The 57,671-nt window shown below is 56.1% G+C and carries 58 protein-coding genes and 1 pseudogene (1 of these 59 cut by a window edge); 56 read left to right on the plus strand and 3 right to left on the minus strand.

Annotation, left to right across the window (positions count from 1 at the left end; all coding sequences use genetic code 11):
• Nucleotides 1-14: 14 nt before the first annotated feature.
• The 27 genes and pseudogenes from scfA to D7024_RS00430 all read left to right on the plus strand — a co-directional run.
• Nucleotides 15-164: a six-cysteine ranthipeptide SCIFF gene (scfA, locus tag D7024_RS00305; RefSeq protein WP_121450036.1), complete on the plus strand. Its 150-nt coding sequence runs from the start codon at nt 15-17 to the stop codon at nt 162-164.
• 53 nt (nt 165-217) lie between these two features.
• Nucleotides 218-1,573: a thioether cross-link-forming SCIFF peptide maturase gene (scfB, locus tag D7024_RS00310; RefSeq protein WP_121450037.1), complete on the plus strand. Its 1,356-nt coding sequence runs from the start codon at nt 218-220 to the stop codon at nt 1,571-1,573.
• A 262-nt stretch (nt 1,574-1,835) separates the two neighbouring features.
• The gene (locus tag D7024_RS00315) at nt 1,836-3,209 is read left to right on the plus strand and encodes a M23 family metallopeptidase (RefSeq protein WP_121450038.1); all 1,374 of its coding nucleotides are present in this window, start codon (nt 1,836-1,838) and stop codon (nt 3,207-3,209) included.
• Nucleotides 3,210-3,439: 230 nt separating this feature from the next.
• Nucleotides 3,440-4,018 carry a tetratricopeptide repeat protein gene (locus tag D7024_RS00320; protein ID WP_121450039.1) on the plus strand — a complete coding sequence of 193 codons (579 nt, stop codon included), beginning with the start codon at nt 3,440-3,442 and terminating at the stop codon, nt 4,016-4,018.
• A gap of 288 nt (nt 4,019-4,306) precedes the next feature.
• Nucleotides 4,307-5,215, plus strand: a complete 909-nt coding sequence (locus D7024_RS00325; RefSeq protein ID WP_121450040.1) for a peptidase MA family metallohydrolase — start codon at nt 4,307-4,309, stop codon at nt 5,213-5,215.
• Nucleotides 5,216-5,315: 100 nt separating this feature from the next.
• A complete protein-coding gene (murA, locus tag D7024_RS00330; protein WP_121450041.1) occupies nt 5,316-6,629 on the plus strand; it encodes a UDP-N-acetylglucosamine 1-carboxyvinyltransferase in 1,314 nt (437 codons plus the stop codon).
• Nucleotides 6,630-6,655: 26 nt separating this feature from the next.
• Nucleotides 6,656-7,135 (plus strand): 23S rRNA (pseudouridine(1915)-N(3))-methyltransferase RlmH, encoded by a 480-nt coding sequence (gene rlmH / locus D7024_RS00335; protein WP_121450042.1) that lies wholly within the window; start codon nt 6,656-6,658, stop codon nt 7,133-7,135.
• Nucleotides 7,136-7,399: 264 nt separating this feature from the next.
• Nucleotides 7,400-7,585: an ATP-binding protein gene (locus tag D7024_RS00340; RefSeq protein ID WP_207666864.1), complete on the plus strand. Its 186-nt coding sequence runs from the start codon at nt 7,400-7,402 to the stop codon at nt 7,583-7,585.
• A 124-nt stretch (nt 7,586-7,709) separates the two neighbouring features.
• A complete protein-coding gene (gene dsrA, locus D7024_RS00345) occupies nt 7,710-9,125 on the plus strand; it encodes a dissimilatory-type sulfite reductase subunit alpha (protein ID WP_435374050.1) in 1,416 nt (471 codons plus the stop codon).
• Nucleotides 9,126-9,145: 20 nt separating this feature from the next.
• Complete coding sequence (gene dsrB, locus D7024_RS00350) at nt 9,146-10,333, plus strand: dissimilatory-type sulfite reductase subunit beta (RefSeq protein WP_121450044.1); 1,188 nt, start codon at nt 9,146-9,148, stop codon at nt 10,331-10,333.
• An 82-nt stretch (nt 10,334-10,415) separates the two neighbouring features.
• The gene (locus D7024_RS00355) at nt 10,416-10,649 is read left to right on the plus strand and encodes a dissimilatory sulfite reductase D family protein (RefSeq protein ID WP_121450045.1); all 234 of its coding nucleotides are present in this window, start codon (nt 10,416-10,418) and stop codon (nt 10,647-10,649) included.
• 98 nt (nt 10,650-10,747) lie between these two features.
• On the plus strand, nt 10,748-11,374 hold the full coding sequence (locus D7024_RS00360) for a tetratricopeptide repeat protein (protein WP_121450046.1): 627 nt from the start codon (nt 10,748-10,750) through the stop codon (nt 11,372-11,374).
• A gap of 23 nt (nt 11,375-11,397) precedes the next feature.
• Complete coding sequence (locus D7024_RS00365) at nt 11,398-11,646, plus strand: FmdB family zinc ribbon protein (protein ID WP_121450047.1); 249 nt, start codon at nt 11,398-11,400, stop codon at nt 11,644-11,646.
• Between the two features lie 16 nt (nt 11,647-11,662).
• A complete protein-coding gene (locus D7024_RS00370; protein ID WP_121450048.1) occupies nt 11,663-12,772 on the plus strand; it encodes a DVU0298 family protein in 1,110 nt (369 codons plus the stop codon).
• A gap of 183 nt (nt 12,773-12,955) precedes the next feature.
• Nucleotides 12,956-13,762 carry a respiratory nitrate reductase subunit gamma gene (locus D7024_RS00375; protein WP_121450049.1) on the plus strand — a complete coding sequence of 269 codons (807 nt, stop codon included), beginning with the start codon at nt 12,956-12,958 and terminating at the stop codon, nt 13,760-13,762.
• 14 nt (nt 13,763-13,776) lie between these two features.
• Complete coding sequence (gene dsrK, locus D7024_RS00380) at nt 13,777-15,159, plus strand: sulfate reduction electron transfer complex DsrMKJOP subunit DsrK (protein ID WP_207666865.1); 1,383 nt, start codon at nt 13,777-13,779, stop codon at nt 15,157-15,159.
• 197 nt (nt 15,160-15,356) lie between these two features.
• Nucleotides 15,357-15,674: a TusE/DsrC/DsvC family sulfur relay protein gene (locus D7024_RS00385; RefSeq protein ID WP_121450050.1), complete on the plus strand. Its 318-nt coding sequence runs from the start codon at nt 15,357-15,359 to the stop codon at nt 15,672-15,674.
• A gap of 228 nt (nt 15,675-15,902) precedes the next feature.
• Entirely contained in the window at nt 15,903-17,309 is a 1,407-nt protein-coding gene (locus tag D7024_RS00390) for a cobyrinic acid a,c-diamide synthase CobB (RefSeq protein ID WP_121452393.1), read from the plus strand.
• A 315-nt stretch (nt 17,310-17,624) separates the two neighbouring features.
• The gene (locus D7024_RS00395) at nt 17,625-18,323 is read left to right on the plus strand and encodes a response regulator transcription factor (RefSeq protein WP_125185589.1); all 699 of its coding nucleotides are present in this window, start codon (nt 17,625-17,627) and stop codon (nt 18,321-18,323) included.
• Complete coding sequence (locus D7024_RS00400; RefSeq protein WP_121450052.1) at nt 18,324-20,102, plus strand: ATP-binding protein; 1,779 nt, start codon at nt 18,324-18,326, stop codon at nt 20,100-20,102.
• A 76-nt stretch (nt 20,103-20,178) separates the two neighbouring features.
• Complete coding sequence (locus D7024_RS00405) at nt 20,179-20,712, plus strand: hypothetical protein (RefSeq protein ID WP_121450053.1); 534 nt, start codon at nt 20,179-20,181, stop codon at nt 20,710-20,712.
• Between the two features lie 16 nt (nt 20,713-20,728).
• Nucleotides 20,729-21,424 (plus strand): ABC transporter ATP-binding protein, encoded by a 696-nt coding sequence (locus D7024_RS00410; protein WP_121450054.1) that lies wholly within the window; start codon nt 20,729-20,731, stop codon nt 21,422-21,424.
• A 7-nt stretch (nt 21,425-21,431) separates the two neighbouring features.
• Nucleotides 21,432-22,640, plus strand: coding sequence for an efflux RND transporter periplasmic adaptor subunit (locus tag D7024_RS00415; protein ID WP_125185590.1), 1,209 nt, complete (start codon nt 21,432-21,434; stop codon nt 22,638-22,640).
• On the plus strand, nt 22,637-23,830 hold the full coding sequence (locus tag D7024_RS00420; protein WP_121450056.1) for an ABC transporter permease: 1,194 nt from the start codon (nt 22,637-22,639) through the stop codon (nt 23,828-23,830). The genes D7024_RS00415 and D7024_RS00420 overlap by 4 nt, the downstream gene beginning before the upstream one ends.
• Before the next feature lie 105 nt (nt 23,831-23,935).
• Nucleotides 23,936-24,148 (plus strand): hypothetical protein, encoded by a 213-nt coding sequence (locus D7024_RS00425; protein ID WP_121450057.1) that lies wholly within the window; start codon nt 23,936-23,938, stop codon nt 24,146-24,148.
• A 3-nt stretch (nt 24,149-24,151) separates the two neighbouring features.
• Complete coding sequence (locus D7024_RS14545; protein WP_125185591.1) at nt 24,152-24,511, plus strand: hypothetical protein; 360 nt, start codon at nt 24,152-24,154, stop codon at nt 24,509-24,511.
• A gap of 113 nt (nt 24,512-24,624) precedes the next feature.
• A pseudogene (locus D7024_RS00430) lies at nt 24,625-24,735 on the plus strand (M23 family metallopeptidase); the annotation flags it as partial.
• Between the two features lie 209 nt (nt 24,736-24,944).
• Here D7024_RS00430 and D7024_RS00435 read toward each other — a convergent pair.
• Genes D7024_RS00435 through D7024_RS00445 form a run of 3 tightly spaced genes read right to left on the minus strand, consistent with a single transcriptional unit; the run spans nt 24,945 to nt 26,445 of the window.
• Nucleotides 24,945-25,526 carry a rhodanese-like domain-containing protein gene (locus D7024_RS00435; protein WP_165859213.1) on the minus strand — a complete coding sequence of 194 codons (582 nt, stop codon included), beginning with the start codon at nt 25,524-25,526 and terminating at the stop codon, nt 24,945-24,947.
• 14 nt (nt 25,527-25,540) lie between these two features.
• Entirely contained in the window at nt 25,541-25,999 is a 459-nt protein-coding gene (locus D7024_RS00440; RefSeq protein ID WP_121450059.1) for a MauE/DoxX family redox-associated membrane protein, read from the minus strand.
• Nucleotides 25,999-26,445, minus strand: coding sequence for a rhodanese-like domain-containing protein (locus D7024_RS00445; RefSeq protein WP_165859214.1), 447 nt, complete (start codon nt 26,443-26,445; stop codon nt 25,999-26,001). Before D7024_RS00445 ends, D7024_RS00440 begins: the two co-directional genes overlap by 1 nt.
• Nucleotides 26,446-26,883: 438 nt before the next feature.
• Here D7024_RS00445 and D7024_RS00450 point away from each other — a divergent pair, with 438 nt between their 5' ends.
• From D7024_RS00450 to D7024_RS00585, 29 genes are all read left to right on the plus strand, one after another.
• Nucleotides 26,884-27,351, plus strand: coding sequence for a Spy/CpxP family protein refolding chaperone (locus D7024_RS00450; RefSeq protein ID WP_121450061.1), 468 nt, complete (start codon nt 26,884-26,886; stop codon nt 27,349-27,351).
• Nucleotides 27,352-27,758: 407 nt separating this feature from the next.
• On the plus strand, nt 27,759-28,478 hold the full coding sequence (gene sleB / locus D7024_RS00455; protein WP_121450062.1) for a spore cortex-lytic enzyme: 720 nt from the start codon (nt 27,759-27,761) through the stop codon (nt 28,476-28,478).
• Between the two features lie 19 nt (nt 28,479-28,497).
• Nucleotides 28,498-29,862, plus strand: coding sequence for a germination protein YpeB (ypeB, locus tag D7024_RS00460; RefSeq protein WP_121450063.1), 1,365 nt, complete (start codon nt 28,498-28,500; stop codon nt 29,860-29,862).
• Between the two features lie 701 nt (nt 29,863-30,563).
• Nucleotides 30,564-31,049 (plus strand): Lrp/AsnC family transcriptional regulator, encoded by a 486-nt coding sequence (locus tag D7024_RS00465; protein ID WP_121450064.1) that lies wholly within the window; start codon nt 30,564-30,566, stop codon nt 31,047-31,049.
• Nucleotides 31,050-31,107: 58 nt separating this feature from the next.
• Entirely contained in the window at nt 31,108-32,364 is a 1,257-nt protein-coding gene (locus D7024_RS00470; protein WP_121450065.1) for an aminotransferase class I/II-fold pyridoxal phosphate-dependent enzyme, read from the plus strand.
• 114 nt (nt 32,365-32,478) lie between these two features.
• Nucleotides 32,479-33,999: a sodium:solute symporter family protein gene (locus D7024_RS00475; RefSeq protein WP_121450066.1), complete on the plus strand. Its 1,521-nt coding sequence runs from the start codon at nt 32,479-32,481 to the stop codon at nt 33,997-33,999.
• Nucleotides 33,996-35,300 (plus strand): phenylacetate--CoA ligase family protein, encoded by a 1,305-nt coding sequence (locus tag D7024_RS00480; RefSeq protein WP_121450067.1) that lies wholly within the window; start codon nt 33,996-33,998, stop codon nt 35,298-35,300. The genes D7024_RS00475 and D7024_RS00480 overlap by 4 nt, the downstream gene beginning before the upstream one ends.
• Before the next feature lie 298 nt (nt 35,301-35,598).
• Nucleotides 35,599-37,392 (plus strand): indolepyruvate ferredoxin oxidoreductase subunit alpha, encoded by a 1,794-nt coding sequence (gene iorA, locus D7024_RS00485; RefSeq protein WP_121450068.1) that lies wholly within the window; start codon nt 35,599-35,601, stop codon nt 37,390-37,392.
• Entirely contained in the window at nt 37,385-37,978 is a 594-nt protein-coding gene (locus D7024_RS00490) for an indolepyruvate oxidoreductase subunit beta (RefSeq protein ID WP_121450069.1), read from the plus strand. The genes iorA and D7024_RS00490 overlap by 8 nt, the downstream gene beginning before the upstream one ends.
• 164 nt (nt 37,979-38,142) lie before the next feature.
• A complete protein-coding gene (locus D7024_RS00495; protein ID WP_121450070.1) occupies nt 38,143-39,660 on the plus strand; it encodes an SLC13 family permease in 1,518 nt (505 codons plus the stop codon).
• 417 nt (nt 39,661-40,077) lie between these two features.
• Nucleotides 40,078-41,730, plus strand: coding sequence for an IS1634 family transposase (locus D7024_RS00500; protein WP_121450071.1), 1,653 nt, complete (start codon nt 40,078-40,080; stop codon nt 41,728-41,730).
• Nucleotides 41,731-41,769: 39 nt separating this feature from the next.
• Nucleotides 41,770-42,333 carry a CBS domain-containing protein gene (locus D7024_RS00505; protein ID WP_121450072.1) on the plus strand — a complete coding sequence of 188 codons (564 nt, stop codon included), beginning with the start codon at nt 41,770-41,772 and terminating at the stop codon, nt 42,331-42,333.
• A 253-nt stretch (nt 42,334-42,586) separates the two neighbouring features.
• Nucleotides 42,587-43,906 (plus strand): sulfite exporter TauE/SafE family protein, encoded by a 1,320-nt coding sequence (locus D7024_RS00510; RefSeq protein WP_121450073.1) that lies wholly within the window; start codon nt 42,587-42,589, stop codon nt 43,904-43,906.
• Between the two features lie 32 nt (nt 43,907-43,938).
• Nucleotides 43,939-44,646: a hypothetical protein gene (locus tag D7024_RS00515; protein WP_121450074.1), complete on the plus strand. Its 708-nt coding sequence runs from the start codon at nt 43,939-43,941 to the stop codon at nt 44,644-44,646.
• A 373-nt stretch (nt 44,647-45,019) separates the two neighbouring features.
• Nucleotides 45,020-45,193 carry a hypothetical protein gene (locus D7024_RS14630; protein WP_013824456.1) on the plus strand — a complete coding sequence of 58 codons (174 nt, stop codon included), beginning with the start codon at nt 45,020-45,022 and terminating at the stop codon, nt 45,191-45,193.
• A gap of 290 nt (nt 45,194-45,483) precedes the next feature.
• Nucleotides 45,484-45,906, plus strand: coding sequence for a YwiB family protein (locus D7024_RS00520; protein ID WP_072870618.1), 423 nt, complete (start codon nt 45,484-45,486; stop codon nt 45,904-45,906).
• 10 nt (nt 45,907-45,916) lie between these two features.
• Complete coding sequence (gene argS, locus D7024_RS00525; protein ID WP_121450075.1) at nt 45,917-47,593, plus strand: arginine--tRNA ligase; 1,677 nt, start codon at nt 45,917-45,919, stop codon at nt 47,591-47,593.
• Nucleotides 47,594-47,627: 34 nt separating this feature from the next.
• Nucleotides 47,628-47,792, plus strand: coding sequence for a XapX domain-containing protein (locus tag D7024_RS00530; RefSeq protein WP_341466928.1), 165 nt, complete (start codon nt 47,628-47,630; stop codon nt 47,790-47,792).
• 365 nt (nt 47,793-48,157) lie between these two features.
• Nucleotides 48,158-49,768, plus strand: coding sequence for a CTP synthase (gene pyrG / locus D7024_RS00535; RefSeq protein WP_121450076.1), 1,611 nt, complete (start codon nt 48,158-48,160; stop codon nt 49,766-49,768).
• 56 nt (nt 49,769-49,824) lie between these two features.
• Nucleotides 49,825-50,793: a signal peptide peptidase SppA gene (gene sppA / locus D7024_RS00540; RefSeq protein WP_121450077.1), complete on the plus strand. Its 969-nt coding sequence runs from the start codon at nt 49,825-49,827 to the stop codon at nt 50,791-50,793.
• 9 nt (nt 50,794-50,802) lie between these two features.
• A complete protein-coding gene (locus tag D7024_RS00545) occupies nt 50,803-51,552 on the plus strand; it encodes a Yip1 family protein (RefSeq protein WP_121450078.1) in 750 nt (249 codons plus the stop codon).
• 103 nt (nt 51,553-51,655) lie between these two features.
• Complete coding sequence (locus tag D7024_RS00550) at nt 51,656-52,063, plus strand: response regulator (RefSeq protein WP_121450079.1); 408 nt, start codon at nt 51,656-51,658, stop codon at nt 52,061-52,063.
• Nucleotides 52,064-52,116: 53 nt separating this feature from the next.
• Nucleotides 52,117-52,764: a hypothetical protein gene (locus D7024_RS00555; RefSeq protein WP_125185594.1), complete on the plus strand. Its 648-nt coding sequence runs from the start codon at nt 52,117-52,119 to the stop codon at nt 52,762-52,764.
• 108 nt (nt 52,765-52,872) lie between these two features.
• On the plus strand, nt 52,873-53,733 hold the full coding sequence (locus D7024_RS00560; RefSeq protein WP_121452395.1) for a class II fructose-1,6-bisphosphate aldolase: 861 nt from the start codon (nt 52,873-52,875) through the stop codon (nt 53,731-53,733).
• A 37-nt stretch (nt 53,734-53,770) separates the two neighbouring features.
• Nucleotides 53,771-54,418: a fructose-6-phosphate aldolase gene (fsa, locus tag D7024_RS00565; RefSeq protein WP_121450081.1), complete on the plus strand. Its 648-nt coding sequence runs from the start codon at nt 53,771-53,773 to the stop codon at nt 54,416-54,418.
• Between the two features lie 6 nt (nt 54,419-54,424).
• Nucleotides 54,425-54,880, plus strand: coding sequence for a DUF2062 domain-containing protein (locus D7024_RS00570; protein WP_121450082.1), 456 nt, complete (start codon nt 54,425-54,427; stop codon nt 54,878-54,880).
• A 244-nt stretch (nt 54,881-55,124) separates the two neighbouring features.
• On the plus strand, nt 55,125-56,411 hold the full coding sequence (rho, locus tag D7024_RS00575) for a transcription termination factor Rho (protein WP_435374051.1): 1,287 nt from the start codon (nt 55,125-55,127) through the stop codon (nt 56,409-56,411).
• A gap of 137 nt (nt 56,412-56,548) precedes the next feature.
• Nucleotides 56,549-57,451 carry a peptidoglycan DD-metalloendopeptidase family protein gene (locus tag D7024_RS00580; protein ID WP_121450084.1) on the plus strand — a complete coding sequence of 301 codons (903 nt, stop codon included), beginning with the start codon at nt 56,549-56,551 and terminating at the stop codon, nt 57,449-57,451.
• 132 nt (nt 57,452-57,583) lie between these two features.
• On the plus strand, nt 57,584-57,671 hold the beginning of the coding sequence (locus tag D7024_RS00585; RefSeq protein WP_121450085.1) for a radical SAM family protein. Its footprint extends 1,157 nt past the window's final position; the window shows 88 of its 1,245 coding nt (coding positions 1-88); the start codon lies at nt 57,584-57,586; its stop codon lies off the right edge, out of view.

The raw sequence follows: 57,671 nt of genomic DNA on the forward strand, positions 1-57,671 counted from the left end.
GCGGGTTTGAACCTATGGGCAAGCACATCAAGACCATCAGCCGCCCTTCCCTGGCCAGGACTGTTCAGGGCAGGGGCTGCGGGGAATGCCAGACTTCCTGCCAGTCGGCCTGTAAAACCTCCTGTACCGTAGGCAACCAGGCCTGCATGAAGGAGGACAAGTAATTAAAAAAACCTGATCCCGTCCGGGATGAGGTTTTTTTCTTGAGGGAAGGACAATGATCCACAAGTTTATCTTTGACGATCACCGCATTGTACTGGACGTGCACAGCGGCGCCGTTCACCTGGTGGATGAACTGACCTGGTACCTGCTGGACGATTATCCCTTTCTCAGCCGCCGGGAACTGGTGACCAAATACTCCCGTGGTTACCCGCCCTCCGAAGTGGAGGAGGCCATTGGGGAAATTGAAGAGCTGGTCGGGGAAGGACTGCTGTTTTCTCCCGACCCCCTGCACGGCCGTTATGAACCGGCGGGTAACGAGGTGGTCAAGGCCCTTTGCCTGCACCTGGCCCATGAGTGCAATCTGGCCTGTCGCTACTGTTTTGCCGGGCAGGGTCACTTTGGAGGACCCGTCGGACTGATGCCCTTGGAAACGGGGCGGCAGGCGCTGGATTTTCTCTTTGCCGCTTCCGGTTCCCGGCGCCATGTGGAAGTGGATTTTTTTGGGGGAGAACCGTTGTTGAACCTTACCGTTCTCAAGGAGCTGGTGGAGTACGGCCGGCAGCGGGCCGACCGGCTGGGCAAGGTGATCAAGTTTACCGTGACCACCAATGCCTTACTCCTCACCCCGGAGGTAGGCCGCTACTTAAACGAGCATGATCTGGCGGTGGTGCTCAGCCTGGACGGGCGGCAGGAAATCCACGACGCCATGCGTATCTTTCCCGGCGGCAAGGGTTCCTACGGGCAGGTACTGGACAATATCAGCCGTTTCGTTTCCTCCCGGCCGGGGGGTGAGTATTATGTGCGGGGCACCTTTACCCGGCATAACTTGGATTTTTCCCGGGATGTGCTGCATATGGCCGACCTGGGATTTGAGCACATTTCCGTGGAGCCGGTGGTGGCGGCCTATGATGAGGAGTATGCCCTGCAACCACAGGACGTCCCCCGCATCTGTGCGGAATATGAAGAACTAACCCGGCAAATACTTGGTCGCGCCCGGAAGGGCCAGCGGATCAACTTTTTCCACTTTAACATCGACCTGGACGGGGGGCCATGCCTGCCCAAGCGTTTGACGGGCTGCGGGGCCGGGCGGGAATATCTTGCCGTCTCCCCGGAGGGCAAACTTTACCCCTGCCACCAGTTTGTGGGCCGGCCGGAATACTGCATGGGGGATGTGGAGCGGGGTATCATCCGTCCCGAACTGGTGGAAGAGTTTCGTGCCGCCCATGTGTATAACAAAGATGCCTGCAGGGACTGCTGGGCGCGTTTTTACTGCAGCGGCGGCTGCCATGCCAATGCTCATGCCTTTCACGGCAATATCTTTACGCCCTACGAAATTGCCTGTGCATTGATTAAAAAGAGGATTGAGTGTGCCCTGTATTTGAAGGCAGCCATGGCGAACGAAGGCGCTTAAATCGCGGATCTCCCTCTGGCCCGGGATCAGCCCGGGCTAAAATTATCGGCGTAAACTTGCAAAAACATAAGTAAATGTGACTAAACTTGCCTTATCTCGACCATAACCGGCTTTAATGGACAAAATTCATAGTGTTATAATACCCTTATCAGTTATATATTTATGTAGGGTTGACTTGGCCCGACAAGCAACCTGTTTTTTGTATCCGGGTTGCCGGTTGTCTGGTTGTGCAGCCAGTCTTTCACCAAAGGAGTAGACACACATGACGCTTTCAGCCTGCATAGATGGTATCAGGCAAGCGGTGCGCCGTATATTGATCGAGGATCCCCTGACTCCGACCCAGGTAATCTGCCTGGTGGCCATTACCGTGGTGGTAATGACCTACGGTTCTCTCTTGACGCGTGCTACCGGCGGCTGGGCCCTGCTGGTGGACGACCGGGTGGTAGTCGTCTGTCCCAGCCGGGAGGCGCTGGAGACAACCATCAATGAAAGATTCTATTTCGGGGAATCTGCCGATGATCTGCTTCACCGGGTAACCATCCGTCGTGCCGCTTTTGGAGAGGGACCGCTGTTGTTGTCGAACCAGCAACTGGAAGACACCCTTGCCCGGGCCCTGGGTGCCGGAGGCAGGGGTACGGCCCTGGTGGTGAACGACGAGATTAAGCTGGTGGTAGCCGACCGCCGGACAGCGCAGGATCTGGTGGAACAGTTGAAAAGCCGGTACAGTGTTCCCGGGGCAGAGGTTCGACTGCTTGAAAAGGTGAGCTTTGCAGATGTCCGGGCACCTGCTTCCGCCATTTTGAGCTTCCAGGAAGCGTTTGATTTCATCCGCACGGGTGGACGCCAGCTTGACCGCTACACCGTTCGGGCAGGAGATACCCTGTGGACCATTGCCGCCAGGGCAGGCATGCCGGTGGAAGAGTTGCAGGCAGCAAACCCGGGTTTGACACCCGAGAGGCTGCAGGTAGGCCAGGAGCTCAATTTATCCCGCGCTGTGCCGGTGATCAACGTTCTGGCTACTGCGCGGCGCACCGAAAAGCGGGAAGTTCCCTTTACGGAGGAGCGGCGGCGGGATAACAGCATGTATCGCGGTCAGCAACGGATTATACAGCCGGGGAAGCCCGGCCTGGAGGAGGTCACCTACCAGGTCGCCTATTTAAACGGCCGGGAAGTGAGCAGGGACGTACTGGACAGGCGGGTGATCAGAAAATCCCAGACCCGGGTGGTGGCGGTAGGCTCGCGGATGTTGCTGGCTTCCCGTTCCGGGACGGGGGGCAGGCTGGCCTGGCCCACAGTGGGAGCCATCGAGTCGCCCTTCGGGCCGCGCTGGGGACGGCTGCACGCCGGGGTTGACATAGCTGCGGGTACCGGCGCCCCGGTCCGGGCCGCTGAGTCGGGACGGGTAACCAGCGCTGGCTGGAATGGCGGCTACGGCTTGATGGTGGAAGTTTATCACGGGGATGGCGTGGTTACCCGTTACGCCCACCTGTCCAGGATTGAGGTACGGGTCGGCCAGCGGGTGGAACGCGGCCAGTTGCTGGGACGGGTAGGGAGCACCGGCAGTACCACCGGGCCCCACCTGCACTTTGAGGTACTGGTAAACGGGCGACCGGTGAATCCGGCGCAATTTCTTTAAAGCAAATTTCAACCACGCGGGTGGTTTGTTAGGGATATCCCGCGTTTTTAAGGGATGCGCAATCCAGTTCAGTTAAGAAACCAGACACCCCTCCTTAAATAGATGACCTTTAGGAGGGGTGTTTTTTATGGGAAGCGGTGGGATCGGAAAAAATGATTATTCCTTCAGTGCTACAAACAATTGTGGTATAATGATCGAAAAATAGTTTGCTTTAAAAAGGGGTTATAGTCATGGCTTTTTCTTACCGTGAACGCAAAAAAAGGCGCCAGCGGATTGCCTTTATTATCCTCACCGTTTTTCTTTCCCTGGGTTTACTGGGAACTTCCATCGGCTGGTTTTTTGACCTTCCCGCTGCCGACTCTCCATCCGGGGCCCAACCGCCGCCCCTGGAAAAAATAATTGCTGATCTGGAGTCCCAGGCCAAAGCCAACCCTGAAGATGCCGATATTGCCGTCCGGCTGGCCCGGGCCTATCTCGATGCGGGAAAGGTGGATCAGGCTCTTAAAGCCTACGAAAATACTGTGCAACTGAAACCGGAAAACAGTGATTTTCGCATCGAGCTGGCCCTGGTACAGTTTTTGCTAGGGCGTTACGACGAGTCCGTAGCCAATTTTAAAGAAGAAATCAAGCGTCACCCCGACAATGCCCGGGCCCACTATTATTACGGCCAGGTCCTGGCCCTTGGGAAGGGGGACTACGAGGGCGGCATCCGGGAGCTGGAAAAATTTATTCAGCTTGCCGGTCAGGGCGATGACGTGGCCCAGGCGCGCAAAATGATCGAGGAGTGGAAGGCGCAGTTGAAAAAGTAAATAAGCCGGGAACCGCTTACTGCGACTGATGCATGTGTATCAACCGGTAACTGGCTTTGGATAACGCCAGGCCCCGGCGGTTTAGAAGATCAGGGGACTGGCGGAGTAACGCGGACCAGGCAGGTTTGCCTTTAGTTTCCTCTAGGAGGAGGACCCCGCTAACGTTATAATTAAAAGAGAAAAATCTTAAATAAGGCCCCCGGGAGGAGGCCTTTGTTTTTTAACAATGCTTATCCAATTAATCAGCTAATTAACATGGAAATATATTGTTAGTGGGAGGTAGGTGCTGTGAACATTTACCCGCTGATTAAAACGCAACCTCCCCCCGGCACGGGGCAGCTTTTGCTCTGGTTCTGGTTGAAAATAATGGCCGTTTTTGTGGCCCTCGTGTTTATCCTCGTCATACGGGTACCCGGGCAAATACGGGGGTACGTATACAACATCTTTCGCGAGGCGGCCCGGGCGCAGGTGATGATCAGCACCCGCCATATGCTCACCCTATCCGACGGTCATTTCGTAGTGCGCTACTATCCCGGGGATGCCGACAGCGCCCTGCTGGTGTTAAAAACCGCCCGGGAGTTTTACCCGCTCGTGTCGCGGGACTTTCGCTTTTCCTCAAAGAAAAAGATCCCCCTGATTGTCCATCCTACACGGGAATCACTGAACGCCAGTTTGGGCTGGCCAGCCAGTGAAAATGCCATGGGCGTATACTGGGCGGGGGTGATTAGAGTTCTTTCGCCCAACGCCTGGATAGATGCCCGGGACCCCCGGCAGGTGGAAGAGGTCTTTGTTGTCTCGGGGCCGGTGGCCCATGAGTTAACCCACCTGGTGGTGGACTATATTACCCGGGGCAATGTGCCCCGCTGGTTCACCGAGGGCGTCGCCCAGTACGAGGAGTACAGGCTCACCGGCTTCCGGTTTGCCAGAACCGGGGATTTTGCAGGAGAGCCACTCTATGACTTTGCGGAGATGGAGCGGGATTTTGACCAGCTGCCCAACCAGACCCTGGCCTACTGGCAGTCCCTGGCGGCCGTGGAATACCTGGTGGAAGTCTATGGCGAGGAAAGCCTGCATAAAATTTTAGCAGCGCTGGGACAGGGACGGGATATGGATGCCGCCCTCCAACAGGTTACCGGACAGGATCTCGACCAGTTCGCCGCCGGTCTTTGCTCGTGGCTTGGGCAAAAACGGGCTTAAAGCGATTGATTGTTGGAAAAGCTTATTTTGTGGCAGGAATTGCGGGGTGGGATCGAGAATATAGGTTTAGTTTTTTCATGACGGGAGGAAAACGTTTTCTATGGATAAATTGGTTGTTGCCGGGGGAACATCCCTGCGGGGGCGGGTTGCCATTAGCGGGGCCAAAAACGCTTCCCTGGCTATTTTGTGTGCGGCCATAATGGCCACAGAACTGGTAACCCTGGAAAATGTTCCCGACATCAGGGATGTACAGGTAATGGTGGAGATCCTCCGTTCCCTGGGGGCCCAAGTTCACCGCACCACTCCAGGTGGCAGCTTGCGCATACTCATGACAGACCCGCCTGTCCAAATGCCCGCTTACCACCTGGCGAAGCAACTCCGGGCTTCCAATTTGTTGCTGGGACCCCTGCTGGCCCGTTTTGGCCGGGCGGAAATCTCCCTCCCCGGAGGGTGCAATATTGGGACCAGGCCCATGGATTTGCATTTCAAAGGTCTGACTGCCCTGGGAGCGCAGCTTTCCCTTGAACGGGGCACAGTGGTCGCGCGGGCCGCCAGGCTGGAAGGGAACCGGGTGTACCTGGACTTCCCCAGCGTAGGGGCCACGGAAAATATCATGATGGCCGCGTGCCTGGCCCGGGGACAGACGGTGATCGAAAATGCCGCCCGGGAGCCGGAAGTGGTGGATCTGGCCAACTTTTTGAACTGCCTGGGAGCCAGGGTGCGGGGAGCCGGCACCGATGTGATCAAAATCGAAGGCGTGGATTCCCTGGGCGGTTGCCTGCGCTATGCGGTTATCCCCGACCGCATTGAGGCAGGTACCTTTATGGTGGCGGCTGCTGCCACCCGGGGAGACGTGGTTTTGGAAAATGTCATCCCCCGTCACCTGGAACCATTGATTGCCAAACTGCGGGAGGCCGGAGTGGAGGTAGAGGAAGAGGAGGACCGCATCCGGGTCAGGGTCAGTGGTCCTTTAAGCCCCATCGACATCAAAACCATGCCCTACCCGGGGTTCCCCACGGATATGCAGTCCCAAATGATGGCCCTGTTGTCCACCGTTCCCGGTACCAGCGTGATCGTGGAAAATATTTTTGAAAATCGTTTCCGGGTTGCCGATGAACTGAAACGTATGGGTGCCCGGATCAAGGTGGAAGGCCGCCTGGCCGTGGTGGAGGGTGTGGAACGGCTGCAGGGGGCCTGTGTCCGGGCTACGGACCTGCGGGCGGGGGCTGCCCTGGTGGTGGCCGGGCTCATAGCTGAAGGTGAAACCCGGATCAGCAACGTGGTCTATATAGACCGGGGCTATTTCAATTTGGAAGAAAAGCTGAAGATGCTGGGTGCCCGGGTCTGGCGTGCTTCATCTGAAGGTGATGCCCTGGCTCGAAACGGATCCACAAAGAGGAGCGCTATAGTTTAGAAAACTACAGGTAACGGGAAGAGTCGATGCAGATCACAATACTATGCGTTGGAAAACTGAAGGAGGATTTCTTGCGGCTGGCCCAAAGGGAATACCTCAAGCGGCTGCACTCCTATGCCCGGCTTGAGATGGTGGAAGTCAGGGAAGAAATCCTGCCCCCAACCGGAGAAAGGAACGCAGTGGAAACAGTCCTCAAAAAAGAGGGGGAGCACCTGTTACAGAGGATTCCGGACAACAGTTATGTGGTCGCCCTGGACAGGGAGGGAGTAATGCTTACCTCCGAGGAATTTGCCGACTTTCTGCACAACCTCGGTTTGCAGGGGCAGAGCAAATTGTATTTTGTCATCGGGGGGAGTGCGGGGCTGGCCAGGACCGTCCTGGACAGGGCCTCCATGCGGCTCTCTTTTTCAAAATTTACTTTTCCCCACCAGCTAATGCGCGTTATTTTGCTGGAGCAGCTGTACCGGGCCTTTAAAATCATCCGTGGTGAGAAGTACCACCGTTAGAGTATACAGGCCGAAAAAAACGGATGACCAAAATGGAACCGGATTACAGCAGGAATAAATCATTTTTTAGCGAACTCAAAGATAAGGGATTTAAGTTTTCTTTTGTTAAAATTTTTTATCGTCAAATTGGGGCCTTTCGGGAGGAATAGGTTAAAACACATCGAATTACTTAGTGTTGGAGACCCGGCACGAGAAAGGCCTGTCAAAAAGCTCGTGAGCAAAGGGACAAGTTTTTATTTCTAAAAATTTAAAGGAGGTAGCGTGATGTACGTAGTAACTGTAGATCGCGACAAGTGCGAGGGTTGTGGCGAGTGCGTGGACTCCTGTCCGGGCAGCGTGCTGGAGATGAAGGATGGCAAGGCGTTCGTGGTCAATTCCGATGATTGCCTCGGATGCGAAACATGTGTTACCGTATGCCCGTCGGGAGCGGTGACGCTGGAAGAAAGGTAGAAAAATTTAGCGGAAGAGAGGTGAGAGGAGAGAAGGTTGTTCTGGCTCTGGTTTCAGGTAATTTCAAGCATGGGTACTGCACAAGGCAAGGATACATTCAAGCGTTAGTAAAGGAGGCGTGCTGATGTTTGAACCAAAGAGGCCTCAAAAAGAACTAAAGTATGAAGAGCTTCGAATTTATACTGACGAAGAATTGAAAAACTTTACCGAAGAAGAATTAAAAGAATTTAAAATAAAGCACGAAATTCCCGCCCTGGAAGAGCTGGAGAAAGGACCGTGGCCCAGCTTTGTGGCCGATGCCAAGCAAGAGGCCCTGCGCCGCAGAAAGCTTGCCGACGACCGGATCATGATTGACCGGTATGTGGTGGAAGACCTGCTGGGCCAGCTGGAGCTTTCCTTTAAGGACGGCGAGACCCACTGGAAGCACGGCGGTATTGTGGGCGTGTTTGGCTATGGCGGCGGCGTCATCGGGAGATACTCCGACCTGCCGGAAAAGTTCCCGGGCATTGCCCATTTCCATACCATCCGCGTTAACCAGCCAGCCAGTAAGTTTTACAAGACCGATTTCCTGCGCTCACTCTGTGATCTGTGGGAGTACCGGGGCAGCGGCCTTGTGAATATGCACGGTTCCACCGGGGATATTATTCTTTTAGGAACCACCACCGAGCAGCTGGAGCCCATTTTCTACGACATGACCCATGAACTGGATCAGGACCTCGGCGGTTCCGGCTCCAACCTGCGGACTCCCTCCTGCTGTATCGGTAAAGCTCGCTGCGAATGGGCCTGCTACGACACCCAGGAAATGTGCTATGAGATGACCATGCATTACCAGGACGAGCTTCACCGCCCGGCCTTCCCGTACAAGTTTAAGTTCAAGTTCGACGGCTGCCCCAACTGCTGTGTGGCTTCCATTGCCCGTGCCGACATTGCCTTTATTGGCACATGGCGCGACGACATCCGCATCGATCAGGAAGCCGTGAAGGGATACATTGCCGGCGACATTGTGCCCAGGGGTGGTGCCAACAAGGGCAGAGACTGGGGCAAGTTTGACATTCAAAAGGAAGTCATCGACCTTTGCCCATCCCAGTGCATGTGGATGGAAGACGGCAAGCTGATGATCGACAACAAGGAATGTGTGCGCTGCATGCACTGCATTAACGTGATGCCGCAGGCGCTCAGACCCGGCCAGGACACCGGCGTGAGCATCCTGGTGGGTGCAAAGGCCCCCATCCTGGAAGGCGCACAAATTTCGCAGGTGATCGTGCCCTTTATGAAGGCGGAGCCGCCCTATGATAATATTAAAGAAGTTATTGAAAGAATCTGGGATTACTGGATGGAAGAAGGAAAGAACCGCGAGCGTGTTGGAGAGCTCATCCAGCGTGTTGGCTTGCCCAAGTTCCTGGAGGCAATCGGCCTGCCGCCTGCACCGCAAATGATCAAGGCGCCGCGTGCCAACCCGTACATCTTCTGGAAGGAAGAGGACGTACCCGGCGGATTCACCAGAGACATTAAAGATTATCGGGCCAGACACAAGAGGTAAATAATAAGGGGGTTTGTTGGATGGCTCTTTCCACTGGGAAATACGGTAAATTCGATCCGCAAAGTCCAACCAAGGATAGGATTACGGATATTGGTCCGCGCCACTACTGGGAATTCTTCCCGCCCAGCATTCAAAAGAACTACGGTAAGTGGTTATACCACGAGATCCTCGAGCCGGGCGTGCTGGTGCATGTTTCCGAGACCGGGGACAGGGTTTACACGGTCAGGTGCGGTTCGCCCCGCCTGATGACCGTACAGCACGTGCGGGAAATTTGCGATATTGCCGACAAATACTGCGACGGCTATGTGCGTTTCACCACCCGCAACAACATCGAGTTTATCGTGGACAGCCTTGAGAAGGTGGAAGCCCTCAAGAAGGATCTGTGGAGCCGCAAGTTTGTTTCCGGAAGCTACAAGTTCCCCATCGGTGGCACGGGGGCCAGCGTCACCAATATCGTGCACACCCAGGGATACGTGCACTGCCATACCCCGGCCACGGATGCTTCCTCCCTGGTCAAGGCCGTCATGGACGACCTGTTTGACTACTTCACCGGCATGACCCTGCCGGCCAAGGTGCGGGTGGCGGTGGCCTGCTGCCTGAACATGTGCGGTGCGGTCCACTGTTCGGACATCGCCCTGCTCGGCATTCACCGGAAGCCCCCGATCATTGACCACGAGGTCATTGATCAGGTCTGCGAGCTTCCCCTGGTCATTTCTTCCTGCCCCCTGGGCGCCATTTCGCCCGACAAGACCCCGGAAGGCAGGAGGACCCTCAAGATTAAGGTTGAGCGCTGCATGTTCTGCGGCAACTGCTACACCATGTGCCCGGCTCTGCCCATTGCCGACAAGGAAGGCGACGGCGTAGCCATACTGGTGGGCGGCAAGATCTCAAACGCGGTCAGCGAGCCCAAGTTCTCCAAGGTAGTGGTGGCTTACCTGCCCAACAACTTCCCGCGGTTCCCGGAAGTGGTCCAGACCGTGAAGAAGATTGTGGAGGTTTATGCCGCCGATGCCCGGAAGCACGAGCGCCTGGGCGACTGGGCCGAGCGTATCGGTTGGGAGAAATTCTTTGAGAAGACCGGTATACCGTTTACCGAGCACCTCATTGACGATTACCGCCTGGCCTACGACACGTTCCGGACCAGCACCCAGTTCAAGTTCACGGAAGCGGCCTGGAACGTTTCCAGGGCGGCCGGTGGAATTGACTAAGTTCTGTGGCGGGCAGGCGTTCTTCAAAAACGCCTGCCCCGGTCACTTCTATTTATAGCAGGAGAAAGGGTGGGATTACCTGATGGAAGAGATTAAAAAAGCGATTTTAGAGTTTGCCAATGCCAGCAAGAAAACCAGATTCTACTTTAAAGATATGGAAAAGGCGGTGCAGGAAAAGATTCCCACTGCCAAGGCGAGGGAAATTAAGAAGGCTGCCAGCGAGCTGATCAATGAGGGCACGCTGATTTACTTCTCCACCGGCAGCACAACCATGTACGGCTTGAAGGATAGGTGCGCGTCCGACGAGCCACAATAAAAAAGCCTGTTTAACCTTGTTTTGTTCTGATGGCGCTCGGAACGGCTTGCTATTCGCTACGAGTAGCGGCCTTAATTTTTGTAAAGTAGGGGGGTACGATGGAAAAAACTAACGACACGCAAGCATTTGTGGAAAAGCAGGTGAACATGCTGCAGGAAAACCCCGGTTGTGCCAGCGCCAAATACAACCTGGGCGTAATGCTCATGCAGCAGGGCAGGCTGGATGAAGCAAAAATTCTCTTTGAAGAAGCCATTGCCGACGGCACCAGGATGTTTGAGGCTTACGTTAACCTGGGCTATATATACTTTAAAAAGGGTGACCTGGAAAAGGTCGAAGAGTGCAACCGCAAAGCGGTGGAAATAGAACCCCGTTATGCTCGTGGTTATGCCAATCTGGGGTTTGCCTACCTGCAGATGGAAAAAACCGATGAGGCCATCGAAGTGCTTCACAAAGCCATCGAATTAAACCCCAGGATTGTCCAGGCGTGGTGCAACCTGGCCAACGCCTATCTCCAAAAAGGCGAACTGGATCAGGCCATAAAGACCAACCAAAAACTGCTGGAAATGGCACCGGATTTTTCACTGGGTCATAATAACCTGGCTTACGCCTACTACTTGAAGGGGGATATGGTCCGGGCCGCCGGGCACCTGAAGCGGGCCCTGGAGCTGGGATTTGAGGCTCACCCGGATTTTTTGAAGGAGATGGAACCATACCTCAAGAAATAAAAGGATGACAGGGGGAACTGCCTGTGCCCATCTACGAGTTCAGATGCCTGAATTGTGGCGGTCTTTTCGAAAAACTGTTTTTGAACCCCAATGAGCAAGTGGAAATTCGCTGCCCCCAGTGCCAGTCCGACTCCTTCGAGCGTGTGATCAGCCGGGTTAATTACGTGGACAAGACGGGAGCGGGCAGGAGCGCGCCGAAAGTGGTCACCAAGTCGTGCAGCCCGGGGAATACCTGCGCGACCTTTGAAATACCGGGGCCGGGTGAAAAATAAACGCGGGGAGTCGATCATGAGGGGAAGGCCTCCTTTAAAGGACTATATTCAAATACCCAAATGTCCTTTTTGTGGCATGAACATTGAGCGGCCTCAAGAGGTGGTGGCCACAGCAAACTCGCCCGGAATGCCCGTGGGTTCCTGCACGTGCGGCGCGGTATACGCCTTTGACGTCTCGGGACGGAACCTGGGTTCCGCCTTCATAGAAGCACTGGTTTTTGCGTGCAACATGGACTGGGATATGGCCTGGGGGCTGCTCCCGGATAAAGACTACCGGGAAGAGATCGTCAAAAATTACGACCTGCAAAACCACCTGATCATTCCTGGAGGTTTTTTTGAGGGCAGGAAAATTGCCGGAGCCCTTTATTTCATCAGGCTGAACAGGGATATGCTCGAGGTTACCCGCCAGAGTGTTACCAGGTTGCTGGACAGGCCCGCTATATCTTATGTACCAGGGGAAAAGGCAGATTTTAATGAAGGGAAAAAAGTTTCCAAAAAAGAACTGGAGGCCTGGGTGAAGGAGTACCGGGTGGAAAGTGTGCTCCGGGCCGTCCATCAGGACCACAAGATTCTCTGGCTGTTAAGGCGGTTGCTGTGTGCCGATGACCCGCTCATCCGGATGCGGGCGGCGGATCTGATGGGCAAGGCGGCAAAAATAGTTGCCCTGGAAAGGCCTGGCAAAGTAACCGAGCTTTTGAAAGCGCTGTTCAATTCCCTTGCCGATACCGGTGCGTCAAGCTGGGCAACGCTCGATGCCGTGGGGGAAATTATGGGCAACTCCATAGATGAATTTTCCGGTTACCTTTCAGCTCTACTTCCGCTTTTGCATGAGGACCATTTACAGGCGGATGTCCTGAGGGCCCTGCACAGGATTGCCGCCGCAAACCCGGAACTGCTCAGGAAATTTTCGTCCCTTTTTATCTCCTTCCTTGGCGACTCCAACCCGGAAGTGCGGGGTTATGCAGTCCTGATCCTCGGTGCCCTGGGGGAAACCGGCGCAAGGACGGAATTGGAATCATTGCGGGGGGACGACTCGGAAATAGCCCTATACGAGAGCGGCCGGTTAATTAAAAAATCTGTTGGTAGGCTTGCTGAAGAAGCTTTAAGGGATATGAACTGGTTATAAGTAATTTTTCCCTTGAGCAGGAATCGCCAGCAGCCATGCCGAATAATCAAACGTAAAAGTTATTTTTTTTCTATATAAAGGCAATTAAAGTCATCCATGTAGAAAGGGAGTGGTTTAATGGCAGGTCTTTAAATAAAGCAGGTACGGGCTGTGGGGGAGAAGTAAACGAGGAGGTGTCAATTTGTGACCTACTTTATTGCCCAAATATTGCCGTATATTACGGTTACCGTTTTTATTCTCGGGGTTATTTACCGGCTCTGGCGCTGGGCGGCATCGCGGATCGTGCACAACATTACCCTTTCGCCCTTTCCCCAGACCAAAACAGAGGTGCTGGGCATTTACCTGCGGGAAATCCTGCTTTTTCGTAACGTCTTCAACTTCGACCGCCCGCTGTGGGTAGGCGCCTGGCCCATGCATATAGCTTTGCTCAACGTGATTGGCGGTCACGTGGTGGGCTTTTACTTCCTGGGCAAGCAGTTTGTTTACCTGGGGGCCTCTGAAGCCCTGAGCAAATATTTATCCAACCTGCTGGGAACGGTTTTTGGAATAATCCTGCTGGCCGGGTTGTTGTACCTCCTTTACCGGCGGGTTGCCATTGACAAGCTCAGGCAGGTGTCCAACCCGAGCGATTATCTCATGCTACTTTTGCTCATTGCTATAGTATCTGTAGGTAACTTCATGCGCCTGGTTCCGGAATACGGTATGCACTACGAACCGGTGAAGGAGTATTTTACCACTCTCATCCTGTTCCAGCCAGCAGCGATTCCCGAAGGTAATCCTTTCTTTATCACCCACTTGTTGCTGGCCCAGATCCTGATTATGGTCCTCCCCTTCAGCAAGCTGATGCACCTGTTTGGCATGTTCGGCATGCGCTGGATTGAAAACCGGGTCTATAAGGAGCCGGCACCCGGGTTGCCCAACGTAGACGTGGCCGCTGCCCGGGCCAGGGGAACCGGCCTTTCGTCCGCCGGCAGCACAGACGTGGCTTAGAGGGGGTGTAACAGTTGCCAGAGTATAAGGGTTTGAAAATGCCGGCAAAAGCCACAGCCGAGGAGATGCGCCAGATACACATCGAGCCGGTGCCCGATGATCAAAAGGTTGAAAAGGCCATCCAGTACCTGGACGAGATGCGCAAGAAGTTCCGTTCTTTCGTGCTGGCCATGGAGTCGTGCGTGAAATGCGGCCTGTGTGCCGAGAACTGCCATACCTATCTGGGGACCAGGGATCCAAACAATATTCCCACCAACCGGGCGGAGCTGATCCGGAAAATATACCGGCGTTACTTTACCCTGGAAGGGCGCTGGTTCGGTAAACTGGTGGGGGCGGAGGACCTGAACCTGGACATCATCGAACAATGGTATTCTTACTTTTACCAGTGCAACGAGTGCCGGCGTTGTGCCCATGTCTGTCCCTTTGGTATCGATACCTGCGAGGTGACCATGATTGGACGCCAGATCCTCCACTGGCTCGGCATTGTGCCCAAGCTGCACGCCAGTGTGGGGGCGGCCATGGAAAGGACGGGCAACCATACCGGCCTGACCAAGCCGGCCATTGTGGATACCCTGGAGTTTCTTTCCGAGGAAATTAAAGATGAGTTCGGCGTCGACGTGGAATTCCCCGTGGATAAAGAGGGGGCAGACATCATGTACGTGCCTTCCTCCGCCGACTTTTTGCTCAACCCGTATACGCTGATGGGTGCGGGGATGTTCTTCACGTATATCGGTGCCAACTGGACCATACCGAGCACCATTACCGAGGCGGGTAACTTCGGCCTGCTTTTCGACCAGCAGCACACCATGCGGCATAATTTCACCCGCCTGCTCCACGCGGCTCAAAAACTGGGCGTCAAGAAAATCGTCTGGGGCGAGTGCGGTCACGGCTGGCGGGCATGGAAGATGTACCTCCCGGGGATGGCCGATTTGCCCATCCGCTGGCCCATTACCCACATTCACGACGAAGTGGCCTACTACATTCGTACCAACCAGCTAAGGCTGGATCCCTATAAAATCGGCCGGCCGGTAACTCTGCACGACCCGTGCAACTACGTGCGGGCCTGCGGTCTGGCTGAAAACATGCGTACGGTGATCCGGGCATGTGTGGCCGATTTCCGGGAAATGTACCCGAACAAAGAAAACAACTTCTGCTGCGGTGGCGGCTCGGCCATACTCTTCGATGACCCGGAAATGTACCAGCTGCGCATAAAATTCTCCGCGAAAAAGGCCGAACAGGTTCGGGCCACCGGGGTGGGCAGGGACGGAAACGGCATCCTGTGCGCTCCCTGTTCCATCTGTAAGGCCCAGCTGTACCCGATGGTAGAAGAGCACGAACTGGGAGTGGAGGTTAAAGGTTTAATCGACCTCGTGGGTATGGCGCTGGTTTGGAAGTAAGCTGGAAATGAAACAAGTTTTCTTAAATCATTGACTTGTTTATAGAGGAATGATATTCTTTTAAGGGGGTGGTCGAGCTTATACAGGCTCTTCAGGCGCCCGGCTGCGGGTTATTAGTAAAACCGTATGATCTTTTTAGGGCCAGGGGAAAGTTATATGTTAAACACATAATGATAAACTAATGGAGGTGTTAATTCATGCCATCCATCAATGTAAATGGCGTGGAAATCGAGCAGGACGAGGACGGATTCATTGTTGACCCGAATCTGTGGAATGAGGACGTAGCCAAGGCGCTGGCTGCTCAGGAAGGGATTTCCGAATTGACTGAGGAGCACTGGAAGGTAGTTAAATACCTGCGCGATTACTACTTGCAGTTCCAGATTGCCCCCATGATCCGCAAGCTCTGCAAAGAGACCGGATTCAGCCTGAAGAAGATCTACGAGCTGTTCCCGTCCGGCCCGGCTAAAGGTGCCTGCAAAGTGGCCGGGTTGCCGAAACCAACCGGTTGCGTCTAATATCGACATACCAGCAAAATTTTGCGTTTGTTTGTGGTTCAATTAATACGGTCGCCCGGCTTTAGGGCGACCAACGTATCTGCGAACCGCTTTCGGGGCACGGACTTAAGCATTAAATGCCGGCAGGCGACGGGTTATCCGGCAGTTGTAGCTTATGGCTGTGCCCATTTCTGGTACGGGGTGCTCTGCGTGAGACATGGCATCAGTGCAATGAGGGAAGTGAAAAAAATGCGGCAACACAATATTCCTCGCCTGGTGATTGGCGCACCCCGGGGCCGCTCTGGAAAAACCACGGTAACCATTGGCCTGCTGGCTGCCCTGGTCTATAGCTTAAAACTGGTGGTGCAGCCCTTTAAAAAGGGGCCGGACTTTATAGACCCCAGCTGGCTGAGTCGCGTAACCGGCCGGGCGTGCCGTAACCTGGATGGTTTTCTCATGTCCAGTGAAACAATCCGGTCTTCCTTCGTTCGCCACAGCCGTGATGCCGACGTGGCCGTGGTGGAAGGGGCCATGGGACTTTTTGACGGCGTGGACCTGGAGGGGAGCGGCAGCACCGCGGAAATAGCCAGGGCTATTGCCGCGCCGGTAATTCTGGTGGTGGATACCACCCGGATGACCCGCAGTGTGGCGCCCCTGGTACAGGGATTTATGCATTTCGATCCCCAGGTGACTGTTGCCGGGGTAATCTTAAACCAGGTGGCCCGCCCGCGCCATGAACAGATGCTGCGCGGGGCCCTGGAGAAATACTGCGGGATTCCGGTGCTGGGTGTATTCCCCAGGGGTAAAAAATTAATCATTCCCGACCGCCACCTGGGATTAATTCCCGCCGGGGAAAGGGACGAGCTGCAGCAGGCCCTGGCGGAAATAGCCCATATGGCCCGGGAATGTTTGGACCTGGACGGGCTTTTGGCGGTTGCCCGAAAGGCTCCACCACTGGAGGATATTGCCGGTGAGGTGGGAGCAGCCGGGGAAAGGCCCGATGGCGACGGGCCGGTAATCGGCGTATTTCGGGACCGGGCCTTCTCCTTCTATTACCCTGAAAACCTGGAGGCCCTGGAGGAGGCGGGGGCAAGGCTCATTTTTATCGACGCCCTGCATGACCCGGCGTTGCCGGAAGTGGATGCCCTGTACATTGGGGGCGGATTTCCCGAGGTATTTGCCGGGCAACTGGAGGCAAATGAGGGTTTACGGAAAGACGTGTGCCGGGCCATTGAAGCTGGCCTGCCGGTGTATGCGGAGTGTGGCGGGTTAATGTATCTGGGCCGCCGGCTGACCTGGCAGGGCCGCACCTACCAGATGTGCGGCGCACTGCCCTTTGATGTGGTGATGGATGGCAAGCCCTGCGGCCACGGGTATGAAGTGGTGGAAGTAAGCGGGGAAAATCCTTTTTTCCCCACCGGCAGTCTAATCCGGGGTCATGAATTTCACCACTCCCGCCTGGTGAACATAGATCCGGAGCTGCGCTACGCCTTCCGGGTGGTGCGGGGTTGCGGCATAGACGGGGAAAAAGACGGTCTTACCTATAAAGGTGTTCTGGCGGCCTACAACCATATTCACGCACTGGCTGTGCCCCAGTGGGCGGAAGCGCTGGTAGGCCGGGCGCGACAATGGCGCAGGACAACCAGGACGGCTTAATTAAAAAAAGCGGGGATAAGGAAGGGGCGGAAATGGCGCCGCAGAGGGTACTCTGCGGCGCAACGCTTTTACGGGGTAAATGTTCAGTAGAACCGCTTTAGCGTAGCCGCGTCCCTACACCCGGGACCGCAACAGCAGTTCCTGACCCCAAAGAAAGGGTAGTCTACCCGGACATGCGGACCCTAAAAGCATAGCATTAGTTCACAAACTTTCCAATCTTTTTTCACAGTTTGTTCACAATTAGTGTGTATAATACACGCAGGGAAAACAGTTAAAAAATTCCTGTGCAATCAGTTGGGAAAGGAGGTGCCAAGCGTGCAGGAGCATACCGGAACCATACTGGTCGTGGAGGACGAAGAACCGGTAAGGGACCTGCTCCGGTTATACCTGGAAAAGGAAGGCTTTCGGGTGACCACCGCCGAGGACGGGGAAGAAGCCCTGATTAAATTTTCCGGCAGCCACCCGGACCTGATTCTATTGGATATTATGCTGCCCAAAATGGACGGCTGGGCGGTATGCAAGGAAATCAGGAAACAACATGCTACCCCCATTATAATGCTGACCGCCCGGGGAGAGGAACTGGACCGGGTGCTGGGTCTGGAAATAGGGGCGGACGATTATATCACCAAGCCATTTTCCCCGCGGGAAATGGTAGCCCGGGTCAAGGCCGTATTAAGGCGGGTCAACCAGGCGGAGGAAAGAAAAAACGCCCAGGTAATTACCTGGCCTGGCCTGGTAATAGATAACAACGCTAAAAATGTAGAAATGAACGGGCGGGTTGTGCCGATGCCTCCCAAGGAATTTGACCTGCTGTGGTTTTTGGCCCGCCATCCCGGCCAGGTCTGGACCCGGGAGCAGCTTTTGCAGCAAATCTGGGAATATGACTACCTGGGCGATCCCCGCACAGTGGACACCCATATTAAGCGTTTACGCGAAAAACTAAGCGCCCATACGGGCCGACGGTACATAAAAACAGTGTGGGGCCGGGGCTATAAATTTGAGGTTGGAAACTGAATGTTTAAAAGTTTATTCGGCAAGCTGATGTCCACATACATCGCCATCATTTTAATCACCCTACTTGTGCTGGGTATGGCCATGTCCTACCTGTTGGGGGATTATTATTACTCTGCCAAAGAGGCGGAATTGTTGAATAAAGGCCGGGAAGTGGCGCGGATTATCGCGGAAAATACAGAGCAGAACCGGCCCGCCGCTGATGTTGTGGACACGTTAAACCGTTTTTGGGAAAACCGCATGGTTATGATTAGCAAGGATATTCTTGTGCTGATGGCCCGTGGCGAATTCTACAATAATACCCGGCGCTTCTGGCTGGAACCCGCGGACGCCCAAATATTATTGGAGGGGAAAACCGTTTCCAGGCGGGGCTATCTTCCACGTCCTGAACAATTGGTTATCTTTGTTGCAGTACCTGTCGAGGTAAATAACGAAGTGGCCGGGGCAGTGTTTTTATCGGCTCCACTGGCGGACGTAACTGACGCCGTGGGAGCCGTGCGCAGGTTAATGTTCCTGGCCGCACTCCCCGCCCTTTTGCTGGCGGCCCTGCTGGGTCTATATTTATCCCGCTCCATAGCCCGGCCACTACGCCGGTTAAGCGACGCTGCGGTGCAGATAGCGGGCGGTGATTACCGGCAGCGAATCGAGCTAAAATCCGCTGATGAATTCGGCTACCTGGCGCAAAATTTCAACCGGATGGCTATGTCCCTGGAAGAGACCGTGGGCGCCCTGGCCCGGGAAAAGGAGAAGATAGAAAATATCCTCGCTAACATGGCCGAAGGTGTGGTGGCTGTGGATGGCTCAAACCGGGTGATTTTGCTTAACAGGCAGGCGATCCGCACCCTCGGCTTGGGGGAATCTGCGGACTTAACAGTGCAACTCTACGGGGAACCTGTTCCGGACAGCCAGTTAAAAGAACTGTTTGCAGCCGTACTGGCATCCGGGGAGACGTGCAGCAGGGAATATACGCCCGATGACGGGCATAGCTACCTCCTCGTCCACGTTTCTCCGTTAATTGATCAGGCAGGCAACAACTTTGGCGCTGTGGGCGTATTGCAGGACATTACGGAACTCAAGAAACTGGATCAACTGCGCCGGGATTTTGTGGCCAACGTATCCCACGAGCTGCGCACTCCCCTGACTTCGGTTCAGGGTTACGTGGAAGCTATGCTGGACCGCGCTATCCCAAGCGAAGACCGCGATAAATACTTGACCATTATCCACCGGGAAACGCTGCGCTTGAACAAATTAATTTATGATCTCCTGGATTTGTCATTGATTGAATCGCGCAAGGAAAAATGGGACCTTAATGAAATAGACGTACCGGAACTTGTGGACCAGGTATTGGTAAAATTACGACCGCTTATCGAAAATCATCAGGTAACTATCGAAAGGGATTTTCCGGACCAGTTACCGCCCATGCTGGGCAATGAAGACCGTATTGAACAGGTTTTACTCAACTTGCTGGATAACGCCGTTAAATTCTCGCCGCCCGGCGGGATTATTATGCTGCGGGCGAAGGTGGAAAATGACAACATTACCGTAAGCGTCGCCGACCAGGGACCGGGTATCCCACCTGAAGACCTGGAACATATCTGGGAACGCTTTCACCGGGTGGAAAAGTCACGTTCCCGCGCCCTGGGGGGCACCGGGCTGGGGCTGGCCATCGTCCGACAAATTGTGGAGGCCCACGGTGGCACCGTAAATGTGCAAAGTGAAGTGGGCAAAGGGACCACCTTCAGTTTTACCATACAAGCCTTGCCGGCTGAAACGCAAGGTTAACGGATATTGGTCTGTTCACGTCCGATGGGAGGTTTTGCTATACAAAAATTATTTTACCAGAAGAAGGTGATACAAAATGCGCCCTGGAAAAACCATACTCTTGCTGATTAGCCTGCTTTTTTTCTCCCTGCTTCAGGGCTGTAGTTCAGGTAACACCGACGCTGGCGATACTCCGTCCGGCAGCGCCGACCAGCCGGTGCAAAATGTAACCCGGTGGGGCGGTCCCGCAAGACAGCCAGACTTATGGGGCCAGGTCAAAACCATCCGGGGTAACAAACTGACTGTTTACAAAGTGGAAAATAACGCCCAGAATCTATCGGAAGAGGAAAGGAAGGCCCAGCGGGGCCAGATGCAGTCTTTAAGTCCAGAGGAAAGGGCTAAGGCCCGGGCGGAGCGAATCAAGGTCAGTAACGAAACGGTGGATGTGATTATCCCGGTGGGCGTGCCGGTGATCGCCACCGGTAATTTTGGCGCGGAGGCTACGGAAGTGGATATCTCTCAAATCAAACAGGGCGATATCATAAAATTATGGTTGGAAAGTAAGCCCTCCGGCGATGAGGAAGCAATGGCCGAATTTGTACAAATTATCCAGGGCGGTTACGGTCAGTAGTTATGGGGGCTAAGTTATGCTGGTTATGAAGGATATTGTCAAGATATATAAAAACGGCTTGCTGGAACTGAAAGCGCTGGACCAGGTCAGCTTAACGGTGGCTAAAGGGGAATTTGTGGCCATTACCGGGCCTTCCGGGTCGGGTAAATCCACCCTGATGCACATCATGGGCTGTCTGGACCGGCCCAATGCCGGGGAGTATTTCCTGGACGGGGAAGATGTGTTGGGGTACCCGGAACAAAAGCTGGCCGCCGTGCGTAACCGAAAGATAGGCTTTGTGTTTCAAAATTTTAACCTGCTTCCCAAGCTGGACGCTCTGACTAACGTGGAAATTCCGTTGATCTACCGGGGCGAGGAAAGAAAAATCTCCCGGCAGCGGGCCGCCCGGCTCCTGGAAATGGTGGGCCTGGGCGACAAAATGCGCCACCGGCCCAGCGAGCTTTCTGGGGGCCAGCAGCAGCGGGTGGCCATCGCCCGGGCGCTGGTAGGCGACCCGCCCCTGATTTTGGCCGACGAGCCCACGGGGAACCTGGATTCCCGCTCGGGGGCGGAGATTATGGAACTGTTTAAACAATTAAACAGCCAGGGGCGTACCCTGGTTTTGATTACCCACGACCCAAACGTGGCCCGGCAGGCCAACCGGATCATTTACCTGCAGGACGGCCGGGTGATACCGGCTCCCGGGGGCGTTGCGGCAAGTGAGGTGAGTTGATTTGCACGTGCCGGAAAAGCTGACTGTCTTAAAAAACAAAAAGACATCCCTGATCATAGCAGCCGCTTTGTGTCTTTCTATGGCCATAGGCTTATATTCTTTTGCGGCCGGCCGCGGTGAACAAGCGGTGGCTGAAGAAATCAAGGAAGTGACGGTAAAAAAAGGCGACCTGAAGATTGACCTGGCCGCGGACGGTAAAGCTGAGTTGGACACGGTGGGGCTTAGTTTTCAGATCAATGGCGTAATAAAGGAAATCCCCGTCCAGCCGGGTGATCATGTTAAGGCCGGGGATATCATTGCCAGGCTGGACGCGGAAAAATACCAGCTGGAACTGGAAGCCGCCCGGGCGGGTTACGAAGCGGCCCGGGCCAGGCTGGCCAAGGCCCGGGATGATTATAACAATAAACTAATCGCGGCCAAGGAAAAAATGGACAACGCCATGCTGGTCTACCAGCCCATGAGCCAGGTGCCCGACATTTTCCCGGCGCAGGAGGTGGCTTTGAAAAAGCTGGCCGCGGACAGCACCCGGGAGGCTTACGAGGCGGCCAAGAAAGCTACGTCGGATATCAAAATGGAAGAAGCCGCCGTGGCACAGGCTCTGGTTAACCTGAAGAAAGCGGAAAAGAACCTGGAGGATACCGTGTTGAGATCCCCGGTGGACGGCACGGTGCTCTATATTGCCGGCAAAGTGGGTGAAAGCGTGTCCGGCGGAGGGGATAACGCGGATAAACAATTTGCCGTGGTGTCCACCGGCGATTCCGTGACGGTTACCGCCCAGGTGTTGGAACTGGATATTGCCGAAGTGGCGCCGGGCCAGGCGGCGGAAGTGGAATTTGAAGCCCTGCCGGGTGAAATATTCACGGGCCGGGTCGGCGGCATAGAAGCGCTGCCCGTCACCGATGCCAGCGGCATCGTCGCTTACGAGGTGAGCGTGCTGCTTGACAAACCCGACGCCCGGATTAAACACGGCATGACGGGTACTGTGTCCTTTATCATTGAACAGAAAAAGGATGTTTTAATCATTCCCAACGCGGCGGTGAAAAGGGTGGACGGCGCGACGGTGGTGGAAATGTATAACGAGGCCGGGGAAATCGTCACCCGAAAGGTTAAAACGGGCTTTACCGATGGCCGTAATGTTGAGGTTATTGAGGGCCTCAAACAGGGAGATAAAATAATCATCCGAACCAGGACCTCCGCTCAGGGGGGTAAGGCGTGAAATACAGTGAACTGATTAAAATGGTCTTTGTTAATATCTACGCCAATAAATTTCGGGCTTTTCTCACTGCCCTGGGCATTATTGTGGGCGCAGCCACCATTTTATTGGTGGTGGCCGTGGGCAAGGGCGGTGAGGCTTCCGTTGCGGAGCAGTTTGCCAAACTTAACGTCGGCACCATTTACGTCATGTCCGCCCGGGGGAGCGATATGTACAGGAAGCCCTTAACCACCACCGATGTGGAGGCGATCAAAGAAAAAGCGCCGTCGGTAGAAATGGTGACCATCTACAATAACGGTAAAGCCGGGACCAGTTACAACGACATCACTTTTCAGGGTGATGTGATCGGTGCCTTTCCCGAATACCAAGCCCTGAGCAACCTGAAACTGCAAGCCGGTGTTTTCATCAGCGATGAAGACAATGAGCAAAGAAACCGGGTGGCCGTGCTGGGGGCGGAACTGGTCGATGAGTTGTTCGGCGGGGATGCGGCGGCCGCCGTGGGCAGTACCGTCAAAATCGACAGGCGCAACTTCCTGGTTATCGGGGTGCTGGAGCGTCTGGGGGACGCCACGGGCGGGGTGAATACTGATGAAAGCGCCATTGTGCCGTATGTGGTGGCGGAAAAATATCTTTTGGGGGCCAATGTGTACCCCCGGATTATCGCCCTGGCCAGGGATTTGGAAAGCGTGCCTTCGGCCATGCAAGAAATTGCCGGGGTGCTACGGGAAACGCACCGCATTCGGGGGCAGGATGACTTTTTGATCAGGGATGCCGGCAGCCGGCTGGCCGCGGCCCAGAATACAGCCCGCACCATGTCCGTGCTGCTGGTTATTGTGGCCACCATAGTCCTAGTGGTGGGCGGCATCGGCATTATGAACGTGATGTTTGTATCGGTCAAGGAGCGCACCAGGGAGATTGGCATATTAAAGGCCATCGGGGCCAGGAAAAAGGATATCCTGCTCCAGTTTTTGCTGGAGGCGGTAATCATCAGCCTGGCCGGTGGAGTAATCGGTATTATCCTGGGGGCGCTGCTGGTACCTTTGATGCAATATTTCGATCTTAAAGCCATACCGACCCTCCAGGGAGGCATTTTGGGTCTGGTGTTCTCTGTGGCCACCGGTACTTTTTTCGGCTATTACCCGGCCCTGAAAGCCGCGAGTTTGAGCCCGCTGGAGGCGTTGAGCCATGATTAGCGCTTGCCTGGCATTCCTTAATTACGACAAAAAATAACCGATATTAAGACTTTTGTCGTTGCCTGGCACTAAACATTAAATAACTAGGATGGGAGGCGGGGATAGTTGTTCAAAAAATTGCTGCTGGCGATTTTTATTATTAGCTTTGCGTGCAGTGGGCTGTCGCCCGCATTGGCCAAAGAGCCCGCGCGGCCCGAGCTTACCCCTTACCAGCTGTACTGGAATATTTTAAAGGTCCGGGAAAAGGTGGAAGTAAAAGAAAAGGCCTTTGAGCAAGCCCGCCTGGAGCTGCAACAATCCCTAATAAGGGAGGAATAGTATATGGTTGAATTCCTTGGCTGGCTCGGTTTATTACTGCTCATAGGGACCCTTATGCCATTTTTTTTACGCCGCTTACACCTTTGGCAAAGGGAAGTAACCTTTTTAGCACGTATTCATCACCACTTAGCTTTGACCTGCCTGGTGGTATTAACCCTGCATGGTCTTTGGGCTCTTAACGGACGGCGAGGGTGGGGAGCCTGGATACATGTTAAGGGTGAGATGATTTCTGGAGTACTTACTTGGTCGATACTTTTAGCCGTATGTATGTTGGCCTTAACTTCGTTACGACAGAAACGTTTTTCACGCACCCATTGCTGGCTGGTGGGATTACTGGTTTTGCTAGTGTTTTATCACATTTAGCACATTGCCATTGCAGGCGTTACTAAGGATATTCGCTTAACAGGGCGCAGCCCTTAAAAGGGCCCAGGGGGCATCGCCCACCTGGCGGGGGAGTTCGATGGGAGCAGGTTTCCCCGGGAACGGTGCTCACCAGGGTGGGCAATACAGGGCTGTCCACCGGGCCGCATGTGCATTTGGAAGTCCGGGTTAACGGCCGGCCGGTGGACCCGGGGCAATATTTTTAATGTATACACTGGATTAACCGTTGTTATGCAATGCGTTAAAAACGCGACATGGCTGTATTAAGATCAAAACCACCAATGAGGGGTGTGGAAAATTGACTGATTCAGGTGCAACCTGCTTTTTGTTGCCCTGGCCGCTTTTGTGGCGGTGGTGATGTTTGCCGGGGGATACCTTGTTTGCTGCAGGCGTTCAAGAACCATAGTAGGTAAACTTAACTCTTGCCGTCCTCCGTAACCAAATCAAATCCTTCGCGCACCCAGTCAATTTTACCGCCGGCCAGGTTATATACATTTTGGTATTTGGTACCTAATAATACTTCCGCCACCCGGTAACTTTTGCTGCCCGTTTCGCATATCAGCACAATAGCATCTGATGGCATTGCTCCCAGCGACTCCAGGTATTGTTCCGGCCTGGTCCGTAGTAGTCTTAAATCTCCCGGCAGTGAACCTTTGATGTGGCCCTCTTTGTATTCCCCCGGCGTGCTGACATCAATAAGAAACAAATTTTGTGTGGAAGATATCATTTCGGCCAGTTCCCGGGCGTTGATTTCCTTAACCTGGCCGGCGTTTTCCCGGGCGATGGGCGGGCCTTGTGGGGAAACAGCCGAAGCAGTTTGGCCGGGCTGTTTTTCATCAGTATTTATTACATTTGAATTATCCTGCCGCTCAGGTGATGCAGACGCTAACGGCGCTTGCACGGCAGTACTTTCCCCGCTACTTGAGCACCCCACCGAGCCTATTGATAAAACCAGTACCAGGACAAGCACGGCGCCTATATTTTTAAACACATGCATAGGGTTGCCTCCTTTCATGACTTGTTTCTCCTGGTGAGGAATGTATATGGGGTTAGTTTGACTCGATCAAAGTAAAGGACAAACAGGGCACCGGCCAGCATGACCATATCTTCAAAAATGGCCAGAAAACCCACCGTTCTTTCCACTCCGCTGAAACAACCGCACTCCACGTCCAGACCGCGGGCGGCACTAACTATTAAAATGGTAATGAACATGGTTAGCAACCCGGATATTACCAGGGCGCCGCCTTTTGTGTTTAATCCCAGCAACAAACAAACCCCGGCCAAAGTTTCTATCCACGGGATGGCCACAGCCACCGGGCCAATCAGTTCATCCGGCAGGAGTTTATAATTGTACACCGAGGCGGCAAAATCCAGAGGTGCGAATATTTTGCCAAGCCCCGCATAGAGAAACAACCCACCCATAATTAACCTGACCGCTAATTGAAAATAGTCGTTATGTAAAATTTTCATCACCTTGCAGCACTTCCTTCCGGTTTAAATACGGGATAACCCGCTTCCAACCAACCGGGATAACCTTCACCCAGCACGTAAACGTTGGTATAACCCCGGTCCACCAGTTCCCTGGCCATTTCCACCCCCACATCGCATTCCCCGCCGCTGCAAAAGGTCACAATAACGGCATTCCGGTCGGGGATTAATTTTTCTATCTCCACTTCCCCCTTGACCACCGACATCAGGGATATACCAATGGAGCCGGTAATAGTCCCTTCCATATATTCTTCAGGGCTTCTGGCATCCAGAAAAATAGCCTGCCGTTCATCAAACAGTTTTTTGGCGGAAACCAGGTCGATAAACTTTATATCGGGGCTTAATTGCTCCGCCTTTGCTTTGAGATCAGCAAGCTGTTTTTGCTGAATTTCGGCCAGTAGTTCGCCGCTAAGTGACTTTACTACCAAGGGATAGTTAAATGTCCAACCAAGTAAACACGCGATGATAACTAAAAACAGGCATTGTTTAAGCGCAACGACGGTCAGTCGTTTTTTAGGTGCAGCACGGTTATTATTCTTTTGCTTACTTCCATTGCTTGTCGACATACGAACACTCCTTTCCCGAAACACAGGGCAATAAAAAGATTGGCAATTTTGCTTTTAATCTGATGCGCTTCAATATAGAACTGGTGGTTTACTGGCATCCTTCAACCCTGCTAACTATTATAACTACTATTTTTTGCCATTCTATGAACAAAATTTGAACAAACTGTGAACAACCAGAGTTCGGTTTTTATTCACAGTTCATTCACAGAACGGCCAAAAATGACCAATATAATAAAAAGTGCGGGGAGCCCGGCCGGTAATACCCCAAAATCTTCAAAGCCATAGGAGGGAGTTAAAAAAATGAAGAAGAAAATAGTAATCCTTACTGTGACGCTGGTGCTGGCGCTCAGCATCGCCCAGGTGGCTTCAGCCGCCGGCATGGGCTGGGGCGGCGGCCCGCGGATGCTGGACAGCGACAACTGGGTCAGCCCGGTAGACGCCTTAAACCTCACCGACCAGCAAATTGAAACGATGCAGCAGCTGCAAAAGAACTGTTTCGAGCAAACCGGAGACCTGCGGGACAAGCTGCGGGACTTGATGTTTGACCTGCGGCAGTACCGTCTGCAAAAGGACCCCGACCAAGCTCAGATTGACGCCAAAATCAAGCAAATCAACGATCTGAAGAGCCAGTTATATGAAATCAAGATGCAAACCAGGGAGCAGATGCAATCTCAACTAACCACTGAACAACTGGCGGAGATGGCCAAGATGAGAGGCTTTGGTAAACACGGCGCCCGCGGGTTTAGCGGGTTTAACGGGGCTAACTAATAAATTACCTGGATTATTAAATAAGCCGGCCGGTTCAGGGAGGGGAAATCATTCCCCTCTCTTACTTATTTAGATAATTTTGCACATCGTATTATTATCGTTTTTTTACTCACCGAACAATGATGCTCTTTCTAAGCCTGCCGTGACAAGCAGTAAATGCTGGTCTTACCAGTATAGCTTTTTCAGTGAGTGCTGGGCCTGTTCGGCTCTCGAAAAAGAGGGACAGCAGTCATCCGTACGAAAAAAACGGAGCCGGTCCAAAGCGAACCGTGGTGCGCATCTTACGCGGAGCATATGGGTGAGCGGGACCGCGGGAGAAATTCCGCGGTTAAATTTTCCTGATCATGTTTTCGTTTTTTTCGGCTCATACTAAACTTACAATTTTACCAAAAAGGGGCTGGGGTACGATGAAGCTGGCGTTCGTTTCCTTTCGCCGTTTCGTTTTTTTGTTGCTGGCTCTGGTTGTTCTGGCCACAGGGTTGGTGGTGGCCGCCAGGCAAACACCGGCGCAGGATCGCACCCTGTACTGGGGACTAAGTGGGGATGATGTGATCAGGGTGCAGCAGCGCCTGCTGGACTGGGGATTCTATGACGGGCCGGTGGACGGCTTCTACGGCAGCAAAACCCAGCAGGCGGTGGTGGATTTTCAGCTAAACAATGGCCTTGTTCCCGACGGCGTGGTCGGTCCAAATACCTGGGCCGCCCTGGGCTTTCCCCCGGCCCCCGCGACAGCACCACCCCCAGAACCGCCGGCGGTCTCCCGGGGAGTAACCAACCGGGATGCGGTTTACCTGCTGGCCAGGGTTATTGAAGGGGAGGCGGCCGACGAGCCCTTTGAGGGCAAAGTGGCCGTGGGAGCGGTGATTTTGAACCGCACCAGGAGTGCGGCCTTTCCCCACAGCCTGGCGGGAGTCATCTTTCAACCCCATGCCTTTGAATCGGTGAGCAACGGCCAGTACAACCGCCCGGTGAGCGAGGAATCCTTGCGGGCAGCCCAGCTGGCCATGAGCGGGTGGGACCCCACGGGGGGAAGCCTTTACTTCTGGAACCCCGCCAAGCCGGTGAACCCGTGGATCTGGACCCGGAACATCGTCACCCAAATCGGCCGGCACGTTTTTGCCCGCTAAAGGAGGTCGGGAGTTGACGATGAACAATAAGAGGTTTTGGCTATTGCCCCTGGTGGCCGGGGTATTGCTGGTGGGGGCTCTGGGGTACTGGGGCTACCAGCAGTTCACCGTGCGCCAGCGCCTGGAAACGGCTTTAAATAACAAGTACTACCGGGCCCTCTATGACCTGACGGAAAATGTCCAGAACATGGAAGTGCTGCTTTCCAAGAGTTTGGTGGCCGGTACGCCGGAAGCACAAAGCACCCTTTTTATGGAGCTCTGGCAGCGGGCCACGGCGGCCCAGGCTGATTTAAACCAGCTGCCGGTGACCGACGCCCTCACCGGACGTACGGCCAAATTCCTCACCCAGGTGGGTGACTACGCCCATTCCCTGCTCCAGCAGGCCGCCAGGGGGCAGCTGGAGTCCGACCGGCAATGGGAAACCCTAAACCGCCTTTACCGGCAGTCTGCCGATTTAAACCTGGCCCTGCACGACCTGGAAGGCCGCATTGCCGATGGGCGGCTTTACCTGAACGAACTGGTGCGGGAAGGCGGCCGCACCCTGGGCCGGGAGGGCCCGCGTCTGGCCAACTCTAATTTCCAGGCCATTGAGAAGTATATGGAGAATTTCCCCACCCTGATCTATGATGGCCCTTTCTCCGACCACCTGGAAAAACGAACGGCCCGGGGCCTCACCGGAAAGAACATTGACAGGGACGAGGCCCGCAGGCGGGCGCTGGAAGTGGTGGAGGGCAAGAGTGACTACGCGGTGGAACGGGTGGGGGAAACCCGGGGCAAAATCCCCTCTTACCTGGTGGAACTGCGCCCTAAAAACGGCAATGGGGGAGGCAACATCACCGTGGCCATTACCCGGCAGGGCGGCCACCTGAACTGGATGACCAACGGACGCCAGATTGGCCGCCCCGCCTGGAGCATTGAAAAGGCCAGGCGAAAGGCCCGGGAATACCTGGCTTCCCTGGGCTTCAACAACATGGTGCCGGTGTATCATGAACAGCAGAACGGCGTTGCCGTGTTCAACTTTGCCGCCACCCAGGACCGGGTGGTCCTCTACCCGGATCAAGTTAAGGTGACCGTAGCCCTGGACAACGGCCAGATCCTGGGTGTGGAGGCCTCGGGCTATTTGATGAACCACACCCGCCGCGAACTGCCCCGCCCCCGGATTAGCCTGCAGGAAGCCCGGAAAAAGCTCAACTCCCGGCTGAAGGAGGTAAGGGGGGGCCGGCTGGCCCTCATACCGGTGACTCCGGATAAAGAAAAGCTGGCCTATGAGTTTCAGGCCCGTCTGGACAGGGATCTCTTCCTGATCTACATAGACGCCATGGACGGCAGCGAAGCCCAGGTGCTGCGGGTGGTGCGCAATCCAGAGGGCGTATTAACTCTGTAGTGACCCACTCCAGTCAAGCGCTTTTCAGGCGGGATTAGTGCATGCTGGGCGAGGGCACGGCGTTGTCCTGAGCGAACGAATTGCGAAGCGTCGTAACAGCACCAGGCGAAGCAAGGCTGCCGGCTCGGCTCTCGAGGACGCCAAACGAAAGCAAATGGAAGAATACCTGTTGGTGACACATCGGGCAGTTTAATATGGTCGGGAGGTAACAGTGTCGATGGTAATCCGCAGAGAGCCAGAGCCGGCCCGCAGCAAGCCGTGGTGCTGTAGACGCGGAGCACCTGAGTGAGCGAGGACAACGCCGTGCCTTTTTTATCCAGTCTAAGTAAGCTGCTTTTATCCGAACTGTCACCGTCAGTGCACGAACCTTAGAATAATTACCTGTTGACAGCGGGGCAACCACATGCTAGTATTTAACTTAACTTGATATGGTAGTAAGGCCGTGAAGGGGAAGATGGGCGCGTCAACCATGCCAGCGAGCCGGGGAGGGTGCAAGCCCGGCTGGGGAAGTGCCCGTGCCGCCCCGGAGCCGGGGACCCAAAGGTGATCTCACCGAGTATGTCCTCTCCGGCAGCCCGCCGTTACCGGGCCTGGAGTGGGTCGCCTTTTCCCTGGCGGCCAAATTGGGTGGTACCGCGAGACCGGGCTCTCGTCCCATTGGGGCGAGAGCCCTTTAACTTTAAAAGACAAGGGGTGAACAGGTGAATACACTGGAATTACTCGAGCTTCTGGAAGACAATGCCAGGCTCACGCCGGAAGAAATAGCCGTCATGCTGCATGTAGATACAGGGGAAGTGCGCCGGGCCATCCAGGAGCTGGAACAAAATAAAACCATCTTGAAGTACATGACCCTTGTGAACTGGGAAAAGGCCGGCGAAGAAAAGGTTTCCGCCCTGATTGAGGTGCGCATTACGCCCCAGCGGGACGTGGGTTTTGACGCGGTGGCCCGGCGCATTAGCCGGTTCCCGGAGGTGCGTAGCGTGCGCCTGATGTCCGGGGCCTACGATTTGGCGGTGTTCATCGAAGGACGCACCATGCGGGAGGTAAGCCACTTCGTGGCCACCAGGTTGGCTACCATTGAAGGTGTAATCAGCACCACCACCCACTTCGTCCTCAAAACCTACAAACAGGACGGGGTCATTGTGGGAGATGGCGAAGAAGACCGCCGCCTGATGGTAACACCTTAGGAAGGGGGGCGTTTTTATCCCCCACTTCACACGCTAAACAAACGGGGAGGAACGGCTAATGAGCAAAACCTGGTGTGAGCGGATTAATCCCGTAGTACGGGATATGCCACCCTCGGGGATTCGCCGTTTTTTCGATATGGTGGCCGAAACCAAAGGGGTCATTTCCCTGGGCGTGGGTGAACCGGACTTTGTCACGCCCTGGCACATCCGGGAGGCCTGCATTTACTCCCTGGAGAAGGGTTACACCATGTACACCTCCAACAGCGGCCTCCTGGAACTGCGCTATGCCATTGCCCGGGACCTGGCCGACACTTACGGTGTATTCTATGATCCCCGGAGCGAGATTCTGGTAACGGTGGGAGTAAGCCAGGCCCTGGACCTGGCCTTAAGGGCACTGGTTTGCCCGGGCGACGAGGTGCTCATCCCGGAGCCGTCCTACGTTTCCTATGCCCCCACGGTGATTTTGGCCGGGGGAAAGGTGGTTCCCCTGCCTACCGGCATGGAACAGGGCTTTTGCCTGAGCGCCCACCAGGTGGAGGCGGCCATCACGCCGCGCACCAAGCTCCTGCTGTTATGCTATCCCAACAATCCCACCGGGGCAGTGCTGGACCGGAAAACCCTGCTGGAAATTGCGGAGGTGGCCGCAGCCCACGACCTGATCGTGATTTCCGACGAGATTTATGACAGGCTGACCTACGTGGGCCAGCACACCTGCGTGGCCAGCCTGCCGGGCATGAAGGAACGTACCGTTCTTTTAAACGGGTTTTCCAAGTCCTACGCCATGACGGGCTGGCGGGTGGGTTATGCCTGCGGCCACGGGGATTTCATTGCCGCCATGACCAAAATCCACCAGTATACCATGCTCTGTGCGCCCATTACCGCCCAAATGGCCGCCCTGGAGGCGTTAAAAAACGGCCGGTCGGGGATGGAGCGCATGGTGCGGGAGTACAACAGGCGCCGCAATGTCGTCCTGCATGCTTTCCGGGATATGGGACTGCCCTGTTTTGAGCCCAAAGGAGCCTTTTACGCCTTCCCGGAAATCAGGGTTACCGGTCTGACATCAGAGGAATTTGCCGAGACCCTGCTCCAGGAGGAAAAGGTGGCCGTGGTTCCGGGCAATGCCTTCGGGCCCAGCGGCGAAGGCTTCGTGCGCTGTTCCTACGCCGCCTCGCTGGAGGATCTGGGTGAGGCCCTGCGGCGCATGGCCCGGCTGGTGCGCCGGCGGGGTGTCAGACCGCGGGTGATTTCCACTCCCCCACGGCCTTTCCCGGCCCGGGAAGCGGGCGTGAGTGCGGCGGGCGGTGCATCCTCGTAAATTTTTTACACGGGCAGGAATTAATGTCCTGATGTAGAAATATTAAAAACTGTGCCGGAATTGTATGCCGGCGGGAATAAAATAATAAAAAAGCAGGATGGGAGGACGGCAGGAGTGAAACTGTTGCTGTTGTGTCTTTTTGTGGGCGTGTTGCTTTACAGCGGCTACAGCAGTATGGGGCGCAACCGGACTTTGAGCGACTTCTTTTTAGGCGGGCGGGCCATGGGTCCCTGGCTTTCGGCTTTTGCTTACGGCACCACCTATTTCTCAGCGGTGATTTTTATTGGCTATGCCGGCAAGGTAGGCTGGGGATTTGGCACGGCCGCCCTTTGGATTGTTCTGGGCAACACCCTTGTGGGCAGCCTGCTGGCCTGGCTGGTCCTGGCCCGGCGGACCCGGATCATGACCGCCCGGCTGGGGGCCATGACCATGCCGGAGTTTTTGGAAGCCCGCTATCAAAGCCGGGCCATGAAAATATACGGGGCCCTGGTTATTTTCCTGTTCCTGGTTCCATACTCCGCCTCCGTGTTCATGGGTTTAAGCTATTTATTTAATCAGATCTTTGGCATCCCCTACTTATATGCCGCACTATTGATGTGCCTTTTGACTGCCCTGTACCTGATCATGGGCGGCTACCGGGCAGTAGCCCTCACCGATGTGATTCAGGGAACGGTCATGCTGGCCGGAGTGGGCATGTTGCTCTACTACGTCCTGGGGGCTCCCCAGGTGGGAGGGCTGTTCCAGGGGCTGCAACGGCTGGCAGAAGTTGACCCCGGCCTGGTAAGCCTGACCGGGCCCCAGGGCCGCTGGCTGCCCCTGGCCGCCCTGGTGGTTCTGACCAGCCTCGGCCCCTGGGGCCTGCCCCAAATGGTGCAGAAGTTTTACGCCATCAAGGATGAGAAAGCCATCCGCCCGGCCATGGTGGTGTCTACACTTTTTGCGCTGGTGATTACCTTTGGGGCTTATTTCACCGGATCCCTTACGCACCTGTTCTTTGACAAGTTGCCCGTGGATCCAACCAGCGGCAAGCCCACTCCCGACATGCTCATGCCGATCCTGATTCACAGCACGCTGCCCGAGCTGGGAGCCACGCTCATTCTCCTGCTGGTGCTCTCGGCATCCATGTCCACCCTGGCGTCCCTGGTGCTGGTGAGCAGTTCGGCCGTTTCCATAGACCTGGTGCAAAGCCTGCGACTCCGCTGGGCAAAAGAATACAGCGTTTTCATCATGCGCCTGTTATGCTGCCTCTTTATAGCCCTTTCCTTAATTATCGCCCTGGTCAAGCCGGGAATTATCCTTAGCCTGATGGCCATGTCCTGGGGCACGGTGGCCGGAGCATTCCTGGCCCCCTACCTGTACGGCCTGTTCTGGCGGGGCACCACGCCTGCGGGGGCCTGGGCCGGAACTTTAACCGGGCTGGGCTGTTCCGTAATCCTGTCCCTTTATTACCGGCTTGATCCGGCGGTCATTCCCCTGGTAGGGTCGCTGGCCATGCTCATTCCCCTGGTGGTGGTACCCGTGGTCAGCCTGTTTACCCGCCCCCTGCCGGTGGAGGCGGTGGAAAGGGCCTTTGGTCCGGGTACTGTCCCGGGAAAGCGGACTTTACTGAAATATAAGGAAGTGGAGAGTACATGATCTGGGATCCAGAACATGAATGCATGGACAGGGAGGAGCTCCAGGCTCTGCAGCTGGAGCGGTTAAAGGAGACACTGCACCGGGTTTACAGGCAGGTACCCTACTATCGCCGGCTCTTTGATGCCCACGGCGTTTTGCCTGAGGATCTGCGCACCTTAAGCGATATCCAAAAGTTTCCTTTTACCACCAAGGCAGCCCTGCGGGATAACTACCCGTACGGGCTCTTTGCTGTTCCGCTAAAAGAAGTGGTACGGTTGCACGCATCTTCGGGCACGACGGGAAAGCCCATTGTGGTGGGATACACCAGAAGGGACCTGGAAACCTGGAGTGAACTGGTGGCCCGGATTGTCACCCAGGCCGGGGTCACCGACGAGGACGTGGTGCAGATCACCTTTGGCTACGGCTTGTTTACCGGTGCCTTCGGACTGCACTACGGCCTGGAAAGGGTGGGTGCCACCATTGTCCCTGCCTCGGTGGGCAACAGTGAAAAACAGATCATGCTGATGAAGGATTTCGGCACCACGGTGCTGGTGGGCACTCCGTCCTACGTGCTGCACCTGGGGGAAACTGCCCGTTCCATGGGCATTGATCCCGCCGGCCTGAAGGTGCGGCTGGGTCTGTTTGGCGCCGAGGCCTGGAGCGAGGAAATGCGCCGCGAGCTGGAGAAGATGTGGGGCATGAAGGCCACCGACAACTACGGCCTGTCGGAAGTGATGGGGCCGGGAGTGTGCGGTGAATGCACCGTGGGACCGGGCCTGCATATTGCCGAAGACCATTTCCTGGTGGAAATTATCGATCCCGAAACCGGCGAGGCCCTGGATTACGGCCGGGAAGGGGAGGTGGTCATAACCACCCTGACCAAAGAGGCCTTCCCCGTAATCCGCTACCGCACCCGGGACATTTCCGTGATCAACCCGGAACCCTGCCCCTGCGGGCGTACCACCGCCCGCCTGCGCCGGATTGCCGGGCGGACCGACGACATGCTGATCATTTCCGGAGTAAATGTTTTCCCCTCCCAAATTGAAAGCGTATTGATGGAAATCGAAGGTATCTCACCCCACTACCAGATTGTAGTGGATAAGAAGGGTTACCTGGATTACCTGGAGGTACAGGTGGAAATGACGGAGCAGGCCTTCACCGGCAGCTTCCGGGACCTGGAGGCCATGGAAGAAAAAATCCGCCGCCGGCTCCAGGCAGTGCTTTCCATCAGCCCGCGGGTGCGCCTGCTGGAACCCCACTCCATCGAGCGCAGTCAGGGCAAAGCCAAACGGGTTATAGACAGGCGCCCTAAAAAGCAGTAGCAATTTATATATAGCGTCGCAAAAATGAAAGGGGCATGGGCGGCGGTCGCCTAAGGAGCACTGGAGCGACGGGAGACGACCTCCGCCTAAATGGTAAATGTTCAGTAGAACCGCTACCATAGGCAAGGTGCCGCCCAGCACTCACTGGAATACTGGGTCTTCGTAAAACCAGAGGTATCAATTGAACCTGAAATCTCAGGAGCAGAGCCATATTGTGGTGAGTGCTGGGCGGCACCAAAGCGGGTTCACTGAACATTTACCCCAATGGATATGCGACAGTAACATATGGAGGTTTGACATGAAGGAACTAATGACGGGTAACGAAGCCATTGCCCGGGGAGCTTATGAACACGGCGTTACCGTGGGGGTTGGCTATCCGGGTACGCCCAGCACCGAGATTCTGGAAAACTTTGCCCGCTACCCGGGGATTAAGGCCCAATGGGCCCCCAACGAAAAGGTGGCCCTGGAGGTGGGCATTGGGGCTTCCCTGGCCGGGGCCCGGGTGCTGGTGACCATGAAACACGTGGGGGTGAACGTGGCGGCCGATCCCCTGATGACCGCTGCTTATACGGGCGTTAACGGCGGGCTGGTGCTGGTTTCCGCCGACGACCCCGGGATGCACAGCTCCCAGAACGAGCAGGACAACCGCTTTTACGCCCGCTTTGCCCGGGTGCCCATGTTTGAACCGTCGGACAGCCAGGAAGCCCTGGACATGGTGGGCCTGGCCCTCCAGGTGAGCGAGGAGTTTGACCTGCCCGTGATCCTGCGCACCACCACCAGGGTGGCCCATTCCCAGAGCCTGGTGGACCTTAAGGAGCGCAGGGAGGCACCCTTAAGGCCCTACCGCAAGGACCCGAAAAAATGGCTTATGGTGCCGGCCTTCGGCCGCCTGCGCCGCCAGGTCCTGGAAGAGCGGCTGCAAAGGCTAAAGGCCTACACCGAAACCACGCCGGTAAATTTCATTTCCTGGGGCGACCGCCAGGTGGGAGTGATCACCAGCGGCATCAGCTACCAGTATGTGCGGGAGGTTTTGCCCGGGGCCTCCATACTCAAGCTGGGGATGACCTTTCCTCTGCCGCAAGGCCTGATCCGCCAGTTTGCCGCCGGTGTGGAAAGGCTTCTGGTGGTGGAAGAGCTGGATCCCTATATTGAAGAATTTGTCCGGGGCCTGGGTCTTACGGTGACGGGCAAAAAGATTTTCCCGGCCTGGAACGAGTTTACCCCCGGCCTTGTGCGCCGCAAGCTAAAGGAAGCGGGGATACCGGTGCCTTCGCCAGCTGCCGGGCAGGATGCGACCGCCTGTCCTCTGGGACCCGGCGGTGAAGTGGAGGAATTACCTCCCGTCCCGGGACGCCCGCCCGTACTCTGCCCTGGCTGTCCCCACCGGGGAGTCTTTTATGTGCTGCATAAATTAAAGCTTCTGGTTACCGGGGACATCGGCTGCTATACCCTGGGCGGCCTGCCCCCCCTGGAGGGCATGGACAGCTGCGTGTGCATGGGGGCCAGCATTGGCATGGCCCACGGCTGCGAACTGGCCGATCCTTCCCTGGCCCGCCGCACCGTAGCCGTAATTGGCGACTCCACCTTTTTCCATTCCGGCATCACCGGCCTCATGCACATGGTTTACAACGGGGGCCAGGGTACGGTAATCATTTTAGACAACCGCACCACGGCCATGACCGGCCACCAGGAGCACCCCGGCACGGGCAAAACGCTCATGGGGGAGCCTGCCCCCGCGGTGGATCTGGAAGCGCTGGTGCGGGCGCTGGGGGTCGGCCGGGTGCGGGTGGTGGATCCCCTGGATATGGCCGGGTTGACGCAGGCCATCCAGGAGGAAATTGCCGCAGGCGCCCCGTCGGTGATCATTGCCCGCCGGCCCTGCGCGCTGTTGCAAAGGGAAAACCGCCCGCCGGTCCGGGTGGATGTTGAGGCCTGCACCGGCTGCAAGACCTGCCTGAAGCTCAGCTGCCCGGCCATTTCCGTGCAGGATAAAAAGGCGGCGGTGGATGCCATTATCTGCACCGGCTGCGGGTTGTGCGTGCAGGTGTGCAAGTTTGGCGCCCTGAAGGAAGGGGGAGAAAACAATGGCTGAGGTAACGGGTGCGGCCCTGGCGCCGGTGGACATATTGATGGTTGGCGTAGGGGGCCAGGGAATCATCCTGGCGAGCAAGATCCTGGCCCACGCCGCCCAGGCGGCCGGGTACGATATTAAAGTATCGGAAATCCACGGCATGGCCCAGCGGGGGGGCAGTGTGGTAACCCAGGTGCGCCTGGGGGAAAGGGTCTATTCCCCCCTCATTCCCGAAGGAGAGGCCGATATCATCCTGGCCTTTGAACAGCTGGAGGCCCTGCGCTGGCTGGAGTGTGTGAAGGGCGGGGGCACCATCATTGTGAACAGTCAGATCATCTATCCCGTACCCGTACTGGCGGGCATGGCCCAATATCCCGAAAACATTATCGCCCACCTTTCCCGCCGGGCCCACACCCTGGTGGTGGACGCCCTGGGCAAGGCCCTGGGGTGCGGCAATGCCCGGGCGGCCAACTTAGTGCTGCTGGGCGCCCTGGCCAGGAGGATGTCCATCCCGCTTTCCTGCTGGCTCAACGCCATAGAGGCCTGTGTCCCCGCCCGTTACCTGGAGGTCAACCGGGCCGCCTTCCAGAGCGGTTATGCCCCCTGAGTTATCTGGTAAATTCAGTAGAACCTTTATGAAAAGGATGCGGCGCGCATCTTACGCGAAGCACTGGAGTGAGCGGGGACAGCGCCGCATCCAACCAGTTCACTGAATATTTTTAACGCCTTTTTCGAATTGAGCGGCTACGAAAATGCCTGGGGTCGGGACTTATGGGCAGGCAAAAGGTTTTTAAGCTAAACGAATATCGAAAGAAGGAGAGGACGGCGCCGGGCCTTGAACCCCTGGACAACGGGGATGGGAGGGTCCGTTTCCATGCGCCCCTGGGTAAAATCAAGGCGTTTTTAAAGGAGCGAAAGTGGCTTCTGCTGGCGCTAGTTTTAACGGCCGTCATCTGCCTGTTGCCCACACCCCGGGGCCTGACCGTGCAGGGAAAGTACGCCCTGGGTCTCTGGGCCTTTGTCATCGTCTGCTTTTTGACCGAAGCGGTGCCCCTGCCCATGACCGCCATGCTTATCGGCTCTTACCAGGTTTTCGCCGGCATCGCCGGCTTCAGAGAGGTGCCCCGCACCTTTATGGACGATGCCGTGATTTTCATCATGGGCGTGCTGATGATGGGTGCCATGCTGATGAAGTACAATATCCACAACCGGGTGGCCCTCTTCATGCTCAAACTATGCGGCACCCGCATTGAAAGGGTTATCCTGGGCATTGTGGCCTTTTGCGCCATCAGCGCTGGCTTCATTACGGAGCACGCCGCGGTGATGATCATGCTCCCCATCGGGGTGGGCATTATTTCCTTAAGCGGTGGTTACAAAAAGGTGCCCAACCTGGCCAAGCTGATCATGCTCTCCATTGCCTACGGCGTGATTATTGGGGGTGTCTCCGCGCCATCGGGAGGCGCCCGCAATGCCCTGATGCTGGGCCTTTTGAACAGCCTGGGCGTCAACGTCGGCTACGGCCAGTGGATGCTCATGGTCATGCCCTTTACCCTGATCATGATCCCTATAGTTAGTTACTGGCTGCTGAACCTCTTTTCTCCGGAAATTACAGACCTGGCCGGGGCAATTAAGGCCATCAGGGAGGAAATGGAGGCCGATGGTCCCATGACCAGCCAGGCGCGGATGGCTCTGGCCATTTTTCTGGCCGTGGTGGCCGGCTGGATTTTTGCCAGCCAGCGTTTTGGGGTGGGCAACATTGCCATGGTGGGTATTCTCCTGGCGGCGGTATTGCGCCTGATCGACTGGAGCTACCTGCAGCAAAAAACCCAGTGGGGGGTGGTTTTACTTTACGCCGGGGCCATTTCCATGGGTAAGATGCTCATTGCCACCGGCGCCGCTTCCTGGCTGGCCGGGCAGCTCCTGCACCTGGCGGCGGCCGCCGAGGTAACCGAGGGGGTTTCCCTGCTGGCGGTTACTGCCACGGTAACCGCCCTGGTGACCAATACCATGGCAGACGGTCCCACGGTGGCCGTCCTCGGCCCAATCTTTTTGAAGGTGGCCGAACTGTCCCGGACCTCACCCCTGGTCATTGGTGTGGCCACCTCCCTGGCTTCGGCCTTTTCCTACCTCCTGGTGATTGCCACTCCCGCCAACGCCATCGTTTACGGTCCCGGTTTCTTGCAGGCACAGGATTTTTTAAAGGCCGGGGGCGTACTCTTTCTCATCTCCCTGGTCTTCACCGTTACCTTTCTCGGTGGTTTCTGGTGGCACGTGCTGGGAGTTTGGTAACCGGGGCTATTCTTAGAGTAACCAAATTCCGCCCCCGTCCAAAACAAATACAATTGGTGGAAGATTATAAATTTAAAAAATAACAAAGTGATTTATTGCACAAACAACAAGGCTATGTTATACTTGAAGCAAAACGAGGGCACAGACATAGAAATGTGAATAAGTGCACAACCTGAAATTAGCGGCATATTTTGTAGTGAACAGGTGTGGTGAAAAGCCAGTAGACACAAGGACTTTGGAACCTGACAGATTGAAGTAAAATGAGGGATAAATGGAGTATGTGAACGCCGTAACATACCTGGGGAAATGCGCTGTTATGTAGTGACAAAAGGCTCCCCTTACCGGCCGGGTGCCGGCCAGGTTGGGGGTTGCGGGTTCATTGAATATTTACCAGGTTGACTTGGGGGTGATGTGCCCATGTTTTTCCGAAAAGTTACCAGCCGCAGCGGGGGAAAAGAGTACACCTACCTGAAACTCATTGAAAACTACCGGGAAGGGAACAAGGTAAAACAGAGGGTAATCGCCAACCTGGGCAACCTGGAGAACCTGACGCCGGAAAAGGTGGAGGGCCTGATTGACGGCCTGGCCCGGATATGCGGTGTTTCCCGGCGGCCAGCCAATATCGAAGCCAGGAAGGTTCTGCGCTACGGCGAGGTGCTGGCCATACACCGGATCTGGGAGATGCTGGATGTGGGGGGAGCCGTGGAGGCCGTTTTTTCCGGTGAAAGGTACGACCCGGACACCGCCCTGCTGCTGGAACTGATGGCCATCAACCAGATCATCAAGCCCCCAAATAAACAGGCCATTAGCGACTGGTACCGGTGCCTGTACTTTCCCGAAGCCCAGGGCAAGGAATTTTTAGACCACCATTTTTACAGGGCGCTGGACAGCGTGGCCAGCGTGAAGGAAAGGCTGGAGGAGGAAATTTTCCAGAGGTTGTGTGCCTTTACCCGGGTCAGCCGGGAGGTCGCCTTCTGCCTGCTGACCACGGCCACCGTTGAGCCTGCTCCTCGCAGTGAACTTGACCATTCGCCCTATGGCCGGTATATTCTAGAAGCACCACTGGAGGAGCAGCTGGTTTACCTGGGGATTCTGGTCAGCCGTGAGGGGATGCCCTTTGGGCACCGCATCCTGCACGAGGTACCCGACGAGGGGGACTTCCGGGAAATTGTGCACCACCTGCAGGCCGGGCATGGTACCCGTCAGTGCATCTTTGTGGGTGACCGCCGGCTGGTGTCCGGCCCCCACCTGGAGGTGCTGGTGTCCCACAGCTACCATTATCTGGTTCGTCGCAAGATCCAGTCGGAATGGGAGTTAAGGTTATGTGAGCGGGAACTGGTGGAGAACAGGGCGGAATTTAAAGAAGTGGATAGGGATCTCTGGTATAAGGAAGTCATGGAAGGGGGGGTGCGGTACCTGGTGTGCTACAGCCCGGCGGCGGCAAAGGAAAAGGTGATTGCCCTTGCGGAACGCCTGGATGAGGTGGAGGAAGAATTGCGGGAACTGCAGAAAACGGCCGCGTCTGAACACCGTTCGGGCAAGAGGACCCTGCCCAGGGGTGCTGCTGTCCTGAAGGATAAATACTGCCGCCGCTATTTTGACTGGCATTACAACGAGGCCACCGGGGAGCTGACCTGGCGCCGCAAAGAAGACGTGATCACCCGGGAGGAGAAAACAGCGGGGGCCTTCCTGCTGGAAACTAACGCTACCCTGTTGGACGGCCGGGAATTACTGCTGGCATACACCCGCCTCGGCCAGCTGGGGGAATCCTTTAAGGAAATCAGGAGTTTTGAGGCCAGGCCGAAAGAATTCTACCGCGAACGGAACCTTTCCGCCAGTATTTTCGTATGCGTACTGGCCGCCATGCTGGAAAAGACCCTGGAAGGGTTGCTCAAACGGGCGGGAATACCTCTGACCTCCCGCCAGGCCCTGGAGCTGCTGGAAGAAGTGAAGGTGGCCATCAACCGGGTGGACGATGTGGAGCTGAAGTCGGTGACGAGCATAGAAAAAACCCAGGAAGAAATTCTGCAGGCCATCGGGGTGCCCGACCCCAGGGCGGTCGTGGTTTAGGCACCCCGGCCTGACTCCCCGACGGGAGGAGGTGGACCCATGGAAAAAAGGGTTGGGGACATCATGGTGCCCATCATGGAATTTGCCACAGTGCCCGGTGAATCAACGGCTAAAGACGCGGTGGCCGCCCTCAAATCCCGCCGGGGCTACCCGCTGGTGCTGGTCCTGGAAAATGACAGGGTGGCCGGGATGGTCGGGCTAAAGGAAATTCTCCGGGGGCTGGATCCCGTCATGTTCAGGAAAGCCACTTACGGCGGCTGGACCGTCAGCCCCGACTGGAGGGAGCCCGTATTGTTCACGGGTCACTTCCAGGAGCGTTGCGCGGCCCTGGCCGAACGACCGGTTAAAGAAATCATGGTGCCTCTGCCGCGCCGGTTAAAAGCTCAGGATAGCATCGTTAAAGCTGCCCACATCATTCTCAGCACCGGGCAGGAACCGGTACCCGTCTGGGAGGAAGACCGGCTGGTGGGTATGGTGGGCATGAAAGAGATTTTTGCCGAAATGGTGCGGGAGCTGGACAGTGCGGGCGGTGGTTCGCGAAGTAAAGTGATCTTTGCAGATCAATTCCGCCGGAAGGCCAGGGTCACTACCACAACGGGGTAGTGACAAAAAATTACCCAAGATAGTGAAACATTTCACAAGCTCAAAGGGCGGAAATGTCTAAGCTCTCAGGCTTATATCTTTGGAAGTTGTCACTACGGTTTGTAGTGATAAAAAGACAAGGGGGTGAGAGGGCCGGCGCGGCGAGAAGGGCAAAGGAACCGGCCGGGCCGGAAGAATCAAAAAAGAACTGGCAAGGCTGAATGTAGTGGTTAAAACGCTGGTTTGGGGGAACTAACTTAAGGAGGTATCATCAATGAGTATTTTAAGAAGGGTTGCCGGGGGCGGTCTGGCTGCCGGTGAATTCCTGACCGCCCTGTCCAGGAAGCAGGCCCAGTGGGAACTGGAAATGAGCCGGGTCATCCTGGGTCAACGCTGGAAGCTTCTGCTGATAGCCATGTTTCCCGTCCTTTTAGGCCTGGGGATGGAGGTGGCTGTGGCGGCCGGCCTGCCCGAGCACATCGGCGGGCACAAGGCCTACATGCCCAGCTTCGCCACCACCGAGATGTTTATTGGCTCGGTCTTTGTAGGCGTCATGGCCGGGTTGATTACCGGCGTGATTGGTGCGGGCGGCGGCTACGTCCTTACCCCGGCGCTGATGAGCATCGGCGTGAAGGGGATTATGGCCGTGGGCACCGACCAGTTCCACCTCTTTGCCAAAGCAATCATGGGTACGGTCATCCACCGCAAGATGGGTAACGTGAACTTCTGGATTGCCGTGTGGTTTGTCCTGGGTTCGGTAACCGGTGCGTCCGTGGGCGGCGTGCTGAACAGGGCCATCTACCAGAAAAGCCCCGCTTTGAGCGATGCCTTCATCAGTGCGGTATACGTGTTCATGCTGGGCATTCTGGGCTTCTACGCCCTGGCCGACTGGCTCCGCATGCGTAAAGGTACTGCCGGCGGTGCCAGGACATCCGGTACCGACACCACGACCAATTTTGCCCGCTGGCTGCAGTCCCTTCCCTTAAAGCCCCGGGTGAAATTCGACGAGCACATTGTCCCCGGCGGCCGGAGCATCGCCGTGTATCCTATTATCATCTGCGGCTTCATCGTTGGCTTTGTTGCCGCCATCATGGGCGTGGGCGGCGGTTTCCTGACCTTCCCCATGATGGTTTACGGCCTGGGCGTATCCACCTTTACCACCGTGGGTACCGACATCCTGCAGATCATCTTTACCACCGGCTACTCCTCCATTACCCAGTATGCCATTTACGGCTACGTATTCTACACCGTGGCCATGGGCATGCTCCTGGGATCCCTCGTAGGCGTGCAGATGGGTGCCCTGGTGACCAGGATGGTGAAGGGGATTACTATCAGAGCCTTCTACGCCCTGACCATCCTGGCCGGTTTTGTGAACCGGATCTGCGCCCTGCCGGGCAAGCTGAACGAGGTCGGTTGGATCAGCATGAACAAGGCCACGGCGGCCATGATCAACAGTGTGGGTACGGTGATCTTCTTTGCCCTGGTAGGCATCTTCTCGGTGTGGATCCTGGCCGTGTTCTTCAAGGGCGCCGGCAAGATCCGGGAAGCCGAGCGGCAGGCTCTCACGGCCGGCGGTACGGGCGTGGGGCACTAAGGTAGTCTGCAAAAAAGGGGGTGTATTCCGGTATGATTATGCGGAAAAGGGAATTTTTTATCGGAATGGTGCTGCTCATTTCCTTCTTCGTGGTTCTGGCAGTATTGATGAGCCCGGTAATGAACGGCAAAACGGTCATCGGCTATGCCGACGACCTGTTTAACGAGTTAACCAAGGGTTCAACCTACTACATTCCCGGTATCATGAGCAAGGCGAAAAAGTTTGAAGGGCAAAGTTTCCAGGTAACCCTGGATGCCGGAGATAAAGAAGAAGCAGAGAAAATGACGGGGCTCTTTACCGCCGCCGGTGCCACAGTGGTGGCACAGGGGCAAAAACTAATGGTCAGCGGGGATCTGGGTAAGGTAGCCAGCGCGGCGCTGACCGATGCGGATGCGGAGTTTAATAACAAAGGCGATCAGATCAAAAGTCGTTACGGCCTGGAGTCGCGGGAAGCGATCTATTACTGGTGGAACCTATTCAACGCCCTCCAGAAGCAGTACAAATTGGAAGCCCGCGCCAGCGAGATGTCCTTCGCGGGATCGGTGATGACCAAGGCCCTGGAGCCCGCATATAACTTCGAAGGGATCCAGGCGGCCAGAGTAGCCGATAAAGCAGGCATGACCACCTTCATGCTCGCCTTTTACGTCATCTATACCATGTGGTACGGCTTTGCCATGATGTTCATCTTCGAGGGCCTGGGCATTTCGGCCTCCGCCCACGGGGAAAAGGCAGAGGCCTGATGCCCGGCTCCGGGAGGTCCGCCGGGTCGACGGCTATACGTGCCCGCGGGCGTTAAGTGAAATAAGAGCTTCAACAGGCGGTGCCTTTAACGGCGCCGCTTTGTTTTTATGATTCGGCAGGTCGGCCGTACAGAGTTTTTATGCCATATTCAGTTGCTTCGGGGTGAAAATCTTTTGTGCTTGTGAATCCTATCTTTTTGTCACCTGCCTATTGATTTCTGAAAATTTAGGACTATAATAAAATCAACAGGGTGGTTATGTGGAGCTTGTTAAAATTCGTACATATTGTCACTACGTATAAACCTTAGTTTTGTCACCACAACTCTTTGGCCGGAAAAAGCCCCACTTTAATTTTCGAATGGGGGTGTAAAAAATGAACAAAGGTCAATCACCGTCTTTAAGGGAGGAACCCCGGTGGCTTGAAAACCTGGGCCTGGCGGTAGACATCCTGGGAGTGGGCACCATTATCAACCTGACCGCTTTGCTGGTGGTAAAAGTGTTTATGAATGACTTTTACAACAGCGTGGTAACCTTTCTCTTCCGCTAAAAGGGAGAGAGAGGTGTTGACCCATAATCACGCGTATCTCACAGTTTGTCGGCAAAACAGACATCAGCAGGAGCCTTTTTTGTTTTGCTCCAAAAAATTGTAAAGAAAGCGTGCGGGCAGGAGCCGTTGAGGCCCTGCTTTTTGTTTTGCGCCGGCCGTCCTGAAGCGGCCAAATTTTCAGCTGGAAAAAATAAATACCCTCTTTTTGGCCGGCGGAAAACAGGATATAATATTTAAAATTTTAGTTAAGATGCCCTTGCCCGGCTCTTAAGGTGAAAGGATGATTGGTATTGCGCAAAGAGGTGCTGGTAACCATCCGTGGAACGCAGACCAATGACCTGGGGGAGCGGGAAACCATCGAACTGGTAACGAAAGCCAATTATTATCAGAAAAACAGTTCTTTTTACATCGTTTACAATGAGTCTGAAATTTCCGGCCTGGCCGGAACCACTACCTCTCTAAAGGCTGAACCCAGCCGGGTTACCTTAAACCGCATGGGTACGGCCGAAGTAAAGCAGGTTTTTGAAGAAGGAATTCACCATGAAACCAGTTACATGACGCCTTACGGGTCCATGTGGATCCGGGTTCTGCCCTGGAAAGTAGAGGTGGACTTGACAGAGGTGGGCGGAAGTATTAATCTGGAATACGAGTTGGAATTATGCCGGCAAAGGATCGGTTACAACGAATTATCCATTACCGTGCAGGAGGTTTAGTTTCTAAAAGATGAAGGGTCTAGTCCAGGAAGTACGGGAACACCTGGCCGGTGCTCTGGAAAGGGCACTGGCTTCTGCTGTAAGCAGGGGTTTGTTGCCCGCGGTCACTCCCCCGCCATTTGTTGTGGAGGTGCCCCGGGAAAAGGAACACGGAGATTTTGCCACCAATCTGGCCATGCTCCTGGCCAGGCCGGCCCGTCTTGCGCCCCGCAAGATTGCCGAGGCCCTGGTGGCCCATTTAGACCTGACCGGGATTTCGGTAGAAAAGGTGGAAGTGGCCGGACCCGGTTTTATTAATTTCTACCTGGCTCCCCAGTGGGTGCTGGCCGAGCTGCCCCGCATTATTGCGGCGGATCACGACTACGGGCGGGTGAATCTGGGCAACGGTGCCCGGGTGCAGGTGGAATTTGTCAGCGCCAACCCCACCGGCCTTTTGCACATGGGCAACGCCCGGGGAGCGGCCCTGGGGGACAGCATTGCCGCCATTTTAGATTTTGCCGGTTACCGGGTCACCCGGGAATACTACATCAATGATGCCGGCAACCAGATCGAAAACTTCGGGCGGTCCCTGGAGGCCCGCTACTTCCAGCTACTCGGCCGGCCGGCTCAAGTGCCCGAGGAGGGCTACCACGGGGAAGATATTATCGACACGGTAAGGAGCTTTGTGGAGCGTTTCGGCGATCAATACCTGCACGCTCCGGAGGAAGAGAGGCGCCGGGTTCTGGTGGATTACGCCTTGAAAGAGAAGCTGGCCGCCATCAAGAAAGCCCTGGAGGATTTTGGCGTCCATTATGACGTGTGGTTTTCCGAGAAGAGCCTGCATGAATCGGGGGCGGTACAGGAGGCCATCGATATCCTGCGCCGCCGGGGGTACCTCTACGAATATGAAGGGGCACTCTGGTTTAAAGCGACGGAGTTCGGGGTGGAAAAGGACGAGGTGCTGGTGCGCAGCAACGGTGTGCCCACCTACTTTGCGGCGGATATCGCCTACCACCTGGACAAATTCCGCCGCGGCTTTGACCGTGTCATTAACATCTGGGGGGCGGACCACCACGGCCACGTGGCCCGGATGAAGGGGGCCGTGGCCGCCCTGGGCTACAACCCCGATGCCCTGGAAATTGTGATCATGCAGCTGGTGCGCCTGTACCGGGGCGGCGAACTCGTGCGCATGAGCAAGCGCTCCGGCCAGTTTGTCACCCTGGAGGAACTGGTGGAAGAGGTCGGCAGGGATGCGGCCCGCTACTTCTTTGTACTGCGCAGCGCAGACAGCCACCTGGATTTTGACCTGGACCTGGCCCGGGCGCAGACCAACGAGAACCCGGTCTATTACATCCAGTACGCCCACGCCCGCATCTGCAGCATTTTGCGCCAGCTGGACCGGGAAGCCTCTTTACCGGAGCAGGTGGATCTGGGGCTTTTAAAGGAAGAGGCGGAACTGGCCCTGGCCCGCAGGCTGGCCGATTTCCCCGAGGAAGTGGCCCTGGGAGCAAAGGATCTGGCCCCCCACCGTATGGCCCGCTACCTGCATGAAGTGGCGGGACTGCTGCACAGCTTCTACAACAGCCACCGGGTGATTACCGGGGACGAGGCCTTGACCGCCGCGCGGCTGGTGCTGGTGGACGCCACCCGCATCGTCCTGCGGAACGGTCTGCGCCTGCTGGGTCTCTCCGCCCCGGAGCGGATGTGATTGTAGATAGTCTGTTTGGGGGGAGTGTGCCTCTTTGTTGAAGGAACCTGTTCTGGCATTGATCACGGGTTTTGTGGCCGGTGTGGCCTTTGCCTGGTTAAAACTACCCGTACCTGCACCTCCTACCCTGGCGGGGGTCATGGGGGTGGTGGGCCTTTTCCTGGGCTACCTTGTGGTGGCCCGCCTGGTGAACCGTTAGATCTGAAGTATCACCAGTTTTTTAAAGCCCCTGTTTTGACTCGGTAGCGAGCGACTTGAGCCGAGCGGCCAGCCAAACTTGGCGAGGCGAAAAGCGAAGGCAGGCCCGAGGGCATGGATGCCCGAGGCCGGCAACTGAGGCAGGATGCCGAATTTGCCGGGAAGCCTGCCGGAGCTTTGAGTCGAGCGCTAGTTTGGCCCGCGAGGCTCACCGGAGCGAGCGAGAGCCAAAACAGGGTAGTTGGAATGTGGGGATAACTCAGCCGTTAGATCTGTTGACATGTCCTCTTGCCACGGCTAGAATAGGATAGGTATTATATACCGATGTCGTAAAAAATACAGCAGTAATGTTGACAGGAGGCTATCATGGCCAAATTTATTTTTGTCACCGGTGGAGTAGTATCATCGTTGGGCAAGGGTATTACTGCCGCTTCCCTGGGCCGCCTGTTGAAAAGCCGCGGCCTGAAGGTGGCCATTCAAAAACTGGACCCTTATATCAATATTGATCCCGGCACCATGAGCCCCTACCAGCACGGGGAGGTTTTCGTTACCGAGGACGGCGCGGAAACCGACCTGGACCTGGGACATTATGAACGCTTCATCGACAGCAACTTGAGCCGCAGCAGCAACGTAACCACCGGGGGTATCTACTGGTCGGTGATCACCAAGGAGCGCCGGGGCGACTACCTGGGCGCCACCGTACAGGTAATTCCCCATATCACCAACGAGATCAAGGAAAGGATTCTGCGGGTTGCCGACGAATCCAATCCCGATGTGGTCATTACGGAAATTGGGGGCACCGTGGGCGATATCGAGTCCCTTCCCTTTCTGGAAGCCATCCGCCAGCTGCGCACCGACCTGGGCCGGGAGAACGTCATGTACATCCACGTCACCCTGGTGCCTTATCTCAGAGTAGCCAACGAATTAAAAACAAAACCCACCCAGCACAGCGTGAAGGAGCTCCGCAGCATCGGCATTCAACCCGACGTGATTATCTGCCGTACGGAGCGCCCCCTTTCCCGGGAAATGGAGGAAAAAATAGCCCTCTTTTGTGACATCGATCCCCGGGCGGTAATCCAGGCAGTAGATGCCCCCTCCATCTATGAGGTACCCTTGATGCTGGAAAGGGAGGGTCTGGGGGAAATAACGGTACAGCGCCTGGGCCTGGAATGTCATCCTCCCGAACTGACCGAATGGGAAGATATGGTCAACCGCATGAAAAACCTGCGGGAGAAAGTTGCCATCGGCCTGGTGGGCAAGTACGTCTCCCTGCCCGACGCCTATTTCAGCGTGGCCGAAGCCCTGCGCCATGCCGGGCTCTACCATGGTGCTGCGGTGGACATTCGCTGGATCAATTCCGAGGAACTGGAATGCAAGCCGGCCGGAGATTATCTCCATGATGTGGATGGGGTGCTGGTTCCCGGGGGATTCGGTGACCGGGGCATCGAGGGAAAAATCAACGCCATCAAATTTGCCCGGGAGAAGAAAATCCCCTTTTTGGGCATTTGCCTGGGGATGCAGCTGGCAGTGGTGGAATATGCCCGCCACGTCTTAAATTGGCCCAGGGCCAACAGCTCCGAATTTGATCCCCGCACCCCGTACCCGGTTATCGACCTGTTGCCGGAACAAAAGGAGCTGGACCGCCTGGGCGGCACCATGCGTTTGGGTCGTTATCCCTGCCGCCTGGTACCCGGAACCCTGGCCCACAGGGCCTACGGGGAAGAAATTATTTACGAAAGGCATCGCCATCGCTACGAACTGAACAACACCTACCGGGATGAACTGTCCCGGGGAGGGCTGGTCTTTAGCGGTACGCGCCCGGACGGCTACCTGGTGGAAATTGTCGAACTGCCGGGGCATCCCTGGTTTTTGGGCACGCAGTTTCATCCCGAGTTTAAATCCAGGCCCAACCGGCCCCATCCCCTTTTCCGGGACTTTGTCGGTGCTTCCCTGGCTTACAGGGGAAACCGTGCTTAACCCTGCATGGGTTCAACCGGCCGGGTAAAGAATAGGCCTGTGGGAGGTTTTCTGGTGTGAAGAGAAGGCTCGTGGCTGCCGTGGTGTGTATGGCGGTGTTGCTTTCCCTGGGTGCAGGGCTGGTAAGCGTGCTTTCCCGTCCGGCCAAGGGAATAAAAGTTCCCCGGGGTACCGGTGCGGTGGCCATAATTCCCATTACCGGCACCATTGTCAGCGGCCGGGTTAACCCGGGGCTCTTTAGCTCGGGGACCGGTTCGGAAGAGGTGATAGAGCGGCTGCGCCGGGCGGCGCAGGACCCGGCGGTTAAGGCTGTGGTGCTGCGGTTAAACAGCCCGGGGGGCACCGCTGCAGGCGCCCAGGAGATTGCCGCGGAAGTGGATAACCTGCGCCAGAGCGGCAAGAAAGTGGTGGCCTCCATGGGGGATGCCGCGGCCTCCGGGGCTTACTGGATTGCCAGCCGGGCAGATAAAATTGTGGCCAATCCCGGCACCCTTACCGGCAGCATTGGTGTAATCATGCAGACCCAGGACCTGCGGGGTTTGTACAACAAGCTGGGTATCAATACCCGCACCTTCAAAAGCGGCCCCTACAAAGACATGGGCTCGCCAAGCCGGCCGGTAACCCCCGAGGAACAGGACATCTTTCAGGGTATGGTTGATGACATTTACGACCAGTTTCTGCGTGCCGTATCTGAAGGCAGGAAGATGGAGCTGGACCGGGTGAGAAAACTGGCCGACGGGCGGGTCTATACCGGGCGGCAGGCTCAAAAACTGGGGCTCGTGGATGAGCTGGGCAACCTGGGGGATGCCGTGCGCCTGGCCGGCCGTCTGGCCGGGTTGGGTCCCAACCCCGTGACCACCGAGCTGGGTCCCCGCGGTTTTTGGTCCGAAATCCTGTCCGGGACGCTTTTCCCCAAAGGGTTTGGCAGCGCTTTTCCGGACAATAAAACAGCCATCTGGCTGATCTGTCCCCCCTGCCTCCCCCCTGGTTCGGGGGACGATACGCTACGCTTTCCCGGTTCATAAGGGGACATTTTGAAAACGGAGGTGGTCCAGGTGGAAGAACGCACCCAGACTCCCGGCGGGGTCTTCCCCCCCGGTGAAGATGTTCATGGCGTCCCGGCGGAAAATACGCCTCCCCCGGAGCCCCCGATGGGCTTTCTGGATATCATTTACGGGGTCTTCTTTGACCCCCGGGCTACTTTCCGGCGGCTGGCCGCCCGCCCGCCCCTTGGCCTGGCGGTTTTGATCTTTACCCTGGTCAACCTGGCTGGCGCCCTTATGGGAGCCCTGGTGGGGTACCGCCTGACCCTGCCGCCCGGCCATCCATCCATGGGTATGAACTGGCTTGCACCGGCAGCTCCCCTCGTGGCGGCGGCAGGCCTGGTTTTTCAGTATGTGAAGTGGGTGGTGGTGAGCGCCCTCCTGCACCTCACCGCCGGCTTGCTGGGCGGACGGGGCAAGGCCTCTGGAATCTTAACCGTAACAGCCCTGGCGGCATTGCCGGCACTGGCCATGATACCCGTTGATTTGTTGCTCCTGCTGCTTGATACCCGGGGAATGCCCTTAACCATGGTCACAGCGATTCTAGGACTGGCTGTTTTTATCTGGGGTGTGGTGCTGGTAGTCCTGGGGTTGATGGAAGTATATCATTTCACGGCGAGCCGCGCTTTGCTTACGGTGCTGCTGCCACCGGCCATCATTATCCTTTCAAGCATTATTTTACTGGTGCTTTTTGCCGCGGGCCTTTCTGCCCTGTTTCCACTGAACGGCGCACCCTGGTAAAAAATTTTTCCCGGGAGAAGGGATTTTTTACCCCCTGCCGAAACATTCTTTAACGCATTACACCGTCAGGGTGAAACCAGTTTCAGGCAAGGGGGGTAAGAGGTTGACGAGTTGCAGGTATCACCTGTTGGTAGTGGATGACCAGGCCGGAGTGCGCCGGATGCTCCTGGAGGCTTTCAGCGATGACGGATATGAAGTGGAGCTGGCCGTTTCTGGACCTGAGGCACTCAAGAAGCTGAGGAATGGTGGTATAGACCTGGTGCTGCTGGACATGAAGATGCCCGGAATGAGTGGACTGGACACCCTGCGGGAAACTCGCAAGCTGAATCCGGATATACCGGTGATTATGATGACCGCGTATGGGGAGCTTGAACTGCTTGGTGAAGCCAAAAAGCTAGGGGTACGGCATTATGTGAGCAAGCCCTTTGATCTCCAGGAAGTGCGTTATCTTGTCCGGGCTCTTTTGGCCGACAGGCGTCCAGCCAGGAGATACCTGGGGGTAATTGGCTGAAGGGAGTCAGGCAAAAAGTTTTTTAAAGGTTGCCGCGTGGGGGTTTGGTTTACGTGGTCGTCAATACCGGGACAACCCTGGTGATGCGTTGTCCGGAATGCGGCAGGTTGGAGCGCCACAGGATTTCCCGTTTTGCCCTGGTGGGCGGTCGTTCCTCACTGCAGATCAACTGTTCCTGTGGAGCCCTTAAGTTGTTACTCACTTCCCGGGACAAGAAAGTGAACCTGCAAGTCCCCTGTGTGGTTTGCGGTGCAAAGCACGCCCGTTTGGTTAGCGCCCGCACTCTGTGGTCCAGCGGGAGCATCGAGTTGTTTTGCCAGACCACCGGCCTGGAGCTGGGGCACCTGGGGGCGGAGGAGCAGGTGCGCGACCAGGCCCGACTGGATGAAGCCCTGGATGGGCTGGATTTTATGGCAGATAACTTTTTCCATAACCGGGAAGTGATGTATGCGATTTTGAACCACGTGAACGATCTGGGTAAAGCCGGGAGGCTTTACTGCGAGTGTGGAAGTCATCGCATTGAAATGGATATCTTCCCCGATCGCCTGGAACTGCACTGTAGCCGTTGTGACAACCTTTACATAGTTTATGCGGAAACCAGAGAAGATCTCGATGCCGTAGGGCGTATCTGGAAAATAAAGCTGGCCCGGCATACTTTCACCCGTTTAGGGCAAACCAGGGAAACGCCGCCGCAACCGTGATTGGTAGCATTGTCCCTGCCGTAGCGAAGGCAAGGTGTGCGGTAACGGCGACCTGTACTAAAAATTTTTCCCCGGGGGATAATGGGAAAAAAGAAGGGCGGGAATGAAATGTCCCTTGTTCCAGTAAGTGTGCTGCTTAAGACGGCCGAGGTGGAAGGGTATGCCGTGGGAGCCTTTAACTGTAATAACCTGGAAATAGTGCAGGCCATCGTGGCTGCAGCAGAGGCGGAAAATGCGCCGGTGATTATGCAGGCCAGTCAGGGGGCTATTAAGTATGCTGGCGTTGACTATATTGCAGCCATGGCACGGGTGGCCGCCCGCGGCGCCAGGGTACCGGTAGCCCTCCACCTGGACCATGGTACCAGCTTTGACCAGGTTATGCGCTGCATGGTGGCCGGTTTTTCCTCGGTAATGATCGACGGTTCCCACCTGCCCCTGGAGCAAAATATTGCCCTTACCCGCCAGGTGGTGGCGGCGGCCAGACCGGTGGGAGTTTCCGTGGAGGCCGAGCTGGGCAGGATTGGCGGCGTGGAGGACGACATTGTGGTCACCGGCCGGGAGGCCTTTTTTACCGACCCGGACGAAGCCCGCTATTTTGTAGAACAGACGGGTGTAGATTCCCTGGCGGTGGCCGTCGGCACAGCCCATGGCCGTTACAAAGGAGAGCCCAGGCTGGACTTTGAGCGCCTGACCAGGATTAAAGAGCTGGTGCACATTCCCCTGGTATTGCACGGGGCTTCCGGCGTGCCCGACGAGGCCATACGGGAAGCCATCCGCCGGGGAGTGCGCAAGGTGAACATTGATACCAATATCCGGGAAGCCTTTGTGGGGGCGGTCCGCCGCAAGCTCGACGAAAATCCGCAGGAAATCGACCCCCGCAAGATCCTGGGGCCGGCCCGGGAAGCGGCCATTGAGGTAATCCGGGAGAAAATGCGGGTCTTTGGCTGCTCCGGGAAGGCCAGGGGATAAATATTAAACGGCAGCCAGCATTCAAGGAGGATTTTCCATGCAACTTTTTCTTGACACAGCCAACGTGGAAGAGATCAAAAAAGCCTACGCCCTGGGGGTAATCAGTGGCGTAACCACCAACCCGTCCTTGATTGCCAGGGAAGGCCGGGATTTTGCCGAAGTGGTGCGGGAAATCACCGCTATTGTGGACGGGCCGATCAGCGCCGAAGCGGTGAGCACCGAAGCGGAAGGCATGATTGCAGAGGCGGAGGAACTGGCGGCCATTCATCCCAACATCGTGGTCAAAATCCCCATGACCGGAGAAGGGCTCAAGGCGGTGAAGTTCCTTTCGACCAAGGGGATCAAAACCAACGTCACACTGGTTTTTTCGGCCAACCAGGCTCTTTTGGCCGCCCTGGCCGGGGCCACATATGTCAGCCCCTTTGTAGGCCGGCTGGATGATATCGGTCACGACGGACTGGAACTGATCCAGGACATCATGGCCATTTACAGCAATTACGATATCCCGACCAAAGTTATTGCGGCCAGTATTCGCCACCCGGTGCATGTGACCATGGCGGCCCGGGCCGGTGCGGACATCGCCACCGTGCCTTATAAAGTGCTCATGCAAATGCTCAAGCACCCCTTGACCGACATAGGTATTGAAAGGTTCCTGGCCGACTGGGCCACGGTTCCCAAGAAATAAGAAACCATGCTCATAGTGCGCGTCAAGGAAAAGCTTTCGGGTTGGAAAAACTACCTGGCAGAAAAATATCATCAAGTAATGGACATTCCCGACGCCCCGCACAAAATTGCCCACGGGGTCGCCCTGGGTACGGCTCTGGACTTTTTTCCCATTCCCCTGATCAGCATCCCCGTGGCTTACCTGCTGGCCCGGTCCTTAAGGGTAAACGCCATTGCCGCCGCCCTTTCGGCCACCTTTTTTAAGTGTGCCGTACCCTTTTTTTACGCGTTGAATTACCTGGTGGGCGGCACTGTCATTGGGGACATCCCGGCGGTTGGTGCCGGGGGGTCCCTTTCCACCCTCAAACAAATGGGATACCCCTTTTTTATTGGTGCAGCTATAGACGCTGCCCTCGCGTGGATCTTGATTTACTTCCCCGTGCGCCGTCTGCTGGAAGTACGGCGGGCCAAAAAACGTTCTTGAGCACGTCCCTCCCCTCCTGTGGAACCCCGGCCAGCAGGGAAAGCCAGCCGGGCAGGTTTCCCCTTAACTCACCTTATACATTATACATTATACATTTATACAAGCCCCTTTTTAAAATTATGTCCTACAACTGGTCAGGCGTGGATCTTCCTCCGTCACGGCAGACGTTTCTGGGCCGCTCCTTAGTCAGCTATTGGAAAGGAAAGGATGCAGTGTGAATTATTCGGAACTAGAAGGTAAAACCATGCAGGAGCTGTACAAAATAGCCCGGGAGCTGGAGCTTACCGGGTATTCCCGCCTGCGCAAGCGGGAGCTGATCTTTGAAATCATCAAAGCCCAGACGGAAAAAAACGGGCTCATCTACGCCCAGGGGGTGCTGGAGATACTCCCCGACGGCTACGGGTTCCTGCGACCCTTCCAGTACCTGCCCAGCCACGATGATATCTACGTGTCTTCCTCCCAGATCCGCCGGTTTGACCTGCGCACCGGCGACCTGGTGGCCGGCCAGGTGCGCGGGCCCAAGGAAAACGAGCGCTACTATGCCCTTTTGCGTGTGGAACAGGTTAACGGCGTTGATCCGGAGAAAGCCGCCGAGAGATTGCATTTCGACGGCCTCACCCCTCTCTACCCCCAGGAGCGGATCCGCCTGGAGACCCAGGCTGACAAGATTGCCACCAGGATTATCGACCTGGTTGCCCCCATCGGCAAAGGACAGCGGGGTTTGATTGTCGCGCCGCCCAAGGCGGGCAAAACCATGCTCTTAAAGGAAATTGCCAACAGTATTACCCAAAATCATCCTGAAATTTACCTTATCGTGCTCCTCATTGACGAACGGCCGGAGGAAGTTACCGATATCGAACGCTCGGTGGACGGGGAAGTAGTGAGTTCCACCTTTGACGAGCCGCCGGAAAACCATGTGAAAGTAGCGGAAATGGTGCTGGAACGGGCCAAGCGCCTTGTGGAACACAAGCAGGATGTGGTGATCTTGCTGGACAGCATCACCCGGCTGGCCCGGGCGCACAACCTGGTGATCCCCCCCAGCGGGCGTACCCTGTCCGGGGGTGTCGACCCGGCCGCGTTGCACAAGCCAAAACGTTTCTTCGGTGCTGCCCGCAACCTGGAGGAAGGGGGCAGCCTGACCATCCTGGCCACCGCCCTCATTGAGACGGGCAGCCGGATGGATGACGTAATCTTTGAAGAGTTCAAGGGCACGGGCAATATGGAGCTGATTTTGGACCGCCGCCTGGCGGAACGGCGCTTGTTCCCGGCCATTGACGTGCAACGCTCCGGCACGCGCAAGGAAGAACTGCTGTTGTCCCGGGATGAGCTGGAGTGGATCTGGTTTTTCCGCAAGGCTACCGTGGGTATGGCCCCCTGGGAGGCCATGGAGATGCTCGTGGAGCGCATGAAAAAAAACAAAACCAACGAAGAGCTCCTGCGTCTCTTCCGCACTGCCCGCAAGAGCGGTCCCGTGGTTCCCCCGGACAGACCCCCCGATGTGCGCCGGGACATTGCCTCCGAAGGCCAGTGACAGTTCGTGTAATGTGCTCCCCCGCCATGTATAAAACGGCCCGCTTTTGGGCAATCCTCTTTTTTAGACTGCCTGAAAGAAATGGCGGGGATTTTCATTCCCCCGCCCTTTTAAGCAGCTAAAGGAGAGGACTGTACATGGGCAAGTTAGTTAAAAAGCGTCTGCACAAATTAACCATATTGCTGGTGACCGGGGCCGTCCTGGCGGTGTGCCTGCTGCCCGGGAGGGAGCCTCTTTTTGCCGCACCCGACGAGGCCATTCTCACCGGCGTGTCCTACGGCAACCTCCCCCGGGTGGAAACAGGTCCGCCGCCCGGTGACCGGCACGTGTACCGGGTGCGGCCCGGGGACACCCTGGAGGATATAGCCGGCCGTTTTGGCCTGCCGGTAACCGCCCTGCAGGAAGCAAACGGCATCCGGGACGCCAACCTGATCGTGGAGGGACAGGTACTGCAAATTCCCGCCGGGGTACTCACACATACGGTATTACCCGGCGAAACTCTTTCGGATATTGCCCGGCGCTACCAGGTGCCCGTGTCCCGGCTGGTGGCCGTCAACGATTTGCCGAATCCGGATACGCTGTTTCCGGGACAGCAGGTGACCATCCCGGCCAGGTACGGGGGCAACTTGACAGCAGAAGCCATTATGGCCGCCCTGCCGGTAGATCAACTGGCCTGGCCCGTGGTGGGTTGGGTAAGCTCCCCCTTTGGCTGGCGGGACGGCCGGCCCCATGAGGGGGTGGACATTGCCGCCGGGGAGGGCGAACCCATCCGGGCGGTGCGTTCCGGCCGGGTGACCTTTGCCGGCCCCCGGGGTACCTACGGTAACACGGTCATTATTGATCACGGCGACGGCCTGGAAACCCTTTACGCCCACGCCCTTCAGGTGCTGGTGGAGCCGGGGCAGTGGGTGGACGCCGGGGAGATTATTGCCCTGGTGGGCAGCACCGGACGTTCCACCGGTCCCCACCTGCACCTGGAAGTGCGCTTAAACGGCATACCCTACGACCCCCTGTTGTGTCTCACCCGCACCAGGGTGTAAAGGCCCGCGAACAAAGCGGGCCTTTTGCGTGCAAAAATGGGTATGTACCGGGGCTTTATCATTGACGGTCCCCGGCTCCGTTGCTTATAATGGGGGAGTAGTTTTGGGATTGTATATTACGGGGGTTTAGTTGTGTATCGTCTGGTTTATGCCGATGCCGGGGGGCGTTTTTACGATCACCCTAAAATAGCTGCAGTTGGACGGACCGGGGACCGGTTTG

The organism is Desulfofundulus salinus (assembly GCF_003627965.1).
In the GTDB taxonomy this organism is placed as follows: Bacteria; Bacillota; Desulfotomaculia; order Desulfotomaculales; family Desulfovirgulaceae; genus Desulfofundulus; species Desulfofundulus salinus.

What these genes read in the sequence shown, in the direction of transcription:
- fsa (WP_121450081.1), top strand. Translation starts at nt 53,771, where the DNA reads ATGCAACTTTTTCTTGACACAGCCAACGTGGAAGAGATCAAAAAAGCC.
- D7024_RS00450 (WP_121450061.1), top strand. Translation starts at nt 26,884, where the DNA reads ATGAAGAAGAAAATAGTAATCCTTACTGTGACGCTGGTGCTGGCGCTC.
- dsrB (WP_121450044.1), top strand. Translation starts at nt 9,146, where the DNA reads ATGGCTCTTTCCACTGGGAAATACGGTAAATTCGATCCGCAAAGTCCA.
- iorA (WP_121450068.1), top strand. Translation starts at nt 35,599, where the DNA reads ATGAAGGAACTAATGACGGGTAACGAAGCCATTGCCCGGGGAGCTTAT.
- D7024_RS00410 (WP_121450054.1), top strand. Translation starts at nt 20,729, where the DNA reads ATGCTGGTTATGAAGGATATTGTCAAGATATATAAAAACGGCTTGCTG.
- rho (WP_435374051.1), top strand. Translation starts at nt 55,125, where the DNA reads ATGCAGGAGCTGTACAAAATAGCCCGGGAGCTGGAGCTTACCGGGTAT.
- D7024_RS00470 (WP_121450065.1), top strand. Translation starts at nt 31,108, where the DNA reads ATGAGCAAAACCTGGTGTGAGCGGATTAATCCCGTAGTACGGGATATG.
- sleB (WP_121450062.1), top strand. Translation starts at nt 27,759, where the DNA reads ATGAAGCTGGCGTTCGTTTCCTTTCGCCGTTTCGTTTTTTTGTTGCTG.
- D7024_RS00580 (WP_121450084.1), top strand. Translation starts at nt 56,549, where the DNA reads ATGGGCAAGTTAGTTAAAAAGCGTCTGCACAAATTAACCATATTGCTG.
- D7024_RS00360 (WP_121450046.1), top strand. Translation starts at nt 10,748, where the DNA reads ATGGAAAAAACTAACGACACGCAAGCATTTGTGGAAAAGCAGGTGAAC.
- D7024_RS14545 (WP_125185591.1), top strand. Translation starts at nt 24,152, where the DNA reads ATGGTTGAATTCCTTGGCTGGCTCGGTTTATTACTGCTCATAGGGACC.
- argS (WP_121450075.1), top strand. Translation starts at nt 45,917, where the DNA reads ATGAAGGGTCTAGTCCAGGAAGTACGGGAACACCTGGCCGGTGCTCTG.
- dsrA (WP_435374050.1), top strand. Translation starts at nt 7,710, where the DNA reads ATGTTTGAACCAAAGAGGCCTCAAAAAGAACTAAAGTATGAAGAGCTT.
- D7024_RS00435 (WP_165859213.1), bottom strand. Translation starts at nt 25,526, where the DNA reads ATGCATGTGTTTAAAAATATAGGCGCCGTGCTTGTCCTGGTACTGGTT.
- D7024_RS00480 (WP_121450067.1), top strand. Translation starts at nt 33,996, where the DNA reads ATGATCTGGGATCCAGAACATGAATGCATGGACAGGGAGGAGCTCCAG.
- D7024_RS00315 (WP_121450038.1), top strand. Translation starts at nt 1,836, where the DNA reads ATGACGCTTTCAGCCTGCATAGATGGTATCAGGCAAGCGGTGCGCCGT.
- D7024_RS00505 (WP_121450072.1), top strand. Translation starts at nt 41,770, where the DNA reads ATGGAAAAAAGGGTTGGGGACATCATGGTGCCCATCATGGAATTTGCC.
- D7024_RS00570 (WP_121450082.1), top strand. Translation starts at nt 54,425, where the DNA reads ATGCTCATAGTGCGCGTCAAGGAAAAGCTTTCGGGTTGGAAAAACTAC.
- D7024_RS00370 (WP_121450048.1), top strand. Translation starts at nt 11,663, where the DNA reads ATGAGGGGAAGGCCTCCTTTAAAGGACTATATTCAAATACCCAAATGT.
- ypeB (WP_121450063.1), top strand. Translation starts at nt 28,498, where the DNA reads ATGAACAATAAGAGGTTTTGGCTATTGCCCCTGGTGGCCGGGGTATTG.
- D7024_RS00320 (WP_121450039.1), top strand. Translation starts at nt 3,440, where the DNA reads ATGGCTTTTTCTTACCGTGAACGCAAAAAAAGGCGCCAGCGGATTGCC.
- D7024_RS00490 (WP_121450069.1), top strand. Translation starts at nt 37,385, where the DNA reads ATGGCTGAGGTAACGGGTGCGGCCCTGGCGCCGGTGGACATATTGATG.
- D7024_RS00340 (WP_207666864.1), top strand. Translation starts at nt 7,400, where the DNA reads ATGTACGTAGTAACTGTAGATCGCGACAAGTGCGAGGGTTGTGGCGAG.
- murA (WP_121450041.1), top strand. Translation starts at nt 5,316, where the DNA reads ATGGATAAATTGGTTGTTGCCGGGGGAACATCCCTGCGGGGGCGGGTT.
- scfA (WP_121450036.1), top strand. Translation starts at nt 15, where the DNA reads ATGGGCAAGCACATCAAGACCATCAGCCGCCCTTCCCTGGCCAGGACT.
- pyrG (WP_121450076.1), top strand. Translation starts at nt 48,158, where the DNA reads ATGGCCAAATTTATTTTTGTCACCGGTGGAGTAGTATCATCGTTGGGC.
- rlmH (WP_121450042.1), top strand. Translation starts at nt 6,656, where the DNA reads ATGCAGATCACAATACTATGCGTTGGAAAACTGAAGGAGGATTTCTTG.
- D7024_RS00405 (WP_121450053.1), top strand. Translation starts at nt 20,179, where the DNA reads ATGCGCCCTGGAAAAACCATACTCTTGCTGATTAGCCTGCTTTTTTTC.
- D7024_RS00390 (WP_121452393.1), top strand. Translation starts at nt 15,903, where the DNA reads ATGCGGCAACACAATATTCCTCGCCTGGTGATTGGCGCACCCCGGGGC.
- D7024_RS14630 (WP_013824456.1), top strand. Translation starts at nt 45,020, where the DNA reads ATGAACAAAGGTCAATCACCGTCTTTAAGGGAGGAACCCCGGTGGCTT.
- D7024_RS00500 (WP_121450071.1), top strand. Translation starts at nt 40,078, where the DNA reads ATGTTTTTCCGAAAAGTTACCAGCCGCAGCGGGGGAAAAGAGTACACC.
- D7024_RS00440 (WP_121450059.1), bottom strand. Translation starts at nt 25,999, where the DNA reads ATGAAAATTTTACATAACGACTATTTTCAATTAGCGGTCAGGTTAATT.
- D7024_RS00495 (WP_121450070.1), top strand. Translation starts at nt 38,143, where the DNA reads ATGGGCAGGCAAAAGGTTTTTAAGCTAAACGAATATCGAAAGAAGGAG.
- D7024_RS00510 (WP_121450073.1), top strand. Translation starts at nt 42,587, where the DNA reads ATGAGTATTTTAAGAAGGGTTGCCGGGGGCGGTCTGGCTGCCGGTGAA.
- scfB (WP_121450037.1), top strand. Translation starts at nt 218, where the DNA reads ATGATCCACAAGTTTATCTTTGACGATCACCGCATTGTACTGGACGTG.
- D7024_RS00355 (WP_121450045.1), top strand. Translation starts at nt 10,416, where the DNA reads ATGGAAGAGATTAAAAAAGCGATTTTAGAGTTTGCCAATGCCAGCAAG.
- D7024_RS00400 (WP_121450052.1), top strand. Translation starts at nt 18,324, where the DNA reads ATGTTTAAAAGTTTATTCGGCAAGCTGATGTCCACATACATCGCCATC.
- D7024_RS00515 (WP_121450074.1), top strand. Translation starts at nt 43,939, where the DNA reads ATGATTATGCGGAAAAGGGAATTTTTTATCGGAATGGTGCTGCTCATT.
- D7024_RS00560 (WP_121452395.1), top strand. Translation starts at nt 52,873, where the DNA reads ATGTCCCTTGTTCCAGTAAGTGTGCTGCTTAAGACGGCCGAGGTGGAA.
- D7024_RS00385 (WP_121450050.1), top strand. Translation starts at nt 15,357, where the DNA reads ATGCCATCCATCAATGTAAATGGCGTGGAAATCGAGCAGGACGAGGAC.